This window comes from Salinispora pacifica CNR114, from assembly GCF_000514775.1.
In the GTDB taxonomy this organism is placed as follows: Bacteria; Actinomycetota; Actinomycetes; order Mycobacteriales; family Micromonosporaceae; genus Micromonospora; species Micromonospora pacifica.
Map to the genome: position 1 here is coordinate 114,365 of NZ_AZWO01000011.1, position 56,409 is coordinate 170,773.

General features: G+C 71.6%; 56 protein-coding genes (2 of these 56 only partly in view). 17 read left to right on the plus strand and 39 right to left on the minus strand.

Features of this window, described 5'->3' with window-relative positions; all coding sequences use genetic code 11:
- The 9 genes from B118_RS0108120 to B118_RS0108160 form a co-directional block, all read right to left on the minus strand.
- Positions 1 to 536, minus strand: partial view of a branched-chain amino acid ABC transporter permease gene (locus B118_RS0108120; RefSeq protein WP_028192624.1) — the 5' portion only. Its footprint begins 478 nt before the window's first position; the window shows 536 of its 1,014 coding nt (coding positions 1-536); it begins with the start codon at positions 534 to 536; the stop codon falls past the left edge of the window.
- Positions 533 to 1,414 carry a branched-chain amino acid ABC transporter permease gene (locus B118_RS0108125; RefSeq protein ID WP_028192625.1) on the minus strand — a complete coding sequence of 294 codons (882 nt, stop codon included), beginning with the start codon at positions 1,412 to 1,414 and terminating at the stop codon, positions 533 to 535. The genes B118_RS0108120 and B118_RS0108125 overlap by 4 nt, the downstream gene beginning before the upstream one ends.
- Positions 1,411 to 2,670 (minus strand): ABC transporter substrate-binding protein, encoded by a 1,260-nt coding sequence (locus tag B118_RS0108130; protein WP_026185250.1) that lies wholly within the window; start codon positions 2,668 to 2,670, stop codon positions 1,411 to 1,413. The genes B118_RS0108125 and B118_RS0108130 overlap by 4 nt, the downstream gene beginning before the upstream one ends.
- A gap of 39 nt (positions 2,671 to 2,709) precedes the next feature.
- Complete coding sequence (locus tag B118_RS0108135) at positions 2,710 to 3,402, minus strand: ABC transporter ATP-binding protein (protein ID WP_027647515.1); 693 nt, start codon at positions 3,400 to 3,402, stop codon at positions 2,710 to 2,712.
- Positions 3,389 to 4,150: an ABC transporter ATP-binding protein gene (locus B118_RS0108140; RefSeq protein WP_026270484.1), complete on the minus strand. Its 762-nt coding sequence runs from the start codon at positions 4,148 to 4,150 to the stop codon at positions 3,389 to 3,391. The genes B118_RS0108135 and B118_RS0108140 overlap by 14 nt, the downstream gene beginning before the upstream one ends.
- A 570-nt stretch (positions 4,151 to 4,720) precedes the next feature.
- Positions 4,721 to 5,512, minus strand: a complete 792-nt coding sequence (locus B118_RS0108145; protein WP_018810376.1) for an alpha/beta fold hydrolase — start codon at positions 5,510 to 5,512, stop codon at positions 4,721 to 4,723.
- Positions 5,513 to 5,950: 438 nt separating this feature from the next.
- Positions 5,951 to 6,994, minus strand: coding sequence for an aminotransferase class V-fold PLP-dependent enzyme (locus tag B118_RS0108150; protein ID WP_028192626.1), 1,044 nt, complete (start codon positions 6,992 to 6,994; stop codon positions 5,951 to 5,953).
- A 79-nt stretch (positions 6,995 to 7,073) separates the two neighbouring features.
- The gene (gene dnaE, locus B118_RS0108155; RefSeq protein ID WP_018810374.1) at positions 7,074 to 10,607 is read right to left on the minus strand and encodes a DNA polymerase III subunit alpha; all 3,534 of its coding nucleotides are present in this window, start codon (positions 10,605 to 10,607) and stop codon (positions 7,074 to 7,076) included.
- A 142-nt stretch (positions 10,608 to 10,749) separates the two neighbouring features.
- A complete protein-coding gene (locus tag B118_RS0108160; RefSeq protein ID WP_028192627.1) occupies positions 10,750 to 12,531 on the minus strand; it encodes a proline--tRNA ligase in 1,782 nt (593 codons plus the stop codon).
- Positions 12,532 to 12,966: 435 nt separating this feature from the next.
- Here B118_RS0108160 and B118_RS0108165 point away from each other — a divergent pair, with 435 nt between their 5' ends.
- The 4 genes from B118_RS0108165 to B118_RS0108180 all read left to right on the plus strand — a co-directional run bounded on the left by B118_RS0108165 (position 12,967) and on the right by B118_RS0108180 (position 16,980).
- On the plus strand, positions 12,967 to 14,259 hold the full coding sequence (locus tag B118_RS0108165; protein ID WP_018220226.1) for a sensor histidine kinase: 1,293 nt from the start codon (positions 12,967 to 12,969) through the stop codon (positions 14,257 to 14,259).
- Entirely contained in the window at positions 14,256 to 14,948 is a 693-nt protein-coding gene (locus B118_RS0108170) for a response regulator (protein ID WP_018220227.1), read from the plus strand. The genes B118_RS0108165 and B118_RS0108170 overlap by 4 nt, the downstream gene beginning before the upstream one ends.
- Positions 14,949 to 15,037: 89 nt before the next feature.
- Positions 15,038 to 15,922, plus strand: a complete 885-nt coding sequence (locus tag B118_RS0108175) for an ABC transporter ATP-binding protein (RefSeq protein WP_033660450.1) — start codon at positions 15,038 to 15,040, stop codon at positions 15,920 to 15,922.
- Entirely contained in the window at positions 15,919 to 16,980 is a 1,062-nt protein-coding gene (locus B118_RS0108180; protein WP_018220229.1) for an ABC transporter permease, read from the plus strand. The genes B118_RS0108175 and B118_RS0108180 overlap by 4 nt, the downstream gene beginning before the upstream one ends.
- Positions 16,981 to 17,054: 74 nt before the next feature.
- Here B118_RS0108180 and B118_RS0108185 read toward each other — a convergent pair whose 3' ends face one another.
- From B118_RS0108185 to pgsA, 7 genes are all read right to left on the minus strand, one after another.
- Entirely contained in the window at positions 17,055 to 17,804 is a 750-nt protein-coding gene (locus tag B118_RS0108185) for a YebC/PmpR family DNA-binding transcriptional regulator (RefSeq protein WP_018220230.1), read from the minus strand.
- Positions 17,805 to 18,044: 240 nt separating this feature from the next.
- The gene (gene pdxT, locus B118_RS0108190; RefSeq protein WP_018220231.1) at positions 18,045 to 18,650 is read right to left on the minus strand and encodes a pyridoxal 5'-phosphate synthase glutaminase subunit PdxT; all 606 of its coding nucleotides are present in this window, start codon (positions 18,648 to 18,650) and stop codon (positions 18,045 to 18,047) included.
- Positions 18,651 to 18,723: 73 nt separating this feature from the next.
- Positions 18,724 to 19,644 carry a pyridoxal 5'-phosphate synthase lyase subunit PdxS gene (gene pdxS / locus B118_RS0108195; protein WP_026274072.1) on the minus strand — a complete coding sequence of 307 codons (921 nt, stop codon included), beginning with the start codon at positions 19,642 to 19,644 and terminating at the stop codon, positions 18,724 to 18,726.
- Positions 19,645 to 19,769: 125 nt separating this feature from the next.
- Positions 19,770 to 20,264, minus strand: a complete 495-nt coding sequence (locus tag B118_RS0108200) for a hypothetical protein (RefSeq protein ID WP_018810368.1) — start codon at positions 20,262 to 20,264, stop codon at positions 19,770 to 19,772.
- Between the two features lie 63 nt (positions 20,265 to 20,327).
- On the minus strand, positions 20,328 to 21,488 hold the full coding sequence (locus B118_RS0108205) for a glycosyltransferase family 4 protein (RefSeq protein WP_018220234.1): 1,161 nt from the start codon (positions 21,486 to 21,488) through the stop codon (positions 20,328 to 20,330).
- A 16-nt stretch (positions 21,489 to 21,504) separates the two neighbouring features.
- On the minus strand, positions 21,505 to 22,437 hold the full coding sequence (locus tag B118_RS0108210; protein ID WP_018220235.1) for a phosphatidylinositol mannoside acyltransferase: 933 nt from the start codon (positions 22,435 to 22,437) through the stop codon (positions 21,505 to 21,507).
- Between the two features lie 22 nt (positions 22,438 to 22,459).
- Positions 22,460 to 23,095: a phosphatidylinositol phosphate synthase gene (pgsA, locus tag B118_RS0108215; RefSeq protein WP_018220236.1), complete on the minus strand. Its 636-nt coding sequence runs from the start codon at positions 23,093 to 23,095 to the stop codon at positions 22,460 to 22,462.
- Positions 23,096 to 23,344: 249 nt separating this feature from the next.
- On the opposite strand from pgsA, the gene B118_RS0108220 reads away from it, so the two are divergent.
- Entirely contained in the window at positions 23,345 to 25,498 is a 2,154-nt protein-coding gene (locus B118_RS0108220; RefSeq protein WP_018220237.1) for an elongation factor G-like protein EF-G2, read from the plus strand.
- 52 nt (positions 25,499 to 25,550) lie between these two features.
- Here B118_RS0108220 and B118_RS0108225 read toward each other — a convergent pair whose 3' ends face one another.
- The 3 genes from B118_RS0108225 to B118_RS0108235 form a co-directional block, all read right to left on the minus strand.
- Positions 25,551 to 26,063 carry an HIT family protein gene (locus B118_RS0108225; protein ID WP_050592798.1) on the minus strand — a complete coding sequence of 171 codons (513 nt, stop codon included), beginning with the start codon at positions 26,061 to 26,063 and terminating at the stop codon, positions 25,551 to 25,553.
- 161 nt (positions 26,064 to 26,224) lie between these two features.
- A complete protein-coding gene (gene thrS, locus B118_RS0108230; RefSeq protein ID WP_026185251.1) occupies positions 26,225 to 28,240 on the minus strand; it encodes a threonine--tRNA ligase in 2,016 nt (671 codons plus the stop codon).
- 86 nt (positions 28,241 to 28,326) lie between these two features.
- Positions 28,327 to 29,247 (minus strand): ADP-ribosylglycohydrolase family protein, encoded by a 921-nt coding sequence (locus B118_RS0108235; RefSeq protein ID WP_027645273.1) that lies wholly within the window; start codon positions 29,245 to 29,247, stop codon positions 28,327 to 28,329.
- Between the two features lie 73 nt (positions 29,248 to 29,320).
- On the opposite strand from B118_RS0108235, the gene B118_RS0108240 reads away from it, so the two are divergent.
- A complete protein-coding gene (locus B118_RS0108240; RefSeq protein WP_018220241.1) occupies positions 29,321 to 30,010 on the plus strand; it encodes a response regulator transcription factor in 690 nt (229 codons plus the stop codon).
- Between the two features lie 20 nt (positions 30,011 to 30,030).
- A complete protein-coding gene (locus B118_RS0108245) occupies positions 30,031 to 31,116 on the plus strand; it encodes a HAMP domain-containing sensor histidine kinase (protein ID WP_028187667.1) in 1,086 nt (361 codons plus the stop codon).
- 194 nt (positions 31,117 to 31,310) lie between these two features.
- Here the strand turns inward: B118_RS0108245 and B118_RS0108250 are convergent, their stop codons facing one another.
- The gene (locus B118_RS0108250; RefSeq protein WP_018220243.1) at positions 31,311 to 32,333 is read right to left on the minus strand and encodes an adenosine deaminase; all 1,023 of its coding nucleotides are present in this window, start codon (positions 32,331 to 32,333) and stop codon (positions 31,311 to 31,313) included.
- Positions 32,330 to 33,124 carry a trans-aconitate 2-methyltransferase gene (locus B118_RS0108255; protein ID WP_028192629.1) on the minus strand — a complete coding sequence of 265 codons (795 nt, stop codon included), beginning with the start codon at positions 33,122 to 33,124 and terminating at the stop codon, positions 32,330 to 32,332. Before B118_RS0108255 ends, B118_RS0108250 begins: the two co-directional genes overlap by 4 nt.
- An 81-nt stretch (positions 33,125 to 33,205) precedes the next feature.
- Here B118_RS0108255 and B118_RS33420 point away from each other — a divergent pair, with 81 nt between their 5' ends.
- Together B118_RS33420 and B118_RS0108265 are read left to right on the plus strand one after the other, a co-directional pair.
- Positions 33,206 to 33,337: a hypothetical protein gene (locus tag B118_RS33420; protein WP_018810363.1), complete on the plus strand. Its 132-nt coding sequence runs from the start codon at positions 33,206 to 33,208 to the stop codon at positions 33,335 to 33,337.
- Positions 33,331 to 33,570: a hypothetical protein gene (locus B118_RS0108265; protein ID WP_026270481.1), complete on the plus strand. Its 240-nt coding sequence runs from the start codon at positions 33,331 to 33,333 to the stop codon at positions 33,568 to 33,570. Before B118_RS33420 ends, B118_RS0108265 begins: the two co-directional genes overlap by 7 nt.
- Before the next feature lie 119 nt (positions 33,571 to 33,689).
- Here B118_RS0108265 and B118_RS0108270 read toward each other — a convergent pair whose 3' ends face one another.
- From B118_RS0108270 to B118_RS0108295, 6 genes are all read right to left on the minus strand, one after another.
- Complete coding sequence (locus B118_RS0108270) at positions 33,690 to 33,893, minus strand: cold-shock protein (protein ID WP_011905669.1); 204 nt, start codon at positions 33,891 to 33,893, stop codon at positions 33,690 to 33,692.
- Positions 33,894 to 34,187: 294 nt separating this feature from the next.
- On the minus strand, positions 34,188 to 34,457 hold the full coding sequence (locus tag B118_RS0108275; RefSeq protein WP_026185254.1) for a DUF4235 domain-containing protein: 270 nt from the start codon (positions 34,455 to 34,457) through the stop codon (positions 34,188 to 34,190).
- Positions 34,454 to 34,768 (minus strand): DUF3618 domain-containing protein, encoded by a 315-nt coding sequence (locus B118_RS0108280; protein ID WP_018220248.1) that lies wholly within the window; start codon positions 34,766 to 34,768, stop codon positions 34,454 to 34,456. The genes B118_RS0108275 and B118_RS0108280 overlap by 4 nt, the downstream gene beginning before the upstream one ends.
- On the minus strand, positions 34,765 to 35,220 hold the full coding sequence (locus tag B118_RS0108285; protein WP_018220249.1) for a phage holin family protein: 456 nt from the start codon (positions 35,218 to 35,220) through the stop codon (positions 34,765 to 34,767). Before B118_RS0108285 ends, B118_RS0108280 begins: the two co-directional genes overlap by 4 nt.
- Before the next feature lie 309 nt (positions 35,221 to 35,529).
- Positions 35,530 to 36,729: a mechanosensitive ion channel family protein gene (locus tag B118_RS0108290; protein WP_018220250.1), complete on the minus strand. Its 1,200-nt coding sequence runs from the start codon at positions 36,727 to 36,729 to the stop codon at positions 35,530 to 35,532.
- Between the two features lie 257 nt (positions 36,730 to 36,986).
- Positions 36,987 to 37,355, minus strand: coding sequence for a hypothetical protein (locus B118_RS0108295; RefSeq protein WP_018220251.1), 369 nt, complete (start codon positions 37,353 to 37,355; stop codon positions 36,987 to 36,989).
- A gap of 71 nt (positions 37,356 to 37,426) precedes the next feature.
- Between B118_RS0108295 and B118_RS0108300 the strand changes: the two genes are divergently transcribed.
- The gene (locus B118_RS0108300; RefSeq protein ID WP_018220252.1) at positions 37,427 to 38,638 is read left to right on the plus strand and encodes a cysteine desulfurase-like protein; all 1,212 of its coding nucleotides are present in this window, start codon (positions 37,427 to 37,429) and stop codon (positions 38,636 to 38,638) included.
- 57 nt (positions 38,639 to 38,695) lie between these two features.
- Here the strand turns inward: B118_RS0108300 and B118_RS0108305 are convergent, their stop codons facing one another.
- Positions 38,696 to 40,192 (minus strand): glycoside hydrolase family 3 protein, encoded by a 1,497-nt coding sequence (locus B118_RS0108305; protein ID WP_028192630.1) that lies wholly within the window; start codon positions 40,190 to 40,192, stop codon positions 38,696 to 38,698.
- Positions 40,193 to 40,343: 151 nt separating this feature from the next.
- On the opposite strand from B118_RS0108305, the gene B118_RS33425 reads away from it, so the two are divergent.
- The gene (locus B118_RS33425) at positions 40,344 to 40,466 is read left to right on the plus strand and encodes a hypothetical protein (RefSeq protein WP_018220254.1); all 123 of its coding nucleotides are present in this window, start codon (positions 40,344 to 40,346) and stop codon (positions 40,464 to 40,466) included.
- An 83-nt stretch (positions 40,467 to 40,549) separates the two neighbouring features.
- Here the strand turns inward: B118_RS33425 and B118_RS0108315 are convergent, their stop codons facing one another.
- Genes B118_RS0108315 through B118_RS0108350 form a run of 8 tightly spaced genes read right to left on the minus strand, consistent with a single transcriptional unit; the run spans position 40,550 to position 49,388 of the window.
- Positions 40,550 to 41,533, minus strand: a complete 984-nt coding sequence (locus B118_RS0108315; RefSeq protein ID WP_018220255.1) for a DNA topoisomerase IB — start codon at positions 41,531 to 41,533, stop codon at positions 40,550 to 40,552.
- Positions 41,517 to 42,473 (minus strand): glycosyltransferase family 9 protein, encoded by a 957-nt coding sequence (locus tag B118_RS0108320; RefSeq protein WP_028192631.1) that lies wholly within the window; start codon positions 42,471 to 42,473, stop codon positions 41,517 to 41,519. Before B118_RS0108320 ends, B118_RS0108315 begins: the two co-directional genes overlap by 17 nt.
- Positions 42,470 to 43,156 carry an SDR family oxidoreductase gene (locus B118_RS0108325; RefSeq protein ID WP_028192632.1) on the minus strand — a complete coding sequence of 229 codons (687 nt, stop codon included), beginning with the start codon at positions 43,154 to 43,156 and terminating at the stop codon, positions 42,470 to 42,472. Before B118_RS0108325 ends, B118_RS0108320 begins: the two co-directional genes overlap by 4 nt.
- Complete coding sequence (locus B118_RS0108330) at positions 43,153 to 44,664, minus strand: PfkB family carbohydrate kinase (RefSeq protein WP_028192633.1); 1,512 nt, start codon at positions 44,662 to 44,664, stop codon at positions 43,153 to 43,155. The genes B118_RS0108325 and B118_RS0108330 overlap by 4 nt, the downstream gene beginning before the upstream one ends.
- 2 nt (positions 44,665 to 44,666) lie before the next feature.
- Complete coding sequence (locus B118_RS0108335; protein ID WP_028192634.1) at positions 44,667 to 45,407, minus strand: D-sedoheptulose-7-phosphate isomerase; 741 nt, start codon at positions 45,405 to 45,407, stop codon at positions 44,667 to 44,669.
- Positions 45,404 to 46,624 (minus strand): glycosyltransferase, encoded by a 1,221-nt coding sequence (locus B118_RS0108340; protein WP_018220260.1) that lies wholly within the window; start codon positions 46,622 to 46,624, stop codon positions 45,404 to 45,406. Before B118_RS0108340 ends, B118_RS0108335 begins: the two co-directional genes overlap by 4 nt.
- Entirely contained in the window at positions 46,609 to 47,586 is a 978-nt protein-coding gene (locus tag B118_RS0108345) for a glycosyltransferase family protein (RefSeq protein ID WP_028192635.1), read from the minus strand. Before B118_RS0108345 ends, B118_RS0108340 begins: the two co-directional genes overlap by 16 nt.
- Positions 47,583 to 49,388 (minus strand): HAD-IIIA family hydrolase, encoded by a 1,806-nt coding sequence (locus B118_RS0108350; RefSeq protein ID WP_028192636.1) that lies wholly within the window; start codon positions 49,386 to 49,388, stop codon positions 47,583 to 47,585. Before B118_RS0108350 ends, B118_RS0108345 begins: the two co-directional genes overlap by 4 nt.
- A gap of 382 nt (positions 49,389 to 49,770) precedes the next feature.
- On the opposite strand from B118_RS0108350, the gene B118_RS0108360 reads away from it, so the two are divergent.
- Complete coding sequence (locus tag B118_RS0108360) at positions 49,771 to 50,538, plus strand: polyprenol monophosphomannose synthase (protein WP_018214899.1); 768 nt, start codon at positions 49,771 to 49,773, stop codon at positions 50,536 to 50,538.
- A gap of 92 nt (positions 50,539 to 50,630) precedes the next feature.
- Here B118_RS0108360 and B118_RS0108365 read toward each other — a convergent pair whose 3' ends face one another.
- Positions 50,631 to 52,220, minus strand: coding sequence for a phytoene desaturase family protein (locus tag B118_RS0108365; protein WP_018220263.1), 1,590 nt, complete (start codon positions 52,218 to 52,220; stop codon positions 50,631 to 50,633).
- 87 nt (positions 52,221 to 52,307) lie between these two features.
- Between B118_RS0108365 and B118_RS0108370 the strand changes: the two genes are divergently transcribed.
- Positions 52,308 to 53,741: an aldehyde dehydrogenase family protein gene (locus B118_RS0108370; RefSeq protein ID WP_018826593.1), complete on the plus strand. Its 1,434-nt coding sequence runs from the start codon at positions 52,308 to 52,310 to the stop codon at positions 53,739 to 53,741.
- A gap of 71 nt (positions 53,742 to 53,812) precedes the next feature.
- On the opposite strand, the gene B118_RS0108375 is transcribed toward B118_RS0108370, so the two are convergent.
- Positions 53,813 to 54,226, minus strand: a complete 414-nt coding sequence (locus tag B118_RS0108375; protein ID WP_018220265.1) for a ChaB family protein — start codon at positions 54,224 to 54,226, stop codon at positions 53,813 to 53,815.
- Positions 54,227 to 54,338: 112 nt separating this feature from the next.
- On the opposite strand from B118_RS0108375, the gene B118_RS0108380 reads away from it, so the two are divergent.
- The 4 genes from B118_RS0108380 to B118_RS0108395 all read left to right on the plus strand — a co-directional run bounded on the left by B118_RS0108380 (position 54,339) and on the right by B118_RS0108395 (position 56,225).
- The gene (locus tag B118_RS0108380) at positions 54,339 to 54,755 is read left to right on the plus strand and encodes a DUF2795 domain-containing protein (protein WP_018220266.1); all 417 of its coding nucleotides are present in this window, start codon (positions 54,339 to 54,341) and stop codon (positions 54,753 to 54,755) included.
- A 52-nt stretch (positions 54,756 to 54,807) separates the two neighbouring features.
- Positions 54,808 to 55,269 (plus strand): SRPBCC family protein, encoded by a 462-nt coding sequence (locus tag B118_RS0108385; RefSeq protein WP_018220267.1) that lies wholly within the window; start codon positions 54,808 to 54,810, stop codon positions 55,267 to 55,269.
- An 88-nt stretch (positions 55,270 to 55,357) separates the two neighbouring features.
- Positions 55,358 to 55,615: a hypothetical protein gene (locus B118_RS0108390; protein ID WP_011905647.1), complete on the plus strand. Its 258-nt coding sequence runs from the start codon at positions 55,358 to 55,360 to the stop codon at positions 55,613 to 55,615.
- 229 nt (positions 55,616 to 55,844) lie between these two features.
- Positions 55,845 to 56,225, plus strand: coding sequence for a DUF6401 family natural product biosynthesis protein (locus B118_RS0108395; RefSeq protein ID WP_018220268.1), 381 nt, complete (start codon positions 55,845 to 55,847; stop codon positions 56,223 to 56,225).
- 52 nt (positions 56,226 to 56,277) lie between these two features.
- Here the strand turns inward: B118_RS0108395 and B118_RS0108400 are convergent, their stop codons facing one another.
- Positions 56,278 to 56,409, minus strand: partial view of a mechanosensitive ion channel family protein gene (locus tag B118_RS0108400; protein WP_026185258.1) — the end only. The gene runs 723 nt beyond the window's last position; only the last 132 of its 855 coding nucleotides appear in the window; its start codon lies beyond the right edge, outside the window; its stop codon occupies positions 56,278 to 56,280.

Consider the following 56,409-nt stretch of genomic DNA (forward strand, 5'->3'; position numbering starts at 1 on the left):
AAGTAGTAGTCGTCGGTCAGGTCCAGCCCGAACAACTCCCGCGGCACCCCCTGCAGGCCGTTCTCGCCCCGGGTCACCGACCGCCACTCGTTGGCGACGTAGTAGACCAGCTGCGCGAAGGCCAGGGTGACCATGGCGAAGTAGATTCCGGTTCGCCGTACCGCCAGGTAGCCGATCGGCACCGCGAGCACCGCCGCGGCGAGCGCCCCGGCCAGCACCGCGGCCGGAAGCGGCAGGCCCAGGTGGATCGCCACCAGACCGGTCGCGTACGCCGACACGCCCCAGAAGGCCGCGTGCCCGAAGGACAACAAGCCGGTGAAGCCCAGCAACAGGTCCACCGCGACGGCGAAGAGCGCCCAGCAGAGGATGTCCACCGCCACCGCCGGGTACAGGCCGTTCGGCAGCCAGAGCGCCACCGCCAGGCCGGCGACGAGCAGCGCGTGCCGGACCCACCCGGGGGCCCGGGCCGCCGCGACCAGCCCACTGGGCGCCCCCCGCCCGGCCGGCTCGGACCTGCTCTCCACGGTGCTCGTCATGCTGGCGCCTCCGCCCGGCCGAAGAGTCCGGCCGGGCGCCAGAGCAGCACGGCGGCCATCACGATGAAGACGATCGTCTGGGCCACGATCGGGAAGGCGGAGAGGTAGGCCTCGGCCCACGCCTGCACCATCCCGATCCCGAAGCCGGCGGCGACCGAGCCGAAGATCGACCCCAACCCACCGATCACCACCACCGCGAACACCACAATGATCAGGTCCGCTCCCATCAACGGGTTGACCGCCCGCATCGGCGCGGCGAGCACCCCGGCCAGCCCGGCCAGCGCGATGCCGAAGCCGAAGACCGGGGTGATCCAGCGCCCGACGTTGATGCCGAGCGCCCGGGTCAGCTCCGGCCGCTCCGTCGCGGCGCGAACGACCATGCCGACCCGGGTACGGGCCAGCGTCCACCACACCCCGACGCAGACCGCCACCGCGAAACCGAGGATGAAGACCCGGTACGTCGGGAAGTCGAAGAGCCCGAGGTCGACCGAACCACGGAGCCCGGCCGGCATCTCGTACGGGCTGGACTGCACCCCGTACCGGAGCTTCACCAGGTCCTGCAGGATCAGCGTGAGGCCGAAGGTGAGCAGGAAGTTGTAGAGCGGGTCGAGCCGGGTGAGCCGGTGGACGAACGCCCGCTCCAACGCCATGCCGAGCAGCGCCAGGGCCAGCGGCACGACCATCAGGGCGACCCAGAACGGCACCCCCGCCTCGGCCAGCAGCACGTACGCGCCGAAGGCACCGAGCATGTAGAAGGCGCCGTGGGCGAAGTTCACCACCCGCAGCATCCCGAAGATGACCGCGAGGCCGAGCGCGAGCAGGGCGTAGAACGCCCCGCTGACCAGCCCGTTGAAGGTGCTCTGGAGAAAGGCGGTCACAGCGTGCAGTCTGGGGACGGGGCTCGGAACGCCTCCTCAGCCGGGATGGTGTCGAGGATCCGGACGTAGTCCCACTCCTCGGTGACCTCGGACTGCGGCTTCACCTGGGCCAGGTAGGCGTCGTGGATCACCCGGTGGTCCGCCGCGCGGATCTTGCCGTTACGCAGGAAGACGTCGTTGATCTCCTTGCCCTCCAGCTCGGCGACGATCGTGTCGGCGTCGTCGGTGCCGGCCGCCTGCACCGCCTCCAGGTACTGGGTGGCGGCGGAGTAGTTCGCCGCGTGCGCGAACGACGGCCGGGTGCCGGTCTCCTGCTGGAAGCGGTCGGCGAACTCCCGGTTCTGCTGGTCGAAGTTCCAGTACCAGGCGTCGGTGTAGGTGGTGCCGGCCAAGGCCGCCGGGGTGAGCGAGTGAATGTCGGTGATGAACATCAGGCCGACGGCCAGACCCACGCCCTTGTCGCGCAGCTCGAACTCGTTGTACTGCTTCACCACGTTGACGAGTTCCGCCCCGGCCTGCATGGTGCCGAGGACGTCCGGCTTCGGGTCCAGCGTCGCCGCCTTGAGCAGGTAGCTGGAGTAGTCGCCGCTGGTGTTCGGGAACGGCGCCCCGTCCTTGCCGACCACCCGCCCACCGGCGTCGGCGATGGCCGCGGAGAAGCTCTTCTCCATGTCCTGACCGAAGGCGTAGTTCGGGTAGAGGAGGTACCAGTTCCGGCCGACCTGCTCGGTGGTGGTCCGGCCCGTGCCGTTGGCCAACATGTACGTGTCGTACGCGTAGTGGAAGGTGTATTTGTTGCAGCTTTTGCCGGTGAGGTCGGTGGTCGCCGCGCTGATGTTGAAGTAGAGCCTGCGCTTCTCCTTCGCCACGTCGGCGACCCGCAGCGCCGCCGACGAGGTGGGCACGTCCAGGATCAGGTCGACCCCCTGCCGGTCGTACATCTCCTGGGCCTTGCTGTTCGCCAGGTCCGGCTTGTTCTGGTGGTCCGCGCTGCGCACGCTGATGTCCGTGGTGACCGCCCGGTCGCCGTACTTCGCCTGGAAGTCGGCGATCGCCAGCTCCACGGCCGTGACCGAGTTTCGGCCCGACAGCTCGGAGTAGGCACCGGACTGGTCGTTGAGGACGCCCAGCACGATCGCGCCACCGGTCACCTTCTCGTCCCCATCAGATTGGGGACCCCCACCACCGCAGCCGGCGACCACGAGCGCCGTGGCCGTTGCCGCCGCGACCAAACCCACCGTCCTACGCATGACCATCCCTTCGTCCGCGCACCGCGCGGGATCGGTCCTGAGCTCTCAGATGCCGAGGTAAGACAGCAGTTCGCGTTCCCGCGACCGCACCTCGGAGTTCTCCATCGCCGCCGTGACGCGCCCCTCGGCCAGCAGGTAGTGCCGGTCGGCGACGCTGGTGGCGAAGCGCAGGTTCTGCTCCACCAGCAGCACCGTCACCCCGTGCCGCTTGGCTTCCCGCAGCAGGTCACCGACCTGCTGTACGAGCAGCGGCGCCAGCCCTTCGGTCGGTTCGTCGCAGAGCAGCACGCGGGCGCCCATCCGCAGGACCCGGGCCAGCGCCAGCATCTGTTGCTCGCCGCCGGAGAGCGTCGTGGCGGCCGAGTTGCGCCGCTGGTAGAGGGCGGGGAACGCCTCGTACACCCGCTCCAGCGACCACGGGTCGGGCCCAACAGTGGGCGGCAGGGTCAGATTCTCGGTCACGGTCAGGGTGGCGTAGCTACCCCGATCGTCGGGGACCCAACCGAGTCCCAGCCGGGCCCGCCGGTCCGCCGACAGGTTGCCGAGCGCTGTCCCGCTCAGCTCGACGGTGCCCCGCCAGCCGGAGTGCAGGCCCATGACGCAGCGCAGCAGGGTCGACTTGCCGGCGCCGTTGCGGCCCACCAGGGTGACCACCTCGCCGGGGTCCACGTGGAGGCCGGCGTCTCGCAGCACCTGCGCCTCGCCGTACCAGGCGGAGAGGTTCTCAATGCGCAGCATCGGCTGCTCCCAGATAGGCAGTGATCACCCGTTCGTCGGCGCGAACCTGTTCGTACGGGCCTTCGACGAGGACCCGGCCGGCCTGCAGGACGGTGACGGTGTCGGCGAGCCGCCCGACGACGCTCATGTTGTGCTCGACCAGCACCACGGTTCGGCCCTGCCGGACCTGGGCAATCAGCTCGACGGTGCGGTCGACGTCCTCCAGCCCCATACCCGCGGTCGGCTCGTCCAGCAGCAGCACCTTCGGGTCCAGGGCGAGGGCGATCGCCAGCTCCAGGGCGCGCTTACGGCCGTAGGCGAGCGCCTCGGCGGGAACCGCCGCCAGCTCGGCCAGGCCGACCATCTCCAGCAGCTCGTCGGCCCGATCGGTGTAACGCCGCATCAGCTTCGCCGACCGCCAGAACCGCCAGCCCAGCCCGCTCGGACTCTGCAACGCCAACTCGACATGTTCCCGGGTGGACAGCTGCGGAAAGAGGCTGGTGATCTGGAAGGAGCGGGCGATGCCCCGGCGGGCGACCTGCTCAGCCGGCAGGCCGGTGATGTCCCGTCCCGCCAGCTCGATCCGGCCAGCGGTGGGCGACAGGAAGCCGGTGAGCAGGTTGAACAGGGTCGTCTTGCCCGCACCGTTCGGGCCGACGAGCGCGTGCACGCTGCCTTCGGCCACCACCAGGTCGATGCCGTCAACGGCACGGAAGCCCCGGAAGTCGCGGGTCAGCTCGTGGGCCGACAGGAGGTCTTGCCTGGCCATCGCCACCCCTCTCCCCGGCCTGGCGACGGACAAAGTCGGTGACTGCGGTCACAGGTCCGTCGGGTGTGCAGGAAACCTACGGCCGTAGATCGAAGAGAGGCTATGTTGCCAGACACCACATTCCGACACCCGGATGCGTGGCCGGACTACGCCCCCGGGGCGCGCGGTCCCGGGGACGGTCGGACGACGCCCGCGAACGCCGCTTCCGGGGGTCGTCCGGAACGCGGGGTTCGGGGCCTCGCCAGCGCGGACTCGGTCCATTGTGGGGGTCGAGGCAGTAGAGGTCATGCATCGCCTCGTACATGCGCCCGGCGAGGTAGCCAGCGAGTGACGCGGTTGGTCCCTCGTACTCGGCCTTCAACAGCAGGCGGGCTTCGCTTATTGACGCCGTCGGGCAGCCTCTTCGACCGGCTACCCGACGACACCAGGTGCTATCCGGGCCACGGGGCAGGACTCGACGTTGGGATGGAAACGTCCGCCACTCGACCAGTGACGGTCGAGGGGCTGGTGGTAGCCGTCAGCCAACGAAGTGTCACCCTGAAGCAGGGTGCCGTACAGTGCAGACAATCGTCACGGCGCGCAGCCGGCGAACTCCGGGCTCGCCGGGGTACCGGTGGACGGGCCGAAGAACAGCAGGGCGCAGTCGCCGAAGAAGTCGGGGTTCTCCTCGGGGATCCAGTGTCCGGAGTCAGGGGCGAGCACCGTCCGCACATCGTCGGCGACCTGCTGGAAGGATTCGGCTACGAGCGACCCGAAGACATGCTCAGCGCCCATCGCCATCACCGGTATCTCGAGCCGCTTCGACTCGGCGTGCTCCTGATAGTCGGCGGCGTCGGTCACGAATGCCCGATAGTACTCGTAGCCGGCCGAACGCTTGTCCGGGTTCTTGTAGGCCCTGAAGTAGACATCCTGTGCAATCAGCTCAGGGTGCTGGGTCTTCTCGAAGAGCATGCCCAAATAGGTGGAGACTTCATCGTTGTCCATGATGGTCTCAGGGATCGGTGCCGGCGAGGCGTTGAACAGGAAGTGCCAGCTGATGCCGTACAGGTCTTCCAGTCCGAAGCCCGGGAGCGGGCTCTCCACGACACCGATGCGGGTGACCTCCGTGGGGTAGTCACGCGCATAGTTGAAGGCCACCATCGCCCCAAGGTCGTGCCCGAGCAGCGCCACCTGGGTATAGCCAAGATTGTTGACCGCCTGACGGACAAGGCGTGCCGTGGTGGCCTTGTCGTATCCGGCCGTTGTGGGGTCAGAGCCGCCGAGCCCTGGCAGGTCCAGGGTAATCACCGTGTGCTGCTCGGCCAGGGCGGGGATCACCGGCTGCCACGACCACGAAGTCTGGGGCCAGCCGTGCAGCAGCACCAGCGGCGAACCAGAACCCGTTATGGTGTACCGCAACGTGCCACCTTCCACAGGGACATCACCCCGCCGGTCAGCACCGCCGCTGACTGTCGTCACGGCCGGTTCCGCCTCGGCGGCTGACACCGCAGCGGTAGCGCTCGCCCCCATGGTGACCAGAAGCCCCGCGGTGACCGCGGCGGAGGCAGCGGCTCGTCGTGCGCGACCACGAGGTCGGTACGACACGAGGCCTGCAACAGCACGTAATGCTCGCACATGCATAGACACATCACTTCCCTGGTCGGGAACCGCTCATACGGCTCGTGAGTCGTCGCTGCCCTGTGGTAGCCGTGGACCCGGCCCCGGACATCGGGCAGGCCCACTATTTATACAGTCCCGCTCCATTGTGCTGTAGTGGGCGAAGGCGACGCGCACGGCCCCTGCGCGGACGCGTCGGGGCCGTCAGCCGGTCAGCGCCTCAAGCGCCCGGTCAACGTCGTCCTCACTGGAGTAGAGGTGGAACGAGACCCGGACCCGGCCGGCGCGTACCGCCGCCCGTAGGCCGGCGCGCTCCAGCCGCGACTGCGCCTCCGGCACCTCGACGGTGGTGATCGCGCTGTCACCAGGCGGTAGCCCCAGGCCGGCGCGGAATCGGTTGGCCAGCGCCACGTTGTGCGCGTGGATCGCCGGCACCCCCACCTGCAGCAGCAGCTCCAGGGCGGGAGCCGCGCCGAGGTAGCTGAACCAGGCCGGGGCGATGTCGAAGCGGCGGGCGCCGTCGGCGAGGCGCAGCGGCGGACCGTACAGGGATGTCAGTGGGTCGGCTCCGGCGTACCAGCCGGCGGCGTCGGGGCGCATCCGGTCCCGCAGCTCGGGGGCGTAGTACGCCAGGGCGGTCCCCTTCGGGGTCAGCAGCCACTTGTACGCGGCGACGACGACCACATCCGCGAGCGCGGCGTCGAACGGGAGCCAACCGCAGGCCTGGGTGGCGTCAACCGCCACCAGGGCGCCGTGTGCCCGGGCCGCGGCGACGATGTCCGCGTACCGGGCCACCGTGCCGTCGGCGGACTGCACCAGGCTGAACGCGACCAGGTCGGTGTCGGCGTCGATCGCGTCCACGAGCCCCGTCAGCGGCACGGTGCGCACCCGGACGCCCCGCTGTTCCTGGGCCAGCCAGGGAAAGAGGTTGGAGGTGAACTCGACCTCGGGGACCAGCACGGTCGCGCCCGCCGGCAGCGCCGCGGCCACCGGCGCGAACAGCTGCGACGCCGCGCTGCCGATCGCCACATCCCGTTCGGGGACCCCGACCAGACGCGCGAACGCGGCCCGGGTGCGCGTCTGGGCCTCGTCCCAGCCCTCCCCTGTCACACCCATGTTCCCCGTGCGCCAGCCGGCGAGCGCCTCCTGCAACGCCGTCCACGCCGGGTCGGGCGGCAGCCCGTAGCTGGCGGTGTTCAGCCAGCCCTCATGGGGCTGCCACAGCTGCTGTGCCTGCTCGATCCGCATGGCACCGACGCTAGCGACCGGGCCCACCGCCGCAGAGGACCAATTCGGAACAGGCGGCCCGGTACCGGGCCGGTCAAGGTCAACCCACGTTGGCCGGGCCCAGAACGCTCTTCAGGTCGGCCATCAGGGCGGTCGTCGGTGCCACCCGGAACGGGCCGAGGCGCAGCCGGGTCACCTTGCTGCCGTTGAGGAGCTTGACGTGCACCTCCGCGTCGCCCGGGTGCAGCACCAGGGTCTCCTTGAGCCGCTCCACCAACGGTGGAGTGCAGCGGGTCACCGGGATGGTGAGGGTGACCGGCTTGTTGGCCGAGTTGCTGCTGACATCCGGAATCGACATGTCCATGGCCATGATCCGCGGGGTGTCGTCCCGGCGGTCGACCCGCCCCTTGACCACCACGATCGCGTCCTCGGCGATGTACTCCCCGATCACCTCGTAGGTGTTGGGGAAGAACAGCGTCTCCACCCCGCCGGCGAGGTCCTCCAGCGTCGCCGACGCCCACGCCCGGCCCTGCTTGGTGACCCGGCGCTGCACCCCGGAGAGGATGCCCGCGAGGGTCACCACCGTCCCGTCGGGGACGGTGCCCTCCTCGGAGAGGGCCGCGATGGTGGTGTCGGCCGCCGCGCCGAGCACATGCTCCAGCCCGAACAGTGGATGGTCGGAGACGTAGAGGCCGAGCATCTCGCGCTCGAAGGCGAGCTTCTCCCGCTTGTCCCACTCCCCCTCGGCGATGACCGGCATCACCGTGGTGCTTTGTCCGGCGTCGGTGTCGGCGAACCCGGCGCCGAAGAGGTCGTACTGCCCGACGGCCTCCTTGCGCTTGACGTCGGCGTACGCGTCGATGGCGTCGGCGTGCACCGTGAGCAGGCCCCGGCGGGAATGGTTGAGCGAGTCGAACGCCCCAGCCTTGATCAGGGATTCAATGGTCTTCTTGTTGCAGACGACCGCCTCCACCTTGGCGAGGAAGTCGTAGAAGTCGGCGTAGGCGCCCTTCTCCCCCCGGCAGCGCATGATCGCGGTGACCACGTTCGCGCCGACGTTGCGGATCGCGGCCAGGCCGAACCGGATGTCCCGGCCGACCGGGGTGAACGGCCCGGCCGAGGTGTTCACATCCGGCGGGAGCACCTGGATGCCCATCCGGCGGCACTCCGACAGGTAGAGCGCCATCTTGTCCTTGTCGTCCCCCACCGAGGTGAGCAACGCCGCCATGTACTCGGCCGGATAGTTCGCCTTGAGGTAGCCGGTCCAGTACGAGACCAGGCCGTACCCGGCGGTGTGGGCCTTGTTGAACGCGTAGTCGGCGAAGGGGACGAGGATGTCCCACAGGGTCTGGATGGCCTCGTCGGAGTAGCCGTTGCCGCGCATGCCGTCGCGGAACGGCACGAACTCCTTGTCGAGGACCTCCTTCTTCTTCTTACCCATCGCCCGGCGCAGCAGGTCGGCCTTACCGAGGCTGTAGCCGGCGAGGACCTGGGCGGCGCGCTGCACCTGCTCCTGGTAGACGATCAGGCCGTAGGTGGGGCCGAGGATCTCCTCCAGTGGCTCGGCCAGCTCGGGGTGGATCGGGGTGATCTCCTGGAGGCCGTTCTTGCGCAGCGCGTAGTTGGTGTGGGAGTTGGCGCCCATCGGGCCCGGCCGGTACAGCGCCAGAACGGCGGAGATGTCCTCGAAGTTGTCCGGCTTCATCGTCCGCAGCAGCGACCGCATCGGCCCGCCGTCGAGCTGGAACACGCCGAGGGTGTCGCCCCGGGACAGCAACTCGTAGGTCGGTTTGTCGTCCAGCGGCAGCTGGAGCAGGTCGACGGTGCGCCCATGGTTGCTCTCGATGTTCTTCAGCGCGTCGTCGATGATGGTCAGGTTGCGCAGGCCGAGGAAGTCCATCTTCAGCAGCCCGAGCGACTCGCAGGTCGGGTAGTCGAACTGCGTGATGATCGCCCCGTCGGCGTCCCGGCGCATCAGCGGGATGTGGTCGACGATCGGCTCGGCGGACATGATGACCCCGGCGGCGTGCACCCCCGTCTGCCGGATCAGCCCCTCGATCCCGCGCGCCGTGTCGATGACCTTCTTGACGTCCGGGTCGGACTCGTAGAGACCACGGATCTCGCCGGCCTCCGCGTACCGGGAGTGCTTCGGGTCGAAGATGCCGGTCAGCGGGATGTCCTTGCCCATCACCGCCGGCGGCATCGCCTTGGTGATCCGGTCGCCGACCGCGTACGGGTAGCCGAGCACCCGCGCCGAGTCCTTGATCGCAGCCTTCGCCTTGATCGTGCCGAAGGTCGCGATCTGGGCTACCTTGTCCTCGCCCCACTTCTCCGTGACGTATTTGATCACCTCACCGCGCCGACGCTCGTCGAAGTCGATGTCGACATCCGGCATCGAGACCCGCTCGGGATTGAGGAACCGCTCGAAGATCAGACCGTGCGGCAACGGGTCCAGGTCGGTGATGCCGAGGGCGTACGCGACGAGCGAACCGGCGGCCGAACCGCGGCCCGGCCCCACCGCGATTCCCTCACCCTTGGCCCACTGGATGAAGTCGGCCACCACGAGGAAGTAGGACGGGAACCCCATCTGGATGATGACGCCCAGCTCATATTCGGCCTGCTTGACGTGGGTCTCCGGGACGCCGTTCGGGAAGCGACGGGCGAGCCCCTTGAACGTCTCCTTGCGGAACCAGGACTCGTCGGTCTCCCCCTCCGGCACCGGGAAGACCGGCATCAGGTTCCGGAAGTCGAACATCCCGGCCGGGTCGACCATCTCCGCGACCAGCAGGGTGTTCCGGCAGCCCGCGAGCCACAGGTCGGAGGAGTCGACGGCGCGCATCTCGTCGGCGGACTTGATGTAGTAGCCGCTGCCGTCGAAGCGGAACCGGTTCGGATCGGCCACGTTCGCCGCGGTCTGCACGCAGAGCAGCACGTCGTGCGCCTCGGACTGCGCCTGGTAGGTGTAGTGCGAGTCGTTGGTAACCACCGGCGGGATATCCAGCTTGTGGGAGATCTCCGTCAGCTCCTGGCGGACCCGGCGTTCGATGTCGATGCCATGGTCCATCACCTCCAGGAAGAAGTTTTCCTTGCCGAAGATGTCCTGATATCTCGCGGCGGCCTTCAGCGCCTCGTCGAACTGGTCCAGCCGGAGCCGGGTCTGCACCTCGCCGGAGGGGCAGCCGGTGGTGGCGATCAACCCCTCGGCGTGCTCGGCGAGGAGCTCCGCGTCCATCCGCGGCCACTTGACGAAAAACCCCTCGGTGAAGGAGCGGCTGGTCAGCTTGAACAGGTTGTGCAGACCGACCTTGTTCTTCGCCCAGATGGTCATGTGGGTGTAACCACCGCTGCCGGAGACGTCGTCGCTCTTCTGCTCCGGCCGCCCCCAACGTACCCGCTTCTTGTGGAACCGCGACTCCGGCGCGACGTACGCCTCGATCCCCAGGATCGGTTTGACGCCGGCCGCCGTCGCCTGCTTGTAGAAATCGTTCGCGCCGTGCATGTTGCCGTGGTCGGTCATCGCCACGGCGGGCATCCCCTGCCGGTTGACCTCGGCGAACAAGTCCTTCAGCCGGGCCGCACCATCGAGCATCGAATACTCAGTGTGCACGTGCAGATGCGCGAACGAATCGCCCATGCGTGGCCCCCCGGGTCGCTTCATGGGTGGTGAGAAGAACGGTCGGCCCACCCTATCCCTGGCCGCCGACACAGCTCCAGCGAGCCGCGCGGGGCGCCCGCCCGGGGGGCGGGGCGCCGGAGAAGCGCCCCGCCGGCGGGGATCAGTCTGCGCGCACCTCGACCGGCAGCTCCACCGGGACTACTGTCGCGTCGATGTCGGCCCGCAGGGCGGCGATCCGCCGGACCAACTCGGCCACCACCTCGGCGAAGGGCACCCGCATCGTGACCCCGGTCACCCGGTCCCGGACCTCGGCCGCGCCCTCGGCGACGCTGCGCCGACCGATGGCGAGCCGCAGCGGCAGACCGATCACGTCCGCGTCGGCGAACTTGACGCCGGCCCGCTCGGCCCGGTCGTCGAAGAGCACCTCCACTCCGGCCGCCCAGAGCTCGTCGTAGACCCGCCGGGCCAGCTCACCGGCGGCGGACGCCAGGTCGTCGAGGAGGGTGAGATGCACCTGGTACGGCGCGATGGTGACCGGGAGCCGCAGCCCCCGCTCGTCTCGGTGCTCCTCCGCGAGGCAGGCGAGCAACCGCCCCACGCCGATGCCGTAGCAGCCCATGGTCACCGGCCTACGCTCGCCGTCGGCGTCGAGATACTCCGCGCCAAGGGCGGCCGAGTAGCGGGTACCGAGCTGGAAGATCTGTCCTACCTCGACCCCGCGGGCGGTCCGCAGTTCGCTGCCGCACTCCGCGCAGGCGTCACCGGCACGGGCGGCGGTGATGTCGCCGACGTGATCGGCGACGAAGTCCCGCCCCAGGTTGACGTTGCGCAGGTGCACGCCCTCCCGGTTGGCGCCCGCGACCAGGTTCGTGGACGCGGCGACCAACTCGTCAACGACGACGGTCGCGCCCGTCACCCCGACCGGCGAGCCGTAACCGGCCACTGCGCCGATCTCGGCGATCTCCTCCTCGGTCATCGGACGCAGCTCCGCCGCCTGCACGAGGTTACCGATCTTGGTCTCGTTCGCCTCCATGTCGCCCCGCACGACCGCCAGGATGAACTCGGTGCGCACCGTCTGGTCGTGCTCCTCCCGCGACGCGGCCAGGAAGATCGCCTTGGCGGTCTCGGCCGCCGGCACGTCCAGCGCCGCCGTCAGCGCCGCGATGGTGGTGGCCCCCGGGGTGGCGATCTCCGCCAACTCCGCCCACGGCGCGGTGGACGGCTCCGGCTTGCCGAAGGTGGCGGCCTCCCGGTTGGCGGCGAAGCCACAGGAGTCACAGATCAGCAGGGTGTCCTCGCCGATCGGGGTGAGGTAAACGAACTCGTGGGCCAGGCTGCCGCCCATCATGCCCACGTCGGAGCGGACCGCCGCGACCGGCAGCCCACACCGCCGGAAGATGGTGAAGTACGCCTGGTACTGGGCCCGGTACCGCGCCGCCAGCCCCGCCGCGTCCACATCGAAGCTGTACGCGTCCTTCATGACGAACTCCCGTACCCGGATCAGGCCGGCCCGCGGACGCGGGTCGTCCCGGAACTTCGTCTGGAGCTGAAACACCAGCCGCGGCAGCTGGCGGTAGGACTCGATCTCCGACCGGCCGAGGAACGTCACCAACTCCTCGTGGGTCATCGCCAGGACCAGGTCCCGGCCGCGACGATCCCGGAATCGGGCCAGCTCCGGGCCGACCGTGAAGTATCGGCCGGACTGTTTCCACAGCTCCGCCGGATTCACCACCGGCATCGAGACCTCCTGTCCCCCGACGCGCTCCAGCTCCGCTCGCAGCACGCCCTCGATCTTGCGGATGGTGCGCCAACCGAGCGGAAGATAGGCGAAGATGCCCTGCCCGACCTGCCGGAGCATGGCGGCCCGCTGAAGCAGTTGGTGTCCCTCGGACTCGGAACGTCCCGGCGCGGTGTGCAGGGTGGCGCCGAACATGGTCGACATTTTCATGGAGATGCCCTCACAAATCAGACTGACGCTGCTCAGGATTACGAAATGACCCGGGTCCGTGCGGTGAATGACCTCAGGGTGCGAGCGCGGGAAGGCGGCAGGCGCGAAGCGGCCCAGTCGCCGGCAGAGGACGAGCCGCCGGAAGGGGTGCCGGCGCGGACACCCGCCGGCGACGGAACGTCGCTCAGCGGGGCGCCGGCGGAGTAGGTCGAGGCGCTGGCGGGCCGGAGGGCACAACGAGCACCGGGCTCGACCCGCCCTGCTCGATGCCGCTCATCAGCGCCTACCCTCCACATCAACCACTGGCGACTGTAGCGGAAACTCCCCCCGGCCGCCGGCACGCCGCCGGCGGGCCACGCGAGACCGCTCCCGGCACCGGGCCCCGTGCCGGGAGCAGCGCCGGATGCGGCGAGATAGCATCATCGACCGATGGATACCGCGGCGGGGACGCACTGGCGGCGGCCCGGGCCGACCCCGGAGCAGCGCCGGCGGGACCTCATCGTGGGGCTGGCCGTGACCGGGCTGGCGATAGCCAGCCTCGCCCTCACCCGTGGCACGGGCCTGTTCCTGCTCGGCCCGCCCCCATCGTTCCCGGAACAGCTGCTCTGGGCCGTCGCGGTGGGCCTACCGCTGATCTGGCGGCGACGATTTCCGGTAGCGACGACGCTGGTGATCTCGGTCGCGTTCGTCGCGGCACAGGCCCGCTCCGCACCGGAGACGCGGGTCACCACGGGGGTGCTGTTCACGGCCCTCTACACCGTCGGCGCCTGGGGACAGGACCGCCGCCTGGCCCGTCGGGTTCGGATCGGCTTGATCGTCGCCATGTTCGGTTGGCTCGGCTTCTGGTACTCGGTCAATCTGGGCAGTCTGCTGGCGGACCCGCCGCCCGAGGCGTTCGCCGACGCCGTGGGACCGATTCCCCCGCTGATCGCCGCGCTGCTCAGCGACGCGCTCCTCAACATCCTGTTCTTCGGGTTCGCCTACTTCTTCGGTGAGATCGCCTGGCTGGCCGCCCGACGCGAGCACGAACTCCAGGCGCAGGCCGATGAGCTACGCCGGTCGCAGGCCGAGGTGAGAGCGCACGCCGTGGTCGGGGAGCGGGTGCGGATCGCCCGGGAACTGCACGACGTCGTCGCCCACCACGTCTCGGTGATGGGGGTGCAGGCCGCCGCCTGCCGCCGGGTCCTCGACCGGGATCCGGCCAAGGCCCGCACCGCGCTGGCCGCGGTCGAGGAGTCGGCCCGCACGGCGGTGGACGAGCTACGCCGGATGCTCGGCGTCCTCCGGGCCCGCGACCACGAGCCGGACACCGTCGAACCGCCTCCTGGGATCAGCCGGGTCGCCACCGTGGTCGAGCGGGCGCGTGAGACCGGGCTGGGAGCCACGCTGGGGGTGTACGGCGACCCGGTGCCGATCCCGGAGTCGATCTCCCAGGCGACGTACCGGATCGTGCAGGAAGCAGTGACGAACACGCTCAAACACGCCGTGGCGGCGACCACACTGGACGTGCGGATCCGCTACCTGGCGCACGAGGTGGAGGTGGACGTGACCGACGACGGCCGCAGCAGCGGCACGACGAATACCGACGGGGTGGGTCTGGTCGGTATGCGCGAGCGGGTCGCCACCCACGGCGGCACACTGGAGGTCGGCCCCCGCGCCGTCGGCGGCTGGCGGGTTCGGGCCCGCTTCCCGCTGTCGCTGACCGAGCGGCAGGCGGCGTGACCGCCGCACCGGCGACCGGCGGGGCCATCCGGATCCTGCTCGCCGACGACCACCACCTCGTGCGTACCGGGTTCCGGGTCATCCTCGAGGTGGAGGACGACATCCACGTCGTCGGGGAGGCCGCGGACGGCGAGCGGGCGGTGAGCATGGCCGGGGCGCTCCGCCCGGACGTGGTCCTGATGGACGTGGAGATGCCCCGGGTCGACGGGTTGGAAGCCACCCGCCGGATCGTCACGGACGTGGCCCGACCGCACACCCCGGCGGTGTTGATCCTCACCACCTTCGACCGGGACGACTATCTGTTCGCCGCGCTGCGCGCCGGAGCCAGCGGATTCCTGTTGAAGAACGGCACGCCGGAGGCGCTCGTGGCGGCGATCCGGGTGGTCGCCCGCGGCGATGGCCTCATCGCCCCCGAACTCACCCGGCGAGTGATCGCCGCCTTCGCCAGGCCGGGCGGCGAGCCAACGACGACAGCCGGGGCGCTGCCGGACCTCACGCCACGCGAGCACGAGGTACTGGTTCTGGTCGCCTCCGGGGCGAGCAACGCCGAGATCGCGGCCACCCTCGGCCTCGGCGAGGCGACCGTGAAGACCCACGTCAGTCGGGTGCTGGTCAAACTCGGCCTGCGGGACCGGGTGCAGGCGGTGGTCTTCGCGTACGAGCACGGGGTGGTGCGGCCGGGGAGGTGACCGCCTCCGTCGCGGGGTGGAGCCGGTCGTCCACCTGTGGGGGGACGGAGCGGGCCGCGAGGTGATCTAGCGTTGCCAGCGTGACGAACATGCTCCGACTCGACGGCGTCGACCGCAGCTTCGGTGGCCGCCGCGTGCTCCAGAATGTGTCCTTCGACGCGGAGGCCGGTCGGATGACCGGCTTCGTCGGCGGCAACGGTGCCGGCAAGACCACCACGATGCGCATCATCCTCGGGGTGCTCGCCGCCGACGCCGGCCAGGTGACCTGGCGGGGGGCGCCGCTGACCCGGGCGGTGCGTCGGCGCTTCGGGTACATGCCGGAGGAACGCGGCCTTTACCCGAAGATGGCGGTCCGGGAACAGCTCGTCTACCTGGCCCGGTTGCACGGAATGACCGCGCCGGCGGCGGCGCGCAACACCGATACGCTGTTGGAACGGGTCGGTCTCGCCGACCGTGGCAACGACCTGCTGGAGAAGCTGTCGCTGGGCAACCAGCAACGTGCCCAGATCGTCGCCGCGCTGGTCCCCGAGCCCGAGGTGCTGGTGCTCGACGAGCCCTTCTCCGGCCTCGACCCACTGGCCGTGGACACGGTCGTTGACGTGCTGAAGGAACGGGCCGCCGCCGGGGTACCGGTACTCTTCTCCAGCCACCAGTTGGACGTGGTGGAGCGGCTCTGCGACGACCTGGTGATCATCAGCGCGGGGACGATCCGCGCCGCCGGCAGCCGAGCGCAGTTGCGGGCCACACACACCGCACCCCGCTACGAACTGGTGGTGGAGCACGACGCCGGCTGGCTGCGCGACCATCCGGGCGTGACCCTGGTCGAGCTCGAGGGCGCCCGCGCCGTGTTCGAGTTGCCCCGGGGGACGGATGAGCAACCGGTACTCCACACCGCGCTCGCCCGTGGGCCCGTCCGCGAGTTCCGACCCGTCGTACCGTCGCTGGCCGAGATCTTCCGAGAGGTCGCCCTGTGAACACCCTCGCCGCCACCCAGTTGGTCGCGGCCCGTGAAGTCCGGGCCAAGCTGCGCGACCGCACCTTTCTCCTCAGTACGCTGATCTTCCTGCTCATCGCCGCCGCCGCGACGACGCTGCCGTCGCTACTGTCCGGCGGCCCAGCCACGGTGGCCGCCACCCCGGAGGTCTCGGCCGAACTGCGTGCCGCCGGGCTCGAGGTCCGCGAGGTACCCGACGACGCCGCCGCCGAACGGGCGGTTCGGAACGGCGAGACCGACGCGGCGGTGGTCGCCGGGCCAACGGTGCTCGCCCGGGAGGAGGCTCCCGCCGACGTGGTGGCGGCGCTCAGCGTCGAACCGCCGGTACGGTTGCTGGACCCCACCCCGGCGGAACCACCGGGGGCCGTCCTGGTGCCGTTCGTCTTCGCGTTCGTCTTTCTGCTCACGTCCCAGACCTTCGGCGTACAGATCGCACAGAGCATCATCGAGGAGAAGCAGACCCGGATCGTCGAGATCCTGGTGGCCGCCGTGCCGGTACGAGCCCTGCTCGTCGGCAAGATGATCGCCGGCACCGTGCTGGCCCTGGGTCAGATCGCGCTGGTGGCGCTCGTCGCGGTCGTGGGCTTGCGACTCTTCGGTGACAGCGAACTGCTGAACCTACTCGGGCCAGCGATCGGCTGGTTCCTGCCGTACTTCCTGCTCGGCTTCGTCCTGATCGCCGCGCTGTGGGCGGCGGCGGGGGCCCTGGTCAGCCGACTGGAAGACATCGGCACGGTGGCCATGCCGGTGCAGTTGGTGGTAATGATCCCATTCTTCGGGGTGATCTTCCTCAGTGACAACGCGTTCGCCATGCAGGTGCTGTCCTACGTGCCGTTCTCGGCGCCGACCGCGATGCCGCTCCGGCTGTTCACCGGGGACGCCGCCGGCTGGGAACCTCCACTGTCCCTGGCCCTGCTCCTGGTCACCGCGCTCGCCGTCCTGGCCGCCGGTGCCCGGGTGTACGAGGGATCGCTGCTGCGGACCAACGGCAACACCTCGCTCCGAACGGCCTGGCGGGAACGAGAGACGGTGAACTGAATCTCACCCCGAAAAGCGCACCCCGTGGATCCGGCTCGGGCCGGATCCACGGGGTGCGCGCGACCAACGGCGGGTCAGCCGAGTCGCGCGAGCAGCTCGTCGGAGGCGTCGAAGTTCGCGAAGACGTTCTGCACGTCGTCGCAGTCCTCCAGCACATCAATCAGCTTGAGGACCTTCCGGGCGCCCTCCTCGTCCACCGGGACGCTCATGCTCGGGACGAGCGAGGACTCCGCCGACTCGTACTCGATGCCGGCGTCCTGCAACGCGGTACGGACCGCGACCAGGTCACCCGGCTCGGAGAGCACCTCGAACGCCTCACCCAGGTCGTTGACCTCCTCGGCGCCCGCGTCCAGGACGGCCAGCATCACGTCGTCCTCGGTGGTGCCGGCCTTGGCCACGATCACCACACCCTTGCGGTTGAACAGGTACGACACCGAGCCGGCATCGGCGAACGAGCCGCCGTTGCGGGTCAGTGCGGTCCGCACCTCGGTGGCGGCGCGGTTCCGATTGTCGGTCAGACACTCGATCAGCAGCGCGACGCCACTGGGCCCGTAGCCCTCGTACATGACCGTCTGGTAGTCGGCGCCACCGGACTCGAGGCCGGAGCCCCGCTTCACCGCGCGGTCGATGTTGTCGTTGGGGACCGAGTTCTTCTTGGCCTTCTGGATCGCGTCGTAGAGCGTCGGGTTACCAGCCGGATCACCGCCGCCAGTACGCGCCGCGACCTCGACATTCTTGATCAGCTTGGCGAACATCTTGCCGCGCTTGGCGTCGATAACCGCCTTCTTGTGCTTGGTCGTCGCCCACTTTGAGTGGCCGGACATCCGCTACCTCCGTTGCTACCCGCCGTCTACATCGACCGCACCGCACTCGCCCGCTCCCGCCGACGTACGCGGAGGGTGCCGGCCGGCTCTGGTGGAAGCCGCGGCGGAGAGCTGGCCCTGCCGAATCCCGGCAATCCTACCGGTGGCCCGCAGCCGGGCGTGAGCGCCGCACGGCCCCACCGGGTCGCGTCGTGGGTGGCACGACCCGGCGGGGCTCGTCGGACCCGAACCGACGGCCGCTCAGATCGCGGCGCGGACCAGGTCCGCGAAGTACGCGTGCAGGCGCCGGTCACCGGTCAGCTCGGGATGGAACGCGGTCGCCAGCAGGTTTTCCTGACGGACCGCGACGATCCGACCCGCCGCCGGGCCCTCGGTCACCGTGCCGAGCACCTCGACGCCCCGGCCGACACGCTCGACCCAGGGCGCCCGGATGAACAGCGCGTGGAGCGGGCCGCCGTCGATGCCGGCCAGGTTCACCGGCGCCTCGAATGAGGCGACCTGCCGCCCGAACGCGTTGCGTCGAACGGTCATCTCGATGCCGGCGAAGCCCCGCTGGTCAGCACGGCCGTCGAGGACCTCACCCGCCAACATGATCATGCCGGCGCAGGAGCCGTAGACGGGCATGCCGTCGGCGATCCGCTTGTCGATCGGTTCCCGCAGCTCGAAGAGGTCGGCCAGCTTGCTGATCGTGGTGGACTCGCCCCCCGGGATGACCAGTCCGTCAACCGTTTCCAGCTCCGTGGGGCGGCGGACCGGGCGGGCGCGCGCACCCGCGGCCGCCAGGGCGGCCGTGTGCTCTCGGACATCGCCCTGCAGTGCGAGCACCCCGATGACGGGTGCCGTCATGTTCGCTCCTTCCGGAGGGTGGCGCGCAGCCCCGGCGGCCGGACCGCCGGCGTTGACCGGGGCTGCGCTCCCCTCACCAGCCGCGCTCGGCCAGGCGGTCCGACTGCGACAGGGTGCCGGCGTTGATCCCGACCATGGCCTCACCGAGCCCGCGGGAGACCTTGGCCAGCGTCTCCGGGTCGTCGTGGAAGGTGGTGGCCTTGACGATCGCGGCGGCCCGTTGGGCCGGGTTGTCGGACTTGAAGATGCCGGAGCCGACGAAGACCCCCTCGGCGCCGAGCTGCATCATCATGGCGGCGTCGGCCGGGGTGGCGATACCACCGGCGGTGAAGAGCACCACCGGCAGCTTGCCCGTCTCGGCGATCTCCTTGACCAGTTCGTACGGGGCCTGGAGCTCCTTGGCAGCCACGTACAGCTCATCGGTGGGCAGGGACTGGAGCCGGCGGATCTCGGTACGAATTCCCCGCATGTGGGTGGTGGCGTTGGAGACGTCGCCGGTGCCGGCCTCGCCCTTCGACCGGATCATGGCCGCGCCCTCGGTGATCCGCCGCAGCGCCTCACCCAGGTTGGTCGCGCCACAGACGAACGGCACCGTGAAGGCCCACTTGTCGATGTGGTTCGCGTAGTCGGCCGGGGTCAGCACCTCCGACTCGTCAACGTAGTCGACACCGAGCGACTGCAGAATCTGCGCCTCCACGAGGTGGCCGATCCGGACCTTGGCCATGACCGGGATCGAGACCGCCTCCATGATGCTGTCGATCATGTCCGGATCGCTCATCCGGGAGACCCCGCCCTGGGCCCGGATGTCCGACGGGACCCGCTCCAGGGCCATCACCGCGACCGCACCGGCGTCCTCGGCGATCTTGGCCTGCTCCGCGGTGACCACGTCCATGATCACACCGCCCTTGAGCATCTCGGCCATCCCCCGCTTGACGTGCGCGGTGCCGGTGACCGGGGCGTTGGTGGAAGAATTGGAAGTCTGGGAATCGGACACGGTTCATCGCTCCTAGGGACGTGCGCGCGAGTGGCTGGTGCGAATGCTACGAGGAGCCACCCCGGCAGCCCGACAGCCAATCAGACCCATGGTGGCCTGCCCTGTGTCCGCCATCACGTACCCGGTCAGTCCTCGACCATGCCCTCCGGGGCGACCAGCGTTGGCTCGTCGATGTCGAAGTACCGCGGCCACGGGCGGCGCCGCCCCATCCGCAACAGCCGCACCAGCGGCCGGCCTCGGGCCGCGCGGGCGTCCCGAACCAGATCCGTGTGCACCTGGCGGGCCAGGGCCAGCCGCCGGCTGGCGGCGATGATGGCCTCGGTGTCCGGATCGCCGGGATCCAGCTGCAACGCCCGCAGCTGCCGGGTGAGATCGTTCTCGGCGGCCTCCCGCTCGTCCGGCCGCACGTCCAGGGCGACGCGGGCCGCCGCGTACAACTCGACGCCGTAACGACGTTCGGCGAGGACCGCGGCGGTCGCCGCCCGGCGCAGCAGGTGGGCGTCGAGCGCCCGGGCCGCGAGTTCCGCCCGGTCCTGCAACCGCTCGACCCGGCCGGCGGTCCAGACGAGGTACGTCGCCAGCAGCGCGCCGACCAGCGTCGCACCCACCAACCACCACATGCCCGGCATCGTAGTGCTGCTCCGTTCCCTCCGCCGGCCTCCCCGCTACCGCCGTCCCACCGGTCAGCCGAGCCCCACCCACTCCTGGTCGATCACCCGGCCGTCAGCGGCCTCGATCGCTGCGGCGTACACCTCGAGGATCCGGCGGGCAACCGTGGGCCAGTCAAACGTCGCCACCACCTGATCCGCGTACCCGGTCAGTTCGGTCCGTGCGTCCGCGTCGGCCAGGAGGTCGGCCAGCGCCGACCGCAGCGCCGCCGAGTCGCCGGTGCGGAACAGCCGGCCGGCCCGGCCCCGGTCCAGCACCCGGCGAAAAGCGTCGAGATCACTCGCCACCACCGCGGTCCCCGCCGCGAGCGCCTCGGTGAGGATCATGCCGAACGACTCCCCGCCCGTGTTCGGTGCCACGTAGAGGTGGACACTGCGCAACATGCGCGCCTTGTCCGCCTCGGAGACCAGCCCGAGAAAGGTGATGCGGTCCCGCAGCTCGGCCGGGAACTGGTCGTACAGGTCGGCCGGATCACCGGGGCCGGCGACCAGCAGGCGCAGCCCCGGACGCTCCCCGGCCAACGACACGAACGCGTCTCGCAGCACCGGGAAGCCCTTGCGGGCTTCGGTGAAGCGGCCGAGGAAGCCGATCGTGCCGCCGTCGCCGGGCGTGCACGGACCCGGCCAGCCCGGCAGCGGCTGGGCATCGGCGAACTTCGCGACGGCGACCCCGTTCGGGATCTCCACCGCTCCGCCGTCCATGTGCTCAACCTGCACCTTGCGGGCCAGGGCACTCACCGCGATCCGGGCCGTGATGCGCTCCAGCACGATCTGGAGCACCCCCTGGGCGGCGGCGAGCACCCGGGAACGCGTCATCGCCGTGTGGAAGGTCGCCACCACCGGCCCCCGCGCGCAGAGGACGGCGAGCATCGACAGGCTCAGCGCCAGCGGCTCGTGCACGTGCAGCACGTCGAAGTCGCCCCGGTTGATCCAGCGGCGGACCCGCGCGGTGGAGACCGGGCCGAAGGCGATCCGGGCCACCGAGCCGTTGTACGGCAGCGGAACCGCCCGACCGGCCGGCGTCACGTACGGCGGTAGCTGCGACTCCTCGTCCGCGGGGGCCAGGACGCTCACCTCGTGCCCGAGCCCGATCAGCGCCTCGGCGAGGTCCATCACGTGGTTCTGCACGCCGCCGGGCACATCCAGGGAGTACGGGCACACGATGCCGATCCGCACGTTGGCGCCCCTCCCCTCAGACCTGTCCGGTAGGCGGCGAGGGCCGCGCCGCGCCGTTCGGTGTGGCGCGCTGGTCCAGCCACATCCGTTGCAACATGTGCCAGTCTTGCGGATGGCGGGCCACGCCCGCCGCCAGACCATCGGCGACCCGCTGGGCCAGTATCCGCACCCGTACGTCGAGCGGGCCCTGCTCGGGATCGGGCAGCTCCAGTGGCCCCTCGATCCTGGCACACGCGACCTCCGGCTCATACCACAAGGAGGCGACGTAGAGCGGCGCGCCGGTGCGCAGGGCCAGCAGGGCCGGACCGGGCGGCATCCGGGTACGGGAGCCGAAGAAGTCGACTGTCACACCACGTGCCGACAGATCCCGGTCGGCCAGCAGGGGTACCACGTATCCGGCCTTCACCCGGTCGACCAGCACATCGAAGGCGGGTCGTTCGCCGCCGTGAGTGGGCAGGATCTCCATCCCCAGGTCCCGCCGGAACGCGAGGAAGCGCTGGTAGATCCCCTCCGGCTTGAGCCGCTCGGCAACCGTGGCGATCGGCCAGCCCATCGCCGCGACCCAGGCGCCCGCCATGTCCCAGTTGCCGGAGTGCGGCAACGCCACGACCGCGCCCCGGCCGGCAGCCACATCCGCGGCGAGCAACTCCTCGCCGTCGAGCCGAAATCCGGCGAGCAGCTGAGCCCGGCTCAGCGTGGGCAGCCGGAAGGTCTCCATCCAGTACCGGGCGTAGGACCGCAGCCCGGCCCGAACCAACCCGTCCAGCTCGGCCTCGGAAGCCCCCGGACCCACCACCCGGCGCAGGTTCGCGCGAAGCCGGGCCGCGCCCGCACCGCCGCGGCGGTGGGTGTGGTCGGCACCCGCCCGGAAGACGGTGGCCGCCACCGGCCGGGGCAGTGCCCGCACCGCACGCCACCCCGCGAGGTAGGCCAGCTCGGTGAGGTTCATCGGCGCCACCGCTCCAGCGCCCTCACCGCTGTCCGCCCGAGGCGGTGGGGAGCTGCTGGGCCTGCCGGTACACGTGGGCCATTCGCTGCCCCACCGTGAAGATCGAGACCGCGGCGAGCAGCCAGAGCGCGACCGGCAGGGCGACCTTCAGGCCCAGCCCGGCCAGCAGCCCCCCGACGCCGACGATCAGCAGCCGCTCCGTGCGTTCGGCGATGCCCACGTTGCACGTCAGGCCAAGCCCTTCGGCTCGCGCCTTCACGTACGAGACGAGCCCACCGGCGGCCAGACAGAGCAGCGCGGCGGCGACGCCCGCGTGGTCGCCCTCGGTGGCGAGGTAGTAGGCCACCGCACCGAAGACCGCGCTGTCGGCGACCCGGTCCATGCTCGAGTCGAGGAACGCCCCGAACCGGGTGCAGCCACCGCTCATCCGGGCCATCGTCCCGTCCAGCAGATCGGTGAGAGCGAAGACGGTGACGATCAACGCGCCGGCGACGAGATGACCGCGGGCTCCGAAACCGAGTGCTCCGACGAGCACCCCGAGGGTGCCCGTCACGGTAACCGTGTTGGGGGTCACGCCCGCACGGAGCAGGCGACGCGCGACCGGTTCGACGACGCGGGTCATGCCCGCACGGGCCGTCACTTGGAAGATCTTCGCCATGGCGGTCCCACGATAACGGTCCGGTGCCCCCAGCGGTACGGACGGTCGGGCGACCCGCCCGAGGGAACTTGTGCCATCCGGGCATCGGGGTGTCTGATCGACCCAGAAAGGTGAGGCAGCTCACCGCTCCGCCTATCCCGTTCCCGCTTGGCAGCAGCACCCCGGAGGATATCGCCGCGCACCCGCCCCAGGCCGCTTCTCTCGCGCGCGGCGGTCGCCACCACACACCCGGCTGAGGGAGGTGCGCCCATGGCGCAGAAGAGTCAGGACAAGGGGGTCGCCGGCGCGGTACCGGCGGTGACCAACCCCGGAGACATTCGCAACGTGGTGCTCGTCGGGCACTCCGGTGCCGGCAAGACGACCCTGGTCGAGGCGTTGCTCGCCGCGACCGGCACGATCGGCCGCGCCGGGAACATCACCGACGGCACCACCACCTGCGACCACGATCCGGCTGCCATCCGCCAACAACGGTCGGTGACCCTGGCCTGCGCGCCGCTCGTGCACGACGGGGTCAAGGTCAACCTACTGGACACCCCCGGCTACGCCGACTTCGTCGGCGAACTGCGCGCCGGGCTGCGGGCCGCCGACGCCGCACTCTTCGTCGTCTCCGCCGTGGACGGGATGGATGCCACCACCGCCGCGCTGTGGGAGGAGTGCGCGGCCGTGAACATGCCCCGGGCGGTGGCCGTCTCCCGGCTGGATCACCCGCGCGCGGACTTCGACGAGGCGGTCGCCCTCTGCCAGCGGGTGTTCGGCGACAACGTGCTCCCGCTCTACCTGCCGATGCTCGGCGACGACGGCGTCTCCACCGCCGGCCTGCTCGGGCTGATCACCCGCCGGGTCCTCGACTACACCGCCGGGCTGCCCGCCGAGGTACGGGAGCCGGACCCGGAACACCTGCCGGCGATCGTCGAGTCCCGCAACGAACTGATCGAGGGAATCATCGCCGAGAGCGAGGACGAGACCCTCATGGACCGGTACCTCGAAGGTGCCGAGATCGACGCCGACATCCTCGTCGAGGACCTGGAGAAGGCGGTCGCGCGCGGTCACTTCTATCCCGTGGTGCCGGTCTGCGCGCAGACCGGGGTCGGCCTCGACGCCCTCCTGGAAGTGCTCACCGCGGGCTTCCCCGCACCACTGGAGCGCGACCTCCCGGCGGTAACCGGGGTGGATGGCACGCCTCGCCCCCCGCTGACCTGCGATCCGGCCGGGCCACTGGTCGCCGAGGTGGTCAAGACCACCATCGACCGACATGTGGGGCGGGTCTCCCTGGTCCGGGTCTTCTCTGGCACGCTCCGCCCCGAACAGGTCGTGCACGTCTCCGGGCACGGTCTGGCCGACCGCGGCCACCCCGACCACGACGCCGACGAGCGGGTCGGCCACCTCTACTCACCGCTCGGCGCGACGTTGCGCGAGGTGCGCGCCGGTGTCGCCGGTGACCTCTGTGCGCTCACCAAGTCGGGCAGCGCGGAAACCGGCGACACCATCTCGGCCAAGGACGACCCGCTGCTGGTCGCGCCCTGGGAGATGCCGGAGCCGCTGCTGCCGGTGGCGATCGTGGCGCGTACCCGGGCCGACGAGGACGCGCTCGCCCGCAACCTCGCCCGGCTGGTGGCCGGTGACCCCACCCTGCGGCTCCACCGCGACAGCGAGACGCGTCAGCTGGTGCTCTGGTGCATGGGGGAGGCGCACGCCGACGTGGTGTTGGAACGGTTGCGCAGCGGTGGGGTGGAGCTGGACACGACACCGGTGCGGGTCGCCCTGCGGGAGACGTTCACCGTACCGGCCAAGGGGCACGGCCGGCACGTCAAGCAGTCCGGCGGGCATGGTCAGTACGCGGTCTGCGACATCGAGGTGGAACCGCTACCCCGAGGCGCCGGCTTCGAGTTCGTCAGCCGGGTGGTGGGCGGAGCCGTACCGCACAACTACATCCCGTCGGTGGAGAAGGGGGTCCGGGCCCAGCTGGAGCGCGGACTGACGGCCGGTGCCCCCCTGGTGGACCTGCGGGTGACGCTCGTGGACGGCAAGGCGCACAGCGTCGACTCCTCCGACGCGGCGTTCCAGACCGCCGGTGCGCTGGCGCTCCGGGACGCGGCCGACAAGGGCCGGCCGACGTTACTGGAACCGGTTGACGAGGTGGTCATCCGGGTGCCCGACGCGTCGGTGGGCGCGGTGTTGGGCGACCTCTCCGGCCGACACGGCCGGGTGCTCGGCACCGAACCCGACACCACCGCCGAGGGGCGAACCCTGGTCCGCGCCGAGGTGGCCGCTACCGAACTCCTCCGCTACGCCGTGGAGCTGCGCTCGATGACCGCCGGTACGGGCACCTTCCGCCGCGGGTTCGCCCGCTACGAACCCATGCCCAGCCACCAGGCCGACCGGGTCCGCGCGGAGCGCGGCTGACCGGGTGGCGGGGGTTCGCGGGGGCGGTGGCCGCCGCCGCGGGATCGTGGGGTCAGGAGGGCCAGGCGCTGGCCAGCAACGCCCGGGTGTCGCCGAGCAGCTGCGGCAGGACCTTGGTCCGGCCGATCACCGGCATGAAGTTGGCGTCACCGCCCCATCGGGGCACCACGTGCTGGTGCAGGTGCGCGGCGATCCCCGCACCGGCGACCCCACCCTGGTTCATCCCGAGGTTGAAGCCGTGGGCACTGCTGACCTTACGGATGACGCGCATCGCGGTCTGGGTGTGGGCGGCCAACTCCGCCGTCTCCCGGTCGTCGAGGTCGGTGTAGTCGGCCACGTGCCGGTAGGGGCAGACCAGCAGGTGCCCCGGGTTGTACGGGTACAGGTTGAGCACCACGAACACGTGCTCACCCCGCGCCACGACCAGGTTCTCCGGCTCTGACCGCCGGGGGGCCAGACAGAAGGGGCAGCCGGTGGGCCGCTCGTATCCGCCCTCGGGCCGGTCCCCGCCGGAGATGTAGGTCATCCGATGGGGCGTCCAGAGCCGGTCCAGGCCGTCGGCCATAGCATCGCTGTTGGTGTGTTCCTCCGCCCCAGTCACAGCAGCGATCCTACGGCCCGGCACCGGGTGCGCCGAAGCTCGGCGTACCCGACCAGCCCGACGGGCGGGCCGGGTACCCCACGTCGGGGTCTTCTCGGCGGTCGTGCCGCCGGCCCGGGCGCCCGTCACCCCTCGGCAGCGGAGGGCCCCTGGTTGGCGCGGGAGTTGACCACATCGAGGACGTGGTTGACCGCCTCGGCCGCCGGCACCCCGTTGCGCTGGGAGCCGTCCCGGTAGCGGAACGACACGGTGCCCGCCGCCACATCGTCGTCGCCAGCGATCACCATGAATGGAACCTTCTGCTGCTGGGCGGTCCGGATCTTCTTCTGCATCCGGTCGTCACCGGCGTCGACCTGGGCCCGCACGCCGGCCGCCCGCAGCGCGGCGACGAAGCCGTCCAGGTACTCGGTGTGCTCGGCGCGGATCGGGATGCCGACCACCTGCACCGGCGCCAGCCAGGCGGGGAACGCTCCGGCGTAGTGCTCGGTGAGTACGCCGATGAAGCGCTCGATCGAGCCGAACTTCGCGCAGTGAATCATGATCGGCTGCTGCCGGCTGCCGTCGGCTGCCTGGTACTCCAGCCCGAAGCCGGCCGGCTGGTTGAAGTCGTACTGGATCGTCGACATCTGCCAGGTGCGGCCGATGGCGTCCTTGGCCTGCACCGAGATTTTCGGGCCGTAGAAGGCCGCGCCCCCCGGGTCCGGCACCAACTCAAGGCCGGTGTCCCGGGCGCACTGCTCCAGCACGGCCGTCGCCGTCGCCCAGTCCTCGGCGGAGCCGACGAACTTGTCCGGTTTGGTCTCGTCGCGGGTGGACAGCTCAAGGAAGAAGTCGGTGATGCCGAAGTCCTGCAGCAGGCCGAGCACGAAGGCCAGCAGGTGCTTGATCTCCGCGGGCGCCTGCTCCTTGGTGCAGTAGGAGTGCGAGTCATCCTGGGTGAAGCCCCGCACCCGGGTCAACCCGTGGATGACGCCGGACTTCTCGTACCGGTAGACCGAGCCGAACTCGAACAGCCGCATCGGCAGTTCCCGGTAGGAGCGCCCGCGCGACCGGTAGATCAGGTTGTGCATCGGGCAGTTCATCGCCTTGAGGTAGTAATCCGCCCCTTCGAACTGCATGGGCGGGAACATCCCGTCGGCGTAGTACGGCAGGTGGCCCGAGGTGTGGAAGAGGCCTTCCTTCGAAATGTGCGGGGTGCCGACGTAGTCGAAGCCCTCCTCGACGTGCCGGGACCGGACGTAGTCCTCCATCGTCCGCTTGAGCACGCCACCCTTGGGGTGGAACACCGGCAGGCCGGAGCCGATCTCGTCGGGAAAGCTGAACAGGTCGAGGTCGGCGCCGAGCTTGCGGTGGTCCCGCCGGGCGGCCTCCTCCAGCAACCGCAGATACGCCTTCAGCTCATCCCGGGTCGGCCACGCGGTGCCGTACACCCGCTGGAGCTGTGGGTTCTTCTCCGAACCACGCCAGTACGCGGCGGCCGACCGCATCAGCTTGAACGCCCCGATCAGTCGGGTGTTCGGCAGGTGCGGGCCGCGGCACAGGTCCGACCAGCAGACCTTGTCCGAGTCGGCGGCGAGGTTGTCGTAGCTGGTCAGTTCCCCGCCGCCGACCTCCATTACCTGGGAGGAGTCCAGCCCGTCGCCCTTGAGCTCAATCAGCTCCAGCTTGAACGGCTCGGCCGCGAGCTCGCCGCGGGCCTCGTCCCGGTCCCGGAAGCGGCGGCGGCGGAACCGCTGGCCGGACTTGATGATCTCCTGCATCCGCTTTTCCAGCTTCGTCAGGTCCGCGGGCTGGAACGGCTGGTCAACCGCGAAGTCGTAGTAGAAACCGTTCTCGATCGGCGGACCGATGCCCAGCTTCGCCTCAGGAAAGAGATCCTGCACGGCCTGGGCGAGCACGTGGGCCGTGGAGTGCCGCAGCACGGCCAGCCCGTCCGGGGTGTCGATGCCCACCGGCTCGACCACGGTCTGCTGTTCCGGGGTCCAGTCCAGGTCGCGAAGCTGGCCCAGCGGGTCCCGCACCACCACGACCGCGCTGCGACCGGTCATCGGTAGTCCGGCCGCCGCGACCGCGTCGGCCGCCGTCGTCCCGGCGGCCACGACGACGGGGTCGGCCACAACGGGGTTACGGGGTGCGGACACGGTGACTCCTCAGGGCAGACGGTACGACTCGCTGCCGATGCTATCGGTCCACCCGCCGGCACCCGCCGCGGCCGGGCCGCCGGCGCTCAGGGCAGCCAATCCGGCAGCGGTTCGCGGGCGGCCAGCCACTCGGCCGGCACTCCGGCCGGGGTACCAACCCCGGTGTACGCGGCGACGATCGCGCCGACGATCGCTGCGGTGGTGTCCACGTCCCCGCCCGCCTCGACGCAGACCCGGACCGCCGTCGGGTAGTCGTCGAGGTGACTGGCGGCGACCCAGCAGGTGAAGGGGACGGTGTCCAGCGCGGTGACCCGCGACCCGTTGCCGAGTTCGGCGACGGCCACCTCCGGGTGGCGGCCGAACAGCCGGGCGGCCACCCGAACCCCCCGACGCACCTCGCTCGTCGGGTCCAGCGCGGCGGCCACTCCGGCGAGCAGTCGCGCTGGCTCCGGACGGTGGCCGTCCAGCCGGCCTCGGGCGGCGAGCGACGCCGCCACGGCCACCGCGACGGCACCGGCGACGCCCTCCGGGTGGGCATGGGTCACCTCGGCCGAGGCGCGGGCCTGGGCCGCCGCGCGGCTGCTCGAGTCAGCGAAGTACGCCCCGAGTGGCCCGACCCGCATCGCGGCGCCGTTGCCGCAGGAGCCCTGCCCCGCGAAGGCGGAGGCCGCGGCCACCGGCCACGGGGTGCCGGTGCGGATCAGCCGCAGGATGCCGACCGCCCCGGGACCGTAGCCCCGGTACGGTTCGCACCGCTCGGCGAAGGCCAGGGCGAGCGCGTCCCGGTCGATCCGCCCGGTCTCGGCGAGCGCGGCGACGACCGAGCAGGCCATCTCGGTGTCGTCGGTCCAGGCCCACGGGGACGGCGGGAGCCGGCCGGCGGCCAGGTCGGCCGGTCGGCGACCGGGAACGAAGAACTGGGAGCCGAGCGCGTCACCGACCGACAACCCGGCCAACGCGTCCCGGGCGAGCGCGAGTCTCGTGTCGGCGAAGAGGGTGAAGGACATCGTTTTACCAGCTTGCCGGTTTCACCGCGGTGCCGCAACGCGACCACCTTGCCGCGCCGAGTACCGTCTTGGGGTGGCCACTGTGCTCCTGGTCGAAGACGATCACGTCGTCCGCGGCGCGATGCTGCGCTCCCTCACCGGCCGGGGGCACGCCGTACACGCCGTCGGCACCGCGCTCGAAGCCCTGCGCCGAGTGGCGGCAGAGACCCCCGACCTCGTCGTACTCGACCTGGGCCTGCCCGACCTCGACGGTTCCGACGCCCTGCGGATGCTGCGGGGCATCACCGATATCCCGATCATCATCGCCACCGCCCGCGACGATGAACAGTCAGTCGTCCGGCTGCTGCGCGCCGGTGCCGACGATTACATGATCAAGCCATTCACCGGCGCACACCTGGACGCCCGGATCACGACCGTACTGCGGCGGACCGGTCGGGCCAGCCGGACGGTCCAGCCCGCGGTGCACGAGGTTGGCGGACTCCGCATCGACGTCGGCGAACGCAGCGCCGAGCTGGACGGGGAGCCGTTGGCGCTGACCCGCAAGGAGTTCGACCTGCTGGCGTACCTGGCGGCACGACCGGGCCGGGTAGTGTCGCGCCGGGAACTCTTGGAGGAGGTATGGCGGCAACCGTCGGTCGGCGAGGACCAGACCATCGACGTTCACCTCTACTGGCTCCGCCGCAAGATGGGCGAGACCGCGGCGAAGCCGCGCTACCTGCGCACCGTGCGGGGGGTGGGCCTCCGACTGGTAGCACCCGGCTGAGGTGGTCACTGGCCCTGGCCGTGGCGGGTGTGTGCACGCTCACGGCCCTCGCGTTCCTGGTGCTGTCGGCCACCGGTCTCGGCGACAGGAGCCCGTGGTGGCTTCCGATCGGCGTGGGGGTGGCGCTGGTCGCCACCGCGGTGTTGGTGGTTGATCGGGTGGCGACCCGCACGGTGCGCGCGGCCCGGGACCTGACGCAGGGAGCGCTGGCCCTCGGCGCGGGCGACCTCAACGTCCGGGTGCAGCCGAGCGGTCCCGGAGAGTTGGTCGCGGCCGGGTACGCATTCAACCGGATGGCCGAACACCTGGTCGCCACTCGCGCGGACGAGCGGGAACTGGTGGCCGACCTGTCCCACCGGCTACGCACGCCGCTGACCGCGCTTCGGTTGGACGCCGAGGCACTGGACCCGGACGACACCAGCATCGGCCTCTTCAGCGAGGCAGAGCTGGATCGTCGGCGTGGGATCCGGCGGATCCGGCAGGCGATCGCCACGCTGGAGGACGAGGTCGACCAGTTGATCAAGACGACCCGCAAGGCGGCCACGCAGGAGACCGCGCCAGGCAGCTGCGATGTCAGCGAGGTGGTCCGGGAACGGATGCGCTTCTGGTCCGCGCTGGCCGGCGACCAGAACCGGCCGTTCCGGGTCACCGGGGCGCAGCTGCGCATTCCGGTGCCGGTGCCGCGGGCGGAGCTGGCCGCCGCGCTGGACGCGGTGATCGGCAACGTGTTCCGGTACACGCCCCAGGGAACGGCGTTCGAGGTGGCGGTCTCCCGGCGGGATGGATACGTCGCCATCCGGATCGACGATGCCGGGCTGGGCGTCGCAGACCCGGACCGGGCGCTGCGCCGGGGTGCCAGCGACCGTGGCTCGACCGGGCTCGGCCTGGACATCGTGAAGCGGGTCGCGGTGCAGGCCAACGGCTCGGTCAGCATCGACCGCGCCCAACTGGGTGGGGCGAGCGTGGTGATGCTGCTGGCCGACCCGGAGGCGACACCGCGGCACGTCAGCCGGTTCGGCCTGGTGGGCCGGAGGGCCCGGGAGGCCCGCGACCACGCCGACAGTGGCCGGCGGCGCTGGAACCGGCGCCGCCCGGCTGATCGCTGAGTCACCCAAGCTGTGCCCGCGGCTAAGTTCTCCTTAGATCCCGCTTAACACCGGCGCTGCGCCGACACCAGCCTGCCACGATCAGGAGGCGAACCCACCACTTCGCCGGCCCGCCGCCCAGGCAGCCTCGGCCGGCGAAGCCGTGCGCGCGGCGGGAACCCGTTCCCCCCCCTCCTCCCGCCGCGCGCACCCGTTCAGGCCGCCTTCGCCAGATAGGCGTCGATCTCCCCGGCGATCCGTTGCTTACTCGCGGGGTCGAGGAAGGACGCGGTCACCGCGTTGCCGGCCAGCGCGGCGATGCCCTGTGGACCGAGGTCGAGCAGCCGGGCGGCCACCGCGTACTCGTCGTTGAGGGTGGTCCCGAACATCGGCGGATCATCGGAGTTGATCGTGACCAACAGCCCGGCCTCGACCAGCCGGGGCAACGGGTGCTCCTCAATGCGGGCCACCGCGCGGGTGCGGACGTTGGAGGTCGGACACACCTCCAGGGCCAGCTGCCGCTCGGCCAGGAACGCCAGCAGTTCCGGGTCCTCGACCGCCGAGATGCCGTGCCCGAGTCGTTCGGCGCCCAGGTCGCGCAGCGCGTCCCAGACGGTCTGCGCCCCGGTGGTCTCCCCCGCGTGCGGCACCGACCGGAGGCCGGCCGCGCGGGCCTGATCGAAGTACGGCTTGAACTGGGGCCGGGGTACACCGACCTCCGGGCCACCCAACCCGAAACTGATGAGCCCATCAGGGCGCTCGTCCAGGCTGATCCGCAGGGTCTCCTCCGCCGCCGGCAGGCCGGCTTCACCCGGGATGTCGAAGCACCAGCGCAGCTCGATGCCGAAGTCGGCCGCCGCCCGTTTGCGGGCGTCCTCGATCGCCTCGCAGAACGCCGGCGCGGGAATACCCCGGCGCACGTGTGAGTACGGGGTGACGGTCAACTCCGCGTAGCGGACCTGCTGACGGGCCAGCTCCCGGGCCACCTCGTGGGTGAGGAGCCAGACGTCCTCCTGGTCCCGGATCAGATCCACCACGCTCAGGTAGATCTCGACGAAGTGCGCGAAGTCGCGGAAGGCGAAGTAGTCGGCGAGCGCCTCCGGGTCGGCCGGGACCGGGCTGCGCCCCTCGTGCCGGGCGGCCAACTCGGCGACGATCCGGGGCGAGGCGGAGCCAACGTGGTGCACGTGCAACTCAACCTTGGGCAGGCCGGCAATAAAGGTGGACAGGTCGGTCACAGGTTCTCCTCTACGCGGGCGGCGGTACGGGCAACGAAAAAGACGCGGCGGAACGGAAAGCACACCTGGCCCTGCTGCACCGGGTACGCCTCGGCGAGCCGTACGCCCAGTTCCCTCCGGAAGTCGGCCCAGCCGGTAGGGTCGAGCGCGGCGCGCACCGGACGAAGCGCGGTCCCCTCCATCCAGCTCAGCACCGGATGGTCGGCATCAGCCGGAGCCGGAAGCAGGTGCACGTAGCTAGTCTCCCAAGCATCCACCGCGCACCCCTCGGCGGCCAGCAGCCGGGCGTATCCGACCGCGTCGTCCACGGACGCGGCGCGGAGCAGCGGGCCGAGCACCGTACGCCAGGCCGGACGGTTGGCCACCGTCTGCAGTGCCCGGTGCGACGGCGCGTCGAAGTTGCCCGGCACCTGCACCGCGAGGACGGCGCCGGCCGGCAGTTCCCGAGTCCAGCGGGTGAGCAGGTCCCGGTGCTCGGGTACCCACTGCAGCAGTGAGTTGCTGATGACCACGTCCTGGTCCCGGCCGGGGTGCCAGTGTCGGACGTCGGCGACGGCGAACTCCACCGGAGTGTCCAACGAGGCGGCCCGGTCGATCATCTCCGGTGCGGCGTCGATGCCGGTGACCCGGCTGTCGGGCCAGCGCTCGGCGAGAATCGTGGTCAGGGTGCCGGGCCCGCAGCCGAGGTCGACCACCGCCCGGGGCCGGGTGGTCGGCACCCGGGCGAGCAGGTCGTGAAACGGCCGGGCCCGTTCGTCGCCGTAGCGCAGGTATGTTGTCGGATCCCACATGACACCTCCAAACCGTACGTACGTCTTGTTGAACTGTGGCCCACCGTAGTCCGGACCAGCCCGAATCACTAGGCTCACCTCATGGAGCAGCGCACCCTTTCCCGGCGGAACCGCGCCGTCGGCGTGGTCGGCCTCGGCACCTGGCAGCTCGGAGCCGACTGGGGCACCGTCTACAACGACCTGGCCCGGCCGCAGGCGCACGACCGGTGGTGAACGGGACGGGCGCCCCCGGGGGGCGAGAAGGCGAAGCCGTGCTGCGGGGCTGGCTGGCGCTGGCACTCGGGCTGCTGGCCGTGGTGCTCGGCGCCCTCTGGACCGTACAGGGGCTGGGATTCATCGAGGGCAGCTTTATGACCGACGTGCGGCTCTGGGCCGTCGTCGGTCCGGTGCTCGCACTCGCCGGGTTGGCCTCGCTCGGGCTCGGCCTCCGCACCCGCCGCCGCTGAGCACCACCGACCGAACCGGAAAACGACGAGGCCCCGCATCCCGGAATGGGGTGCGGGGCTCGTGCTGATCCGGGCGAGCCGGATCAACCACTGACCGGCGGTGTGCCGGTCGGCGTAGTTCAGAGGGGGCGGACCTGCTCAGCCTGCGGACCCTTCTGACCCTGGGCGATCTCGAACTCCACCCGCTGGTTCTCCTCCAGCGTGCGGTAGCCGCTGGTCTGGATGGCCGAGAAGTGGACGAACACGTCAGCACCCCCGCCGTCGACGGTGATGAAGCCGAAGCCCTTGTCAGCGTTGAACCACTTCACGGTTCCCTGCGCCATGTGTATCTCCTTCTAAAACTGGCGGCCGAGCACGCCGTGCGGCCGGTTGGCCGTTTTCGAGCAGCGGCGCCTGAGGCGGCCCCCGATGAAGGAGACTTCTCTCAACCCACGCCATCTCTCAACAGCGTGGAACAGCAAACCACGTACGCAAAAACTCTGCACAGCCTACCGGACGAAATTCTCTGACATGTGACCTGTCGGATGCCTAAGATCGGCCCGGCCGCCCCCCGCAAACCAACGAAAAGGCCCAACGTCGCCCGAACTCGGCGCGGGCTCCAGCGCACAGAGCCGAGGTCACTTCGGCCAGTTGCCGGTCATCCGACGCATCCCCACCGCCCCGCCCCGGTCCACCGCCGCCCGGACAACCGCGAAGATCGCCCCCTGCAACGCCGCCGCGGCCAGGATCTCGCCCCAACCGCGGTCCTCGTCGGTGGCGCTCGGCGCCGCGCCAGCACCTGCCACCTTCCACACCTGCTCGAAGATGACACCCGCCGCGGCACCGGCGGCGAAACCCAACAGAATGCCGACCGGCTTGTACGCGGCCTTCCCCAACCCTCTACTCACCGACGCCTCCCCCGGACGATCATCAGTACGACGACGGCGGCCACCGCGCCCGCGGCCAACACGGCGAACGGCACCGGGCTGCCGCCGACCCGTTCACCGCGCGGCCGGGCCCGCCCGCGCACCCGCGCCGCCGCCACGGTCGCCTGCTCCCGCATCCGCTCCTTCGCCTGCTCGGTCGAGGAACGCAGCCGCTTCTTCACGTCGGCCTTGGCGGCCAGCGCCTCCATGGTCTCGCTGAGCTCGACCCGGGTCCGCCGGATCTCCTCGCGGAGCGCCTCAGTGTCCCCGCGGGCCCGCCCGTTACCCGTCATGCCGGTCTCCCGTCCTGCGCTGCGGCCTTCCCATCCTTCATCGCTGCGGTGACGGTGTCCACATCCGCCCGGACGCTGCGCACCGTGCTCGCCGGGACCGGCGGAACCGCCTGAGTGACCTGCTTCTTACCAACCAGGGCGAGGACGCCGGCGGCGACGAAGAGCACCACCGCGACAATCAGGGCGGCCACCCAGGCGGGCAGAATCAGGGCGAGCAGCAGGATCACGGTCGCCACGAGCGCACCGAGCCCGTACAGCGCCAGCATCCCGGCACCGCCGAAGAGGCCGATGCCAATCCCGGCGTGTTTCCCCTTCTGGGTCAGCTCCGCGCGGGCCAGCGCCAACTCGTCGCGGACCAGCCGGGAGACCTGCTCGGTGGCCCGCTGCACCAGTTCGGCGGTGGACGGCTCGCTCCCGGCCTGGGTTGGACGGGCATTCGCCACGTCAGCCATGTTGTCCTCCTCTCCTCGTCACCGCGCTTCACGCCCCCAGGGAGCCCGTCGATCCATCGCCCGGCCCACCCCCACCCGGCGCAGGTCAGGGGTCGCGCAGCAGGTCCCCCCAAAACGCCGTTCCAAACGTTGCCGCACTCGGCCCGACGTCCCCCGCCCGACCACGTCACGCTAACCCCTCCGGCCAAGCCGGCGCAGCCGTCGATCGTGGCGGATGCCCGTCGCGGGCCCGCCGTCGGGCACGACCAGCCGGCAGAACGAAGGCGGCGAGCAACGGGCCGGAGGCGATCAGGGACGGGGCGGAGGTGATCAGCGGCGGGAGTCGGCCGCCTCGTCCGGCCCGACGAAGGCCTCGCTGCGGGCGGCGCCATCCTCGCTGCCGCCGAAGATCCGCGCATCGTCGGACCCGGCACCGTCGGCGAGTCGGCCGGCCGGCGACGGGCGACGGGGATTGGCCCACTGCCACGGCTGGCCACCCCCGGCGTCACCGACCTCGGCCCGCATGCGGGGCATCGCGGTCGGCCGCTGCTTCCACACCCAGGCAACCAGGTGCTCGCGGACCAGACAGCGCAGGTCCCAGAGGTTGCCGGCGTTCGCCGCGCTGACCAACGCGCGCACTTTGATCATGCCGCCGGTCGCGTCGATCACCTGCAACACGCAGACTCGGCCGTCCCACAGTTCGTTGCTCTCCGCCAGCCGACGCAGCTCCTCCCGCATCGCCTGCACCGAGATCGACCAATCGACATCGAACTCGGCGGTGCCGAGTACCGCGGCCTCGCTCCGGGTCCAGTTCTGGAACGGCTTGCTGGTGAAGTACGACGTGGGCAGGATCAACCGCCGGTCGTCCCAGATCCGCAACACCACATAGCTGAGGGTCAGCTCCTCGATCCGACCCCACTCCCCGTCCACGACCACCACATCGCCGAGGCGTACCGCGTCACTGAAGGCGAGCTGGAGACCGGCGAAGACGTTGCCCAGCAGACTCTGCGCGGCCAACGCCGCCACCACACCAACCACACCAGCGCTGGTCAGCACCCCGGCGCCGATCCCACGGACAGCGGGGAAGGTCATCAGCATCACGCCGAGCGCAAGGAAGACAACCACCGCGATGGTCAACCGGCGCAGGAGCACCACCTGGGTACGAATCCGGCGGTGCCGGTTGTCCGCCACCTCGACCTGGAACCGGGCGAGTGCGGTGTCCTCGACCACCACCAGCAACGCGGCGACCAGCCAGGCGGTGGCGGCGATCACCCCGAGTACCAGGATGTGTAGCAGGGCCTGACGCCAGTTGGTGCCGGTCGCGTAGCCGGTGGTGAACCGCACGGCGAACTGCACGGCGAGGATGGTCGTCGCCACCTGGAACGCGCGGTGGGCGTGCTCGGCCAGCCCGGTCAGCAGCAACGATCGCTGGCCGAGCCGCCGGGTTATCCGGTGCGCGACGCTGACCACTAACAGGGCGCCCGCCGCGGCGGCGAGCGCGGCAGTGATCGTCCCGAGGTAGCTCTCCACGGTCTCTCCTCCTCACCACCGGACGTCGGGGACGCCCGGCGAAGGCCCAATGGTGCCGTTGATCGGCCGGGCCGACCAGTTCAGCCTTCTGGTCACGGCAGCAGAGGAGGCAGAAGGCACCGCCGGGGGATGCCGGAGCGATGACGTTGACAGCACCTGCCCGGGAGCTACCGTACGTCACACCGGCGGCAGTAACCCCGGAGACGCCGTCCCGGAGCGGGTGGAAATCCGCCCCGGGACCAAGGGGACGCCCGTACTCAGCCCCCCGAACCCTGCGCCACCTGGATGGCGACCTGGTCGGCGGTGAGGTCTTCCAGCGTGACCGAGAACCCGCCGACCTCGGCGGCCGGCTGCCCGGTAGTGAGGGTGAGCTGCTCACCGGCGACCTCGACGGTCACCTGGTCGTCCTGGGCACCGATCAACCTGGCCTCGATACCGAGGATGCTGGCCTCGGCGTTGGTCTCGCGGTCGAAGGTGACTGTGCAGCCGTCCAGCCCACAGTCGGTGGAGACCCCCTCGGCAGAGCCGCAGCCGGTCAACACGGCGGCACCGAGCGCCAGTCCGACGAAGAGGCCGGCGGTGCGACGGGGGGTTTTCGGGGGGAGGGGAACGTGTCGGTTCGTCACGGCCCAAGGGTACGAGACGGTCGCCGTAGCGACTCTCCGCCGACTTCGGCGGCGCGGGTTAGGGTCCGCTCATGCCGTTCGACATCGCCCGCATTCGGGCCGCGTATCCCGCCCTGGCAGAGGGGCACGTCCACTTCGACGGTGCCGGCGGCACCCAGACCGCCGCGCCGGTGATCGCCACGGTGACCGAGACGATGGGTACGGCGCTGGGCAACCGCAGCGGCGGCAACCTTCCCGGCCGACGCTCGCTGGAGCTGGTGGCCGCCGCCCGCACGGCCCTGGCCGACCTGCTCGGCACGGACCCGGAGGGGGTGGTGCTGGGCCCGAGCGCGACCGCGCTCACCTACACCCTGGCCCGCGCCCTCGCCTCAACCTGGCGGCCGGCCGACGAGGTGGTGGTGTCCCGACTCGACCACGACGCCAACGTACGACCGTGGATCCAGGCAGCCGAGGCGGCGGGCGCAACCGTACGGTGGGCGGAGTTCGATCCGCACACCGGAGAGCTGCCGGCCGGCCAGTACCCCGATCTGGTCAACGAGCGGACCCGGTTGGTCGCGGTCACCGCCGCCAGCAACGCGATCGGCACGATGCCCGACGTGGTGGCGATCGCCAAGGCAGCGCACGCCGTCGGAGCGCTGGTCTGCGTGGACGGTGTGCACTCGGTGCCGCACGGTCCGACCGACCGCACCGCGTTGGGGGCGGACTTCCTGGTCACCAGCGCCTACAAGTGGTCTGGCCCGCACGTGGCCGCAGTGGCGGCGGATCCGGCGTGCTGGGAGCGCCTGCACCCGGCGAAGCTGCGCCCCTCCGCCGACTCCGTACCCGATCGATTCGAGTACGGCACGCCCAGTTTTCCGCTGCTGGCCGGGACCGCCGTCGCCGTGGACCACCTCGCCGGGCTGGACCCGACGGCCACCGGAAGCCGACGGGAGCGGCTGCGGAGCAGCCTGAGCGCGGCCCGCGGGTACGAGGAGGGGCTGTTGGACCGGCTCCTCGACGGTCTCGCCAACCTGCCCGCGGTCACCGTGCTCGGCTCACCGGCCCGGCGCTGCCCCACCGTCTCGTTCCGGCTGGCCGGCCAGGCTCCGGCCGAGACCCAGGCGGCGCTCGGCGCGGCGGGGTTCTGCCTCTCCGCCGGTGACTACTACGCCTACGAGTACTTCCAGACGGTGGGGCTGCGGGACAGCGGCGGGGCGGTACGCGTCAGCCTGTACCACTACAACACCCTCACCGAAGTGGATCGGCTCCTCGACGAGGTGGCGAGGCTCTCCTCCAGCCGCTGACGCGCTTCGGCCCACGATCAGCCGATCCCGTGCCGAACTTCCCGTCCCGACCCGCGATCAGCCGATCCCGGTCAGGAACTCCGCCGCGGCCCGGCTGCCGGCGCGGGTCGCGCCGTGGGTGGCGACATGCACCGCCCCGGTGATCAGTTCGGGTACGCCCAGTTCGACGACGACGGCATCCGGTCGGTCGGCCAGTGCGCGCGTCACGGCCGCCCGCATCCACGGGTGCCGGTGCAGGTCACGGACGACGAGGACAAGGTGGCGACCACCGGCTTCGGCGGTGAGGTCCGAGGGCACCTCGCCCTCGGCGTACCGGACGGCGGTGGTGCCCGGCAGCAACGCTGCCAGGGGCGCGGCGACACCCCACGGTGTCTCGGTGCCGATCGCGAGGTTGCGGGGCGGTGCGAACTCGACCACGTGGGCCGGGCCGGCCAGCGGCAGCGCGTCCAGCCCGGCACGTTCCGTGGTGACCCGGACGGCCCGGCGGGCGGCGGCGAATCCCACCGCCGAACCGCTACCGGCCGCCGGGCGGGCGGTCCGGCCGGCCTGGCGAGCGGCGGTGGTGGTGGCGAGTTGGTCGACCCGCTTGGCCGCCTCGACGAGGCGTTCCTCGGGTAGTTCGCCCGCCACGACGGCGGCCACGATCGCGTCCCGCAGCCGCCGAGCCACATCCTCGTCAGCGTGCTCGCCACCGACGCAGATGGCGTCGGCCCCGGCGGCCAGGGCCCGGACCGCGGCGCCGGTGAAGCCGTACCGGTCGGCGACGGCGCGCATCTCCATCGCGTCGGTCACCACGACTCCGGCGAAGCCCAACTCGTCCCGGAGCAGTTCGGTGAGGATCCGGCGGCTCAGGGTGGCCGGTAGGTCTGGGTCCAGCGCGGGCAGGAGCAGGTGACCGGCCATAACCGCCTGCACGCCAACGGAGAGCGCGGCACGAAACGGGGTCAGCTCCACCGCGTTTAACCGGCGCCGGTCGCCGCTGATCCGGGGCAGGCCGTGATGGGAGTCGACCTGGGTGTCACCGTGCCCGGGGAAGTGTTTGGCGCAGGCCGCGACGCCGCCGGCCTGTAGGCCCCGCACCCAGGCGGCGGTGTGTCGGGCGGTCAGGTTCGGATCCGCTCCGAAGGACCGCACTCCGATCACCGGGTTGTCCGGGTTGGAGTTGACATCGGCGGCCGGCGCGTAGTTCAGGGTGATCCCCAGCGCCGCCAGCTCCGCGCCGAGGTCGTTTGCCACCTCCTCGGTCAGCAGCGGATCGTCGATCACGCCGAGGGCCAGATTGCCCGGGCGGGAGCTGCCGAGACCCGACTCGATCCGGGTCACGTCGCCGGCTTCCTCGTCGATGGCGACGATGACGTCCGGCCGCTCGGCGCGCAGCGTCGCGGTCAGCGCGGCGACCTGCTCCGAGTCGACCACGTTGCGGGCGAAGAGCACCACCGCGCCGAGCCCCTCCCCCAGCCAACGACGCACCCAGGATGGGGCGGTGGTACCGACGAAGCCCGGCTGAAGGACAGTGGCGGCCAGGGATGCGAGGTGCGCCGTACGTGTGCTCACGCCGCCACCTCGGGCCACTCGGCAGGCCAGTCGGTCATGTCCCTCCCCCGTCTCCGCGCCCGGCGGCGCTTTGCCATGGTCACACCACCCAAATAAATAGTCAATAAACCTAACAGTTGCAGCGTGGCGCGCCGCCCGGGAGAGTTCGGGGATGGACTCCGAACTTCTGGCCGAGGCGACCGGCCCGGCCGACGTCCCCGGCGTACGCCTCCTCGGCGTGGTGGTGGGCGGCCTACTGCTGGTCGCCGCGATCCGCGCGATGTTTCGCCGCTGAGCCCGACCCGATCCGCCACTGACCGCCCCAGACCACCGACGCGGCGCGGGTTGGCTGCCCCGACTCGGGACGACCGACATCGGTCAGGCCTCGGCCAGCAGTTCGAGGACCCCCCGCTCGGCATCCTCGCGGGGCATCCACCGACCTACCGGCGCCAACACCCCGTCGTGGTAGAGGTCCACGACCCGAGGGTCGACGTAGGACGTACGGGCCACCGTCGGCGTGTTCCCGAGCAACCCCGCCACCTCACGCATGACCGCGGCCACCGCGCGGCGGCGAGCGGTGGCCGACCGCTGTCCGCCGGCAGCGGCCAGCCCGGTGGCCGCCAGAACGGTGGCGTGCCAGGTCCGGAAATCCTTCGCGGTCATCTCACCACCGCTGGCCACCCGCAGATACCCGTTGACATCGTCTCGGCGCACGTCCCGCCAGTGCCGGCCGTCCCAGTAGCCGAAGAGCCGAGCCGCGGCGCGGCGGCGCCGCCGCAGGTTGGCCAGCACCTGACACAGCACCGGGTCCTCGATCCAGCGAACCTGTTCGACTCCGCCCTTCGCCGGAAACTCGAGGACCATGCAGCCACGGCGGGCGTGGGCGTGCTCCGGACGCAGGGTGGACACCCCGAACGTCGGATCGTCGCCCGCCGCGTACCGCTCGCTGCCCACCCGGAAGGCACCCAGATCCAACAGCCGAGCGACCGTGGCCAGCACCCGATCTCGGTGCAGACCCCGACCGTCGAGGTCCGCCGCGATGCGCTCGCGCAACCGGGGCAACCGCCGGGCCACCTCGAGCACGTGGTCAAACTTCGCCTCATCCCGCTTGCGCCGCCACTCCGGGTGGTACAGGTACTGTCGGCGACCAGCCGCGTCAACTCCGGTGGCCTGGATGTGCCCGTTCGGATGCGGCGAGATCCACACGTCCTGCCAGGCCGGCGGGATGACGAGGTCACGCAGGCGGGCCAGCCGATCCGGATCACGGACCGGCTCGCCGGCCGGATCGCAGAACCCCCAGCCCCGGCCACGCCGGTGGCGCCGGTAGCCGGGCCGACCCGGGTCACTACGCCGCAGTCGCACCGGCCGTCCGCGCCATCCGCTCCACCTCGGCCACGGCGACCAGCACCTGGTCAACGTTGATCGCCGCCAGCGCCGGATGGGGCCCCGCCCCGTCCCGGTCCGAACCGTCCCCGCCGCCGTTCGCCCCGAGGCTCCGATGCCACGTCCGTTCGGGTGGTGGCCCCCAGTGGGCCGGCGAGTGGGGACCGAAGAGGACCACCGAGGGAGTGCCGTAGGCGGTGGCGAGGTGGGCGATGCCGGTGTCGCCGCTGACCAGCAGGCGGGCGTGGGCGACCAGACCGGCGAGGTGCTGCAGGTCGGTACGGCCGGCTCGTACGCTGTGCCCGGGCAGCCCGGCGAGTTGCGCGACCCGGCGAGCGAGGGGGCGCTCGGCGGCGACGCCGGTGATCACGATCTCGTGGCCGGCGCCGGCGAGCTGGCGGCCGAGGGCCGCGAACCGCTCCACCGGCCAGCGCTTGCCCGGGATCTTCGAGCCCGGATGCAGCACAGTCGCCCCGGTCTGGGTCCGCCCCGGTGCTGGCCGGCGCAGACCCAGGTCCGTCGGGTCGGTCGGAACACCGTGCCAGGCCAGGAGGCGGCACCACCGACGTACCTCGTGCTCGTCGGCCCGCCAGGAGGGGCCGTCGTGGTGCCCGGCGGCCCGGTTGGCGAAGGCGAACAGCCGACGGGGGCGGGTACCGACCAGCAGGCGGTGGGACTCGGGTCCGCGGCCGTGCAGATTAACCGCCAGGTCGGGGGCGGGGCCACGCCACCGGGGGTGAGCCAGATCGGCGGTGTCGACCAGCTCGTCAATACCGCCGATCAGCTCGACCAGCGGCGCCAACCAGCGCGGGGCGAGCAGGACCAGGCGCTCGTCGGGGTAACGGACCCGCAGGGCACGCAGGGCCGGCACGGCGGTGGCGAGGTCGCCGAGGCCCAGCGCCCGAAGGATCAAGATCACGGGTAGGAGGACTCCTGTTCGGCGCAGACCACCAGTTCCCGGATGGCGCAGCCGGCGGGTTGGGTCAGGGCGAACATGACGGCGGCGGCGGTGTCCGTGGGGTCGTTGAGGATCGCGTCCGGCCCGGGTCGGTACTGCGCTTCGCGGGCGTCGAAGAAGGCGGTGCGCATACCGCCGGGGATGAGCAGGGTCACGCCGACCCGGCCGGCGAGCTCGGCGGCGAGGGAGCGGGTGAACCCGACCACCCCGAACTTCGCCGCGCAGTACGCCGTCGCGTCACTGACCGCCTTGACCCCCAGTGTTGAGGCGACGGTGACGATCCGGCCCCGAGACTTCTCGAGGAACGGCAGGGCCGCCCGGACGACGGCGGCGGTGGCGAGCAGGTCCACCGTGACGATCCGGTCCCAGACCTCTCCCGGCAGCTCGGCCAGCCGACCCGGTACATCCATTCCGGCCGCCGTCACCACGGCGTCCAGGCCGCCGTGGTCCGCGGCGAGTTCTCGGGTGACGGCCTCGGCCGCCCGGGTGTCGGCCAGATCGCACGCCGCCCACGGCACCCCCTCCGCCGGCGGCTGCCGGTCCACCACCAACGGTCGCCCGCCCGCCTCGGCCACCGCCGAGACCACCGCCGCGCCCAGCCCGCTCGACCCGCCGGTCACCAGGACCGTGTACCCGGCGTTCATCGGATCCCCGCCGACCGATGCGGCCGGGTCGCCGCCGCGGGTGGTGGATCTCCCCGCAGCACCGCCGTTGCCGCCGAGGTGGTGGTGCTGGCGCCACCCCGCCGGTGCGCAGCCGCGATCATCTCGGTGGTCGAGCGCCCATCGAGGTACGGCACCACCACGGTGTGCCCGCCCCACCGCCGCACCAGCTCCGCCTCCGGCAGCGCTGGTTCGCCACCACCGGTGGCATAGTCGCCTCCCTTGACCCAGATATCCGGCCGGAGCCAGGTCAGGGCCGCCTGCGGCGTCGGATCGTCAAAGACCATGACCGCATCGACGCAGCTCAAGGCGGCGAGGAGGCGACTCCGATCCCCCTGCGGCATCACCGGCCGGTTCGGGCCCTTCAACGCCGCGACGCTGGCGTCGGAGTTGAGGCAGACCACCAGGCAGTCGCCGAGTTGACGGGCGGCCTGCAGGGTCGCCACGTGCCCCGCGTGCAGCAGGTCAAAGCAGCCGCCGGTCGCGACGACGGTGCCACCGGCGGCGCGGACCTCGGCGACTACGGTGGCGGCAGCCGCCACGCCAACCCGTTCGGCCGGGACCCCCGGCAGCACTGATGGCAACGGCGCAACCGGTGGCGGCAGCATGCTCGCCACTCCCCCACCCGCCACGTACGCACAGGCCTCGGTGACCGCCTCCTGCACCGCCTCGGAGACCAACGCGCCCCGGGCCAGGGCGAGGGCGGCGGTGGCCGCGAACCGATCCCCCGCACCGCAGGTATCCCCGTCCGCTGTGGAGACCGCGGGCACGATCAGCGGCGTCGGCCCGGCGTGGCAGAGCAGGGCTCCCTCCCCGCCCATCGTCACCGCGACGGCTCGCGCCCGCCACCGCTGACGCAACTCCAGCGCGCCCCGCGAGGCGGTCACCAGCCGAGTCTCGCCCGGCGGTACCTTCGCCAGCTCACGTGCCTCGGACTCGTTGGGCGTGGCCAGGTGCACCCCGGGCACCGCGGCCGGCCCCCGGGGATGCGGGTCCCAGACCACCGGCGCCCGGGTGCCGGCCAACGCCGCCCGCAGTGCCGGCTCCCCCGCCACCCCGCGGCCATAGTCACTGACCAGCACGGTGGCGGCCCCGGCGATGACCCGCAGCACCGCTTCCGCCGGCGGGCTGGGCACACCGACGGCACCGCCGCGGTCATGGCGCAGCAGGACCCGGCCCTGCGACCGCAACCGGACCTTCTCCGGCGTCCCGCCGGCCAACCCCAGGGCATACACCTGGACGCCGGCCGCGGCGAGGAGCGAGCTGAGCCGGGCGGCACCGGCATCGTCGGCCAGGGCGGTCACCAGGACGACCTCGGTGTCCGGCGCCGCCGCCGCGAACATCGCGGCCAGGCCGGCGCCACCCGGCCGGTCGGTGGACGCGGTCTCGTCGAGCACCGGCACCGGCGAGTCCGGACAGAGCCGGTTCACCGCCCCCTCCACGTCCCGGTCGAGCAGGGTGTCGCCGACCACCACCAGGGGTCCCCTCACACCTACCTCCTCATCCCCTCGACCTGCTGCCCGTCCTCCGGGACCACCTCAACCCCGGTCCGTACCGGCCCGGTGGTCGGTACGTCGGTCGGCACCTCGGCCTCCAGGCCGGTCAACGGCACCCCCGCCACCGGCAGCCCCTCCGGCGTTCCCGCGGTGGCGGCCAGGACCACCGGCAGCGCCTGCTCGGCGTACTCGCAGAGCAGGTGACTGGTGACCAGGTGCAGTTCCTGGACGATCTGCCCGTCCGGCGCGGGAACGGCGAGGGTCTCGTGGCAGAGACCGGCCAGCGGATTGGGAGCGGGGCCGGTCAGCGCCCAGCAGCGCAGGCCGACCTGGTGGCCGGCCTGCGCGGCCTGGAGTAGGTTCTGACTCCGGCCGCTGGTGGACAGCAGCAGGAGAATGTCCCCGGGGCGACCGTGGGCGTGCACCTGACGGGCGAAGACCTGGTCGTAGCCGTAGTCGTTGCCGACGGCGGTAAGGGCGCTGGTCTCGGCGTGCAGGGCGATCGCGGAGAAGGGCTGGCGGTCGGCGCGGAGTTTGCCGACGAGTTCGGCGGTGAGGTGCTGCGCCTCGGCGGCGCTACCGCCGTTGCCGGCCACCAGCAGCCGACCGCCGCCAGCGAGGGTACGGGCGAGCTCGGCTCCCCAGGCGGGGAGTCGCTGGGCGGCCCGGCGATACGAGGGCAGCGCGGCGGCGAGGCCCGCCAGGTGCTCCTCCAACAGCGACCGGGGCGGTGTCATCCGGCCACGACCCGGGTCGCCCGGCCGACAGCCGCCACGTCGCCGTAGACGTCCACCAGCCGCTCCGCCGTGGCCGCCCACGCGTAGCGCTCCCGAGCCCGATCCAACGCCGCCGCCGCGTACCCGAACCGACGGATCCGGTCGTCGAGCAGTCGCTGGATCGCGGTACCGAGCGCCCGGGGGTCCCGGGCGGGTACGAGGTCACCGGTCACCCCATCCACCACCGTGTCCCGGATCCCCCCGACCGCGGTCCCCACCACCGGCACCCCGCACGCCATCGCCTCAAGCGGGGTCAGCCCGAACGGCTCGTACCACGGCGCGGCCACCAGTAGGTCCGCGGACCGGTACCAGTGGCCCATCTCCTCCCGGGGCACCGCGCCGGCCAGCCTGACCCGGTCGGCCACCCCGCAGCTGTGCGCCAAGGCGCGAAGTCGGCTCGCGTACGGGTCGGCTTCGAGGAGCCCTGCCGGCGGGCCGCCGACCACCACACACTCCGCCTCCGGCACGTGGGCCATCGCCCGGACCACGGTCTGGAAGCCCTTCCGCTCGACCAGCCGACCCACGGTGAGAATGCGGGGGCGGCCGTCGTCGCGTGCGGCGGCCGGCCCCAGCGGGGCGAAGGTACGGAGGTTGACTCCGGAGGGGACGACCGTCATCCGCGACCGGGGCACCCCCATCCGAACCAACTCGCCGACCTCGTCCTGGCACTGGGCGATCACCCGGTCCACCGAGCGGCCGAGTTGCCGCTCGTACCCGATGCGGCGGGCCGGGCTCGTGTCCTGTACGCCCTGGTATCGCCGCTTCACCACACCGAGCGCGTGGTACGTCTGCACCACCGGCACCCCGGTCTTCCGGCCGGCGGCGAGCGCGGCGAGGCCGCTCATCCAGAAGTGCGCGTGGACCACCTCCGGGGTCCACCGATCGCCACGCCACCGTTCGGTCAGCCAGTGGCTGAACTCCGACATGTGTGGCAGCAGGGCGTCCTTGGCCAGCGGCTCAGCCGGGCCGGCCGGTACGTGGACCACCTCGTACCCGTCCGGGCAACGAACCGTTCCCGGCAGGTCAACGGCGTCCCAGCGGGTGTAGACCCGGACCTCGTGGCCGGCCGCGGCGAGCGCCGCGGAGAGCTCGGCGACGTGCGTGTTCTGGCCGCCGGCGTCCTCCCCGCCGAGGACCGCGAGCGGGCTGGCGTGTTCCGAGATCATCGCGATCCGCATACTTCCTCCTCCAGCAGCCGGTCCCAGTCGGTGAGGAAACGGTCCAGGCCGTACCGGTCCCGGGCGGCACGGCGGGCGACAGCCCCCGCCCGGCGGGCGCCCGCCGGGTCCGCCAGCAACTGACCGGTGGCGGTGAGCAGGTCGTCCACCCGGGTGGCGAGGGCGCCGGCCCCGGGCGGCACCGCCATCACGGCCTCCGTGGCGGCGAGCGCGACGACCGGCATTCCGATCGTCATGGCCTCGATCAGACTCAGCCCGAGCGAGGTCCAGCGGCACAGGTGCAGGTATGCCCGCCGCCGCGCCAACTCGGCGTGCATCCGCGCCTGGGGCAGGTCGTCGTGACTGGTCACGCGGTCGGGGGGCAGCCCCAGCCGGTCGGCGAGCCCGGTCACCCTGAGGCCGAACACGTCCAGCGGGGCGAGTTCGGCGAACCGGGGCAGCAGGTCGGTACCGGTGACCCGCCACCGGCGGATCGGTTCGTTGATCACCACCGCGAGCCGCTCCAGCTCGCCGCTGTAGCTGACCGTCGGCGGTACGACCCCGTGGTCCACCACAGTCGTTCGGGTGTCACCGGTGTCCCAGTAAAGCTGGTTGAAGGCGGTCACATGAGCGATCAGCAGGTCGGCACGGTCCGCCATCGGGTGTCGGCTGTTCGGCACCGCACCGTCCTTCGGGGTGTTGTGCTCGACGTAGATCGTCGGGATGTCGCGGCCCGGCCGACGGCCCAGCCACCCGGTGGCCAGGGCCTCTTCCTCGGGGCGTTGCAGGAGAACCACGTCCACCTCGGCGGTGGCCAACTCCGCCGGGGTGATCTCGACCGCGTTCTCCGGCCACGGGTAGGTACGGGCCCGACCCCGACCATCCGGACCGCGGTCTGGGGTGACCGGCACCAGGTAGCGGTGCTTGCCGTGGACGAACGACGTCGTCCAGGAGCCGTGCACGTGCCAGAGCAGGATGTTCATCGGCCGCTCCGGGCCAGGGCGGTGGCCTCCGCCGACCTCGGTGGTCGAGACGGCGCCACGCCGAGCAGGGTCAGCGCGGTCAGCACCTCCTCGGGTCGGATTCGGCTCAGGCACGGGTGGCCGGGCACCGGGCAGGTGGCGGCGCGGGTGCCACGGCAGGGGGCGTCCGGGTCGCCGAGCCGAACGGTCGGCACCCGCCATGGTCCCCACTGACCGAACGGGACGGTCGGGGCGAAGAGGCTGACCACCGGGACGCCGTACGCGGCGGCGAGGTGGGCCGGGCCGGTGTTGCCGACGATCACCGCGGCGGCACCGGCGACGGTCGCGGCCAGCTCGGCCAGCTCGGTCCCGCCACCGAGGTCAACGGCGAGTCCGCCGGCCACCCGGGCGGTCAGCGCCACCTCGTCCGGACCGCCGGTGACCACGACCCGGTGGCCCGCTTTGACCAGCGTCCGGACCAGCTCCACCGCCAGGTCCGGTGGCAACCCCCGGGACTGTGCCGCCGAGCCGGGGTGTAGCACCACGTAGCCCGGTGCGCCCGCCCGTGCGGGCGGCGGCGACGCGGGCCGCAGCCGCAGGGCCGGTTCGTCGTCGGACGGTAGGGGGTATCCGGCGGCGGCGGCGAGCGAGAGCGCGCGTTCGGGCTCGGGGATGCCGACCGGGACACGGTGGCGGATGTCGAGCAGGCTTCCGGGATAGTCGTCGCTGATCGCGCTGATGCGCGGCACACCGACGGTACGCAGCAGCAGTGCCAGGGGGAGAGGAGACTGGTGGTAGCTGGTGAAGATGATCGCCTCGTCGGCGTTGACGGCGGCGAGGGTGGCGGTGAGCGCGGCGATGTCCGGCCCGGTGACCGGTGCGGGCACCGGATCGATCCAGGGCAGTTGGTGCACGACGACGGTATCCACGCCGGGTAGGAGGTCGGCGGCGGCGCGACCCCGCGGTCCGCACAGCAGGACGACTCGGCGCGCGTGGGCGGCGACAGCCCGAATACCCGGACCGGTAACGACGACGTCACCAGCCGAGTCGGAGCGCACGACAAGAACGGTTCCGGTGCCTCCGCTGGAGCGTGCCGGCCGGGCCGGCCCAGCAGTGACCGGGGGCGACGCGGACGCCACCGGAAGCAGGGGCGACGCGGACCCAGTAGCGGCCAGGGGCGGCGGGGCCGCCGACGCGGCGGTGGGCCGGTGGGGGGCCGGGGCGATCGCGGTCTGCCGACGCAGAATCTCGGCTACCGCGGTCGGCAGATCCGCGGCGACCCACGGGGCGGCGCTGGTCTCGGCGGGTCGGGTCAGCGGCGTGGGCACCAACACCGCCTGGGCGCCGGCAGCCAGGGCAGCGGTGACATCGCGGCCGATGTCACCGATCAGAACGCACCGTTGCGGTGTGGTGCCGAGCCGGCGGGCGGCGGAGTGGACCAGGTTGGGCGCGGGTTTGCGGCAGCCGCACCGATCCGCATCGTCGTGCGGGCAGACCAGCCAGGCATCGAACGGGCCGAGCAGCTGCTCGACCCGGGCGTTCACGGCCCGCAGCTGCGCCCTGGTGAACAGCCCCTTGGCCAGCCCGGACTGGTTCGTCACCACCGCCAGCCGCAAGCCCGCCGCGCGGAGCGCGTGCAGCGCCGCCCGCGCCCCCGGCATCGGTCGCACCCGCTCCGGGTCCCCGTTGTACGGCACGTCCTCGATGAGGGTGCCATCCCGATCCAGCAGCACCGCGTCAAAGAGACGGGGAACCCCACCAACCCGGCCGGAGCGGGCTACTACCCGGGCCGACCTACACTGATCCGGCTCCACCTGTGGCACGGCCGGCGGGTTCCCTGGGCCCCGGGGAGTAAACCTCGGTGCCGACGCCACCGCCCCGCGGACGCGACGACCGAACGCGGTCTCGGCCTCGTGGTGGACTTACCCGCCGTCCGCGAGAAGCTAACCCGGCCACCGGCCGGCCATCCCCGCTTGCCGAACCACCGGGACCCGCGCGCCGATTCGGCGTGCCCCCGGCGATCGTGCAGAATGTGCCCGACCACCCGCGTAGCAGGGCCTTTCACTTACCAAGCGTGTCCTCTGGGCAACGCTGGGCGTTAACAGAAAACGTGGGCCGGGCCACGGCCAGGGAGCAGTCACACGACGTACCGGGGCACTGGCTACCCTCGCAGGGAGCCAAGCCCGCGAAACAAGGATTTCCGACATGAGTGAACCCGTGCAGTTGCCGTCGCCCTGGCGGGACGTGCGCCTGACCGTGGTAGTGCCGACCTATAACGAGGTGGGCAACCTTCCGGCGCTGGTGGAACAGCTACTCGCGCTGCCCTTGCCGGGGTTGAAGGTCCTCGTGGCCGACGACAACTCACCGGACGGCACCGGCGAGGTCGCGGACAAGCTGGCCCTCGAGCACCCGGGCCGGATCGAGGTCGTCCACCGGGCCGGCAAGGAGGGCCTGGGCCGGGCGTACGTTGACGGCATCGGACGGGCCCTCGACGACGGCGCCGAGTTCGTGGCGCAGATGGACGCTGACCTGTCCCACCCACCAGACGCGCTGCCGGGCATGCTGGGCGCGCTGCTGTCCACTCAGGCTGGTGTGGTGATCGGGTCGCGCTACGTGCCGGGTGGCGAGCTGGACGAGAACTGGCCGCTCTACCGGCGGGCGCTGAGCGGCTGGGCGAACCTGTATGTACACACCCTGCTGCGGGTACGGATCCGAGACCTCACCGCCGGTTTCAAGATCTGGCGGGCCGACGCGCTGCGCGACATCGGCCTGGAGCGGGTGCAGTCCAATGGGTACAGCTTCCAGGTGGAGATGCACTACCTGGCCACGAAGCTGGGGCACACGATCCTGGAGGTGCCGATCCGGTTCGAGGAGCGGCGAGACGGCGCCTCGAAGATGACCACCGCCACCAAGATTGAAAGTGCCCTGATGCCGTTCCGCCTGCGCAGCAAGCACCGCAACGTCGAACGCTGAGCTGGCCCGCCGGGACCGCGTCGCGACGGCAGCTCAGGTAGCGCGTCGAGACGGGCGCGGTGCCGGCGGGGTCGCACCACGCCGCGCCACGGTCAGCGGTAGACCGCGCGCTGGGCGGCGCCGATTGTCGCCGCGTACACACCACCGGTGAGCGCGGCGTCGCGGGCCAACGCCGCCCGCGCCGCGTTCGCACCCGGCGCGCCGTGGACCCCGGCGCCGGGATGCGCCGACGAACTGGCCAGAAAGAGCCGGTCAACGGGGGTGTCGGCGCGGCCGAGTCCCGGGACCGGGCGGAAGAAGAGCTGCTGGTGGGCGGCGGCCGTGCCGCCACCGACTGTCCCGCCGACCAGGCTCGGGTCGCCGGCCTCCAGGTCCGCCGGTCCCGCCACGTGCCGGCCCACCACCAGCGCGCGGAAGCCCGGAGCGGCCTCCTCCAGGACCTGCTCCATCCGCTGCACCTGCGCCGCGATCTGCTCGACCCGCCACCGTCGTCGAAACGGCAGGTGGGTGTACGACCACAACGACTCGGTACCGGGTGGCGAGTGGCTCGGGTCGGCAACTGTCATCTGCCCAACCAGCAAGAACGGGTCCCGGGGGAGTTCCCCGCGGGCCAGCGCCGCCGCATAGCTGGTCAACCCGTTGAGGTCAGCTCCGAGGTGCACGGTGCCGGCGGTGGCGACCGCCCGGTTCCGCCACGGCACCGGGGCGGAGAGCGCCCAGTCGACCTTCAGCGTCGAGCCGTCCCAGCGAAACTGGGTCAGATCCGCCACCAGCCGCGGTGGCAGGACGTCGGCCCCGACCAGATCCAGATAGAGCGCGGGTGCCGGCACGTCGGCGAGCACCGCACGGCGGGCCCGCCAAAGCCCGCCGTCCTCGGTCCGGACACCCATCGCCCGCCCCCGGGCGGTCAGCACCCGATCCACCCGCGCGCCGCAGCGAATCTGACCACCCCGGTCGGTGAGCCGAGCCACCAGCGCATCGGTGATCTGTTGGGCACCGCCGTCCGGCACCGGCCAACCGACCTGCTGACCGAGCATGGCCAGCAGCCACCCGTACGCCCCGGAGCCGGCCTCCTCCGGGGCCAGGTCGGTGTGCAGTGCGCAGCCGGCGAGCAGCGCCGTCCCGCCCGCTCCGGTGAAGAGTTCGTCGCCGAGCCGGCGTACCGGTGTCGCCAACCGGCGGGCCAGACGCAACGCGCCGGCGACCCGCAGCCGGCGTAGCAGCGCGAGACTGCTACGCACCGGCGGGAAGGGGGTGGTGATGGCGTCCAGCACCGGGCCGCCCACCTGGCGCCAGTCGTCGTAGGCCGTCAGCCACCGTTCCCCGTCACCCGCCGCGAAGCTCTCCAGGGAGGCGGCGGTGGTCTCCGGATCGCGGTTGAGCACCGCCGCCCGCCCGTCCGGCAGCAGGTGCGCCAACACATCTGGGGCGTGTCGCCACCGCAGCCCGTGCCGGTCCAGGCCCAGCCGACGCAGCACCGGCGACGCGTAGCCAAGGGGGTAGAAGGAGCTGTAGAGGTCGCTCAGGTAGCCAGGAGCGGTGACCTCGGCTGACCGGACCGCGCCGCCGGGCGCCCCGGTCGCTTCCAGCACGAGCACGTCCCAACCGGCGTCGGCGAGCAGATTGGCGGCCACCAGGCCGTTGTGGCCCGCTCCGACGACGATGGCGTCCGGGGACGCCACATCGATTCGACTCACTGGATCATGTTAGCCGGCGGTCACCGGAGCGAATAGCGTTTGCCCGGGGCCACCCGGGGCATCTATCGCCGCATGTACACGGTTACTCAGCTCATCGGCGGGGTGTGGGGGGCGGGCGGCGAGGGCGGCGACCTGGTCGTCCACGACCCGGCCGACGGCACTGCGGTCAGCTCGGCGCCGGTGGCGACGGCGGAGGAGGTCCGCAAGGCGGTGGCGGCGGCGCGGGGCGCCGCCACCGAGTGGGCCAGGACACCTCCGGCGGAGCGGGCCGTCGCCCTACAGCGGGCCGCGGACGCGGTGGCGGCGGCCGCCGCCGAGCTGGCGCAGGCCACCACCGCGGAGATGGGCAAGCCGCTCGCGGATGCGCGGGGCGGGGTGGAGGCGGGCGTGGGCACCCTACGCCAGTACGCCGAGCTGGCACCGATCCGCGGTGGGCGGACCCTACACGGCGCCGCCGAGGCGATCGACTTCATGCTGCCGCAGCCCCGCGGTGTGGTCGCCGCGATCACCCCCTGGAACGACCCGGTCGCGGTCTCCTGTGGCCTGCTCGGCGCGGCGCTGGTCACCGGCAACGTGGTGCTCTACAAGCCCAGCGAACGGACTCCGGCGACCGGATGGCTGCTGGCGAAGGCGGTGGACACGGCGCTACCGCCCGGCGTGCTCTCGCTGCTGACCGGAGGCCCCGAGGTGGGCGCGGCACTGGCCGCCCAGCCGGTGGACGTGCTCGCCCACGTCGGTTCGACCGCCACCGGCCGGGCGATCGCCGCCGCGGCGGCCCGGACCGGGGCGAAGGTGCTCCTCGAGAACGGTGGCTGCGACCCGCTCGTCGTGGACGCGGACGTGGACCCACTGTGGGCGGCGGAGCAGGCGGCGATGGGTGCGTTCGCCAACGCCGGCCAGATCTGCGTCGCGGTGGAGCGGATCTACGTACACCGGGATGTGGCCGAGGACTTCGTCGACGCCCTGGTCGAACGGGCGCGGGCCCTGCGTACCGGCCCGGGCGTCGATCCGGCGACGGAGCTGGGCCCGTTGGTTGACCGGCGACACCGCGACCACGTGCACGGGCAGGTCACGGCCGCGGTTGCGCAGGGAGCCCAGCTTCGGGTCGGCGGCACGTTACCGGATGGGCCGGGTGCCTTCTACCCGGCGACGGTGGTCACGGACTGCCGGCAGGACATGCCCCTGGTTCGCGACGAGACCTTCGCCCCGGTCGCCCCGGTCGTGGTGGTTGACTCGTTCTCGGCGGGGCTCCGGTGCGCGGCCGACTCGCCGTACGGCCTCGCTGCGACTGTGCTGACGACGTCGATGAGTCATGCGCAGCGCGCCTGCCGGGACCTCCCGGTCGGCACCGTGAAGATCAACGCGGTCTTCGGCGGGGCGCCGGGTGGGGCCGCGCATCCACGTCGGGGCAGCGGGCAGGGCTTCGGGTACGGGCCGGAGTTGCTCGACGAGTTCACCGCCACCAAGGTGGTCCACCTTCAGGCGCCGGGCGGCGGCCACTGGTGAGTGGGCCGCCCGGGCGCCGAAGGGTGGTGTAATGGCTCGGAACCGGGTGGGTAACGGCTCCGAGCCGGGGTTTAACGGCTCCGGCCCCGTTGCCGAGCCTGGGCGGTCCGCCGGTTGTTGACCTTTTCGATCGCCTGCACCAGTTCCGGCTTGGTCATGGTTGACCGGCCAGAGATGTCGAGTTTGCGGGCGACCCGCAACAGGTGATCCTTGCTGGCGTTCGCGTCAACGCCCCCCGCTGTCGCCGCGCGACGCTGGGGACCGCCACCCGCGGCCTGCCGGTCGCTCGGACCCTTGCGGCCCTTCGGCTCCCAGTGGTCGCCGACCTTCTCGAACTCGTTCTTGACCGCCGCGAACGCGGTCCGGCTGGCCCGCTCCCCCCCGCCGTACGTCTGCAGGGCCGAGTCGTGGGTCTTCTCCCAGGTACGCTGCGCCTTGTCTGGGGAGCGTCGCAGCGTGCTGGGCATGTCCTCCCGCCCGGGCATCTCGATCCTCCTCCGCGTCAGTGGGTCTACAGTGATCTTTCCCCACGGCCGATCCGACAAACCGAATCAGTCCGGGGTTTACCCCCGGAGCCCGTCGGGTAGCGCAGAAGACATGGAACGCGGCAGCAGCAAGCACGGACCGAGGCTCGACGACGAGATGGAGAGCGAGGTCAGCGGCCTCGTACAGGGTCCAGGAGCGGCCGGCTCGCGCGTCAACGAGTTCCGTCAGCCGGAGCCGGCGGGCGAGGACCAACCGGAGCCCACCACGTCGCCGGCCGGCGCGCTGCGCAGCGGCAACCCGCAGGGCATGAGCTCCGACGATGTTGAGGCCCGCAGCCGGCTCGGACGGTTCATCACGATGACCGCCCTGCCGGGCGACCGCGAGACACTGGTCGCCAACGCACGGGACAACGACGCTCCGGCCGACCTGGTCGCCGAGTTGGAACGCCTACCCACGGGAACCCGCTACCAGACGATCTCGGAGATCTGGGCCGCGCTCGGCCACCGCAACGAGACGACCCGCTGGTAACCGGGCCGGTCACCCGGCCCGAGCCGCCAGAGACGACGGGGAGGAGGAGCTGATGAGTGGTGTCGTGGAATACGTGGATGTCGCCGTCCCGATCCGCACCGCCTACGACCAGTGGACCCAGTTCGAGGAGTTCCCACACTTCATGGAGGGGGTACAGGAGGTGCGGCACCTCTCCCCGACGATGACCCACTGGACCGTGGAGATCTCCGGGGTGCGACGCGAGTTCGACGCCGAGATCACCGAACAGCTCCCGGACGAACGAGTCGCGTGGCGCTCGATCGGTGGCGCCCAGCACGCCGGGGTGGTCACCTTCCACCGGTTGGACGAACACACCAGCCGGGTCACGCTCCAGCTCGATTTCGAGCCGCACGGCGCGGTAGAGCACGCTGGGGACACGCTCGGCGTCGTGGACCACCGGGCCAAGGGTGACCTGGAACGGTTCAAGCAGTTCATCGAAGGACGCGACCAGGCCACCGGCGCCTGGCGCGGCAAGGTCGACCGCCCGCAGCCCTGATCCACAGCGCTCCTCGCCGACGGCCTCCGGCACCACCGGGGGCCGTCGGCGGGTTTCGCGCGGGCGGAAGTCGGGTACCGCCGGAGGTATGACCGACGACAAGGCGTGGCGTGACGAGGAGCGGACTCCCCTGGCGGAGCTGGACCGGGCCATCGCTCGTTCGGCGATGGACGGCCAGGCCGATGACGTAACCGCAAACGACGCCGGAGAGGAGGCCGCGTTCGGGCACGGGCCCCAGGCGGTGGACCGCGGCGGCCAGGCTGCCGGGACCGGACGGGAACCGACTGACCCGGACCGGGCCTATCGCCCGTCCACGACCGGGCGGACCGGACCGGACACCATGTGATCTCAAACACCGACCTTCGCCCACCGGGTCGGTCACAGCGCCGGGCCGGGCCGGTGTGCCCCGACTGACGGGACGCACCGGCACCGGCGCGCGCGCTGGGCGCCCCTCGGCAGGCCCCACATCGCTTCGACCGGGCCGGGACACCGGCCCGGTCGGCCAACCGGTCGAGGAACAAAACCGCTGACCAGGCGAGGTCAACCGCCGGTTCCGCGGGCTAGTCTCGTTCCCCATGCGCGCACCGTTGGAACGGGTCAACCCCCGCATGCTCGTTGACGCCGCCCGCACGACGCTGGCGTCGCTGTCCAGCACCGTGGGCACCGAGGGCCTGGCTGCGGCGGCAGCGCGGCCCGGGCTCCTCGCCCTGGTTGACCAGCACGCCGCGGCGGTCCGGGAGAGCCTGGATGGGGATCGCCGGCCGCTGACTGTCGCTGCCCTGGCCGGCTACACGGAGGGAATCCACGCCGCCGCGCGGGAGCACGACTGGCACCCGCCGGCGGGGCCGATCGACTGGGCGGGCCCGCCGGACTGGCTTCTCACCCGCCTCCTCGCGGTCGCCGCTTTGGCCAGGTCCCTGGACGGTCCCCGACCGGCCCCGCTCCCGCCGCTCTGAACCGGATCGGGGGCGGCCCGCACGGTGACCACCCCCGTCCTCCGGTCGCCACTCAACGGTCGAACTGTTGGGTGTCATCGCCTGACCTGCGACCACCGCTACCCGCGGTCGCCGCCTCGTGGGTCTTCGCCTCCGCCCGTTCCCGTTCGGGCCCGGTCCGGTCGGCCATCTGCCGTTCGACGTC

Coding starts and splice junctions, on each gene's coding strand:
- B118_RS0108130 (WP_026185250.1), bottom strand. CDS start 2,670: ATGGTCATGCGTAGGACGGTGGGTTTGGTCGCGGCGGCAACGGCCACG.
- B118_RS0108135 (WP_027647515.1), bottom strand. CDS start 3,402: ATGCTGCGCATTGAGAACCTCTCCGCCTGGTACGGCGAGGCGCAGGTG.
- B118_RS0108140 (WP_026270484.1), bottom strand. CDS start 4,150: ATGGCCAGGCAAGACCTCCTGTCGGCCCACGAGCTGACCCGCGACTTC.
- B118_RS0108150 (WP_028192626.1), bottom strand. CDS start 6,994: ATGCGGATCGAGCAGGCACAGCAGCTGTGGCAGCCCCATGAGGGCTGG.
- dnaE (WP_018810374.1), bottom strand. CDS start 10,607: ATGGGCGATTCGTTCGCGCATCTGCACGTGCACACTGAGTATTCGATG.
- B118_RS0108160 (WP_028192627.1), bottom strand. CDS start 12,531: ATGTCGACCATGTTCGGCGCCACCCTGCACACCGCGCCGGGACGTTCC.
- B118_RS0108165 (WP_018220226.1), top strand. CDS start 12,967: ATGGATACCGCGGCGGGGACGCACTGGCGGCGGCCCGGGCCGACCCCG.
- B118_RS0108175 (WP_033660450.1), top strand. CDS start 15,038: ATGCTCCGACTCGACGGCGTCGACCGCAGCTTCGGTGGCCGCCGCGTG.
- B118_RS0108185 (WP_018220230.1), bottom strand. CDS start 17,804: ATGTCCGGCCACTCAAAGTGGGCGACGACCAAGCACAAGAAGGCGGTT.
- pdxT (WP_018220231.1), bottom strand. CDS start 18,650: ATGACGGCACCCGTCATCGGGGTGCTCGCACTGCAGGGCGATGTCCGA.
- B118_RS0108200 (WP_018810368.1), bottom strand. CDS start 20,264: ATGTGGTGGTTGGTGGGTGCGACGCTGGTCGGCGCGCTGCTGGCGACG.
- B118_RS0108210 (WP_018220235.1), bottom strand. CDS start 22,437: ATGAACCTCACCGAGCTGGCCTACCTCGCGGGGTGGCGTGCGGTGCGG.
- pgsA (WP_018220236.1), bottom strand. CDS start 23,095: ATGGCGAAGATCTTCCAAGTGACGGCCCGTGCGGGCATGACCCGCGTC.
- B118_RS0108220 (WP_018220237.1), top strand. CDS start 23,345: ATGGCGCAGAAGAGTCAGGACAAGGGGGTCGCCGGCGCGGTACCGGCG.
- B118_RS0108225 (WP_050592798.1), bottom strand. CDS start 26,063: ATGGCCGACGGCCTGGACCGGCTCTGGACGCCCCATCGGATGACCTAC.
- B118_RS0108235 (WP_027645273.1), bottom strand. CDS start 29,247: ATGTCCTTCACCCTCTTCGCCGACACGAGACTCGCGCTCGCCCGGGAC.
- B118_RS0108255 (WP_028192629.1), bottom strand. CDS start 33,124: ATGTGGGATCCGACAACATACCTGCGCTACGGCGACGAACGGGCCCGG.
- B118_RS33420 (WP_018810363.1), top strand. CDS start 33,206: ATGGAGCAGCGCACCCTTTCCCGGCGGAACCGCGCCGTCGGCGTGGTC.
- B118_RS0108270 (WP_011905669.1), bottom strand. CDS start 33,893: ATGGCGCAGGGAACCGTGAAGTGGTTCAACGCTGACAAGGGCTTCGGC.
- B118_RS0108280 (WP_018220248.1), bottom strand. CDS start 34,768: ATGACGGGTAACGGGCGGGCCCGCGGGGACACTGAGGCGCTCCGCGAG.
- B118_RS0108285 (WP_018220249.1), bottom strand. CDS start 35,220: ATGGCTGACGTGGCGAATGCCCGTCCAACCCAGGCCGGGAGCGAGCCG.
- B118_RS0108300 (WP_018220252.1), top strand. CDS start 37,427: ATGCCGTTCGACATCGCCCGCATTCGGGCCGCGTATCCCGCCCTGGCA.
- B118_RS33425 (WP_018220254.1), top strand. CDS start 40,344: ATGGACTCCGAACTTCTGGCCGAGGCGACCGGCCCGGCCGACGTCCCC.
- B118_RS0108325 (WP_028192632.1), bottom strand. CDS start 43,156: ATGAACGCCGGGTACACGGTCCTGGTGACCGGCGGGTCGAGCGGGCTG.
- B118_RS0108335 (WP_028192634.1), bottom strand. CDS start 45,407: ATGACACCGCCCCGGTCGCTGTTGGAGGAGCACCTGGCGGGCCTCGCC.
- B118_RS0108340 (WP_018220260.1), bottom strand. CDS start 46,624: ATGCGGATCGCGATGATCTCGGAACACGCCAGCCCGCTCGCGGTCCTC.
- B118_RS0108345 (WP_028192635.1), bottom strand. CDS start 47,586: ATGAACATCCTGCTCTGGCACGTGCACGGCTCCTGGACGACGTCGTTC.
- B118_RS0108360 (WP_018214899.1), top strand. CDS start 49,771: ATGAGTGAACCCGTGCAGTTGCCGTCGCCCTGGCGGGACGTGCGCCTG.
- B118_RS0108370 (WP_018826593.1), top strand. CDS start 52,308: ATGTACACGGTTACTCAGCTCATCGGCGGGGTGTGGGGGGCGGGCGGC.
- B118_RS0108375 (WP_018220265.1), bottom strand. CDS start 54,226: ATGCCCGGGCGGGAGGACATGCCCAGCACGCTGCGACGCTCCCCAGAC.
- B118_RS0108380 (WP_018220266.1), top strand. CDS start 54,339: ATGGAACGCGGCAGCAGCAAGCACGGACCGAGGCTCGACGACGAGATG.
- B118_RS0108385 (WP_018220267.1), top strand. CDS start 54,808: ATGAGTGGTGTCGTGGAATACGTGGATGTCGCCGTCCCGATCCGCACC.
- B118_RS0108390 (WP_011905647.1), top strand. CDS start 55,358: ATGACCGACGACAAGGCGTGGCGTGACGAGGAGCGGACTCCCCTGGCG.
- B118_RS0108395 (WP_018220268.1), top strand. CDS start 55,845: ATGCGCGCACCGTTGGAACGGGTCAACCCCCGCATGCTCGTTGACGCC.